Source organism: Candidatus Omnitrophota bacterium, assembly GCA_028712255.1.
GTDB lineage: Bacteria > Omnitrophota > Gorgyraeia > Gygaellales > Profunditerraquicolaceae > UBA6249.
In genome coordinates this window covers 57,672-115,342 of sequence record JAQTQJ010000004.1, presented here as the reverse complement: position 1 = coordinate 115,342, position 57,671 = coordinate 57,672, and the positions used below count along the sequence as shown (strand labels likewise).

The window sequence follows — 57,671 nt, the reverse complement described above, 5'->3', positions numbered from 1 at the left end:
AATATTGATGCTTTTGTAGTGCTTAACCGCAATAAAATAACTGTGCGCCGCGTCGACCTGCCTTCACAAGATCCAAAAGAAATTGAACAGATGCTCGGGCTCTATCTTATGCGGCAGATTCCTTATCACAAAGAGGAGGTTTGTTGGGCATATCAGAATTTAGGGTTTGATGGTATAGGCAATAGCCATTTGATTTTAGCTATTGCTTTAAAAAATATTTTCAAGAGTACCGTTAGTTCTTTTGTCCCCGTTAACATCCTTCCGGAATCAATACTGATGAGTTCCCAGGGCCTCCTGCATTATGTGGCTGAGACATGTAAAGACAAGGCGCTCTTACAAGGGCCGTATTTTATCTTGGATATTGACTCAAGCTATAGCGATCTTGTGTTAGTGCATAATCATAAACTGGGCTCAAGCGTTGTTGTCCCCCAGGGTGCTTCTGGGTTGAAAAGCGATGATGAAAAAGAAAAATTTACTATTGAATTGAAACAGGCTCTGGTTGCTTTGAGTAGTGAACTTCCTGATGTTAAATGCGATAGAATATTCTTAACCGGCGCATCCAGAGAGCACCTTATACTTATTGAGGGCATTTTGGTTAAGGATTTTAATCTGAAGGCCCAGTATCTTTCTTCCAAAGAGTATGATAATTTTGTTGCAAGTGGACTAAAAGACATCTCTTTGTCGGCAGTGTTGGGATTTAGTTCACAGATATCCAAAGACGATATTCAATTCGTTCTCCCTGAGCTCCAGATAAAGAAAGAGATGAAGTCCAAGGTGCAGCAGTTAATGATTCTAGGAGTTGTTTTGGTCTACATATTGATTTGCCTGGGCGGTATCGCTTTAGTAAGGCTTCTTCAGCAGCAATCTTATTCCGCAAGCCTTAAGGCCAAGGTTATTTCTTTAAGTAAAGATGCCAAAGAGTTAGACGATATTGCTAATAAATTAAAAATAGCTAAACAATATGTAGATCCTAAGGCTTCGGTATTGCCATCTTTGTATGCATTGGATCGGCTTTGCCCTAGCAGTATAACTATTACTAACTTTAGCTGGGAACAGCAAAAGAGTTTTTCTTTTAGAGGTTATGCCCAGCAGATACCTGATATTTTAAATTTTACCAATACCCTTAGTAACTCTGAATCTTTTAAGGGTGCACAGAACCGTTATACTCGCAGGCGTAAATTAAAAGATAAGGATGTGGTTGATTTTGAGGTTGTCGTAAAATGAGAAAACTTAACACCAAGGAAAAGCTACTATCAATATGCATTGGTTTATTATTAGGATTATTTGTGATAAAAACTTTTGTCCTTGGCCCGATATACGAGAAAACCGCTGTTTTTACCGAAGAAATAGAACAATCTAAAATGGCTATACGTAAGTATGTGGCCCTGGAAGCTAACCGTACGGAAATTCTTAAAGCGCAGAAACAGATTGAAGGATATTCTAGCCTTCGCGGTTCCGATGAAGAACAATCAGCTATGGTAATGAGTAAAGTTGAGGCTGAAGCAAGAAAGTCTAAACTGCAAATATTAGACATGAATTTCGTTGGCTCAAGCAAGGTCAAAGGCGGAGTAGTTAATCTTTACAGCGTTTCTTTACGTGCCGAGGGGCAACTAAAAAATGTTTTGGATTTTATCTCTGGTATTGAAGGAGCCAACATCTTGTTGCAGGTTGAGAAAATTACTTTGTCTGCAAAAGATGACATGGGTACTATATTGAAGATAGATGCAACAATATCAGGAGTTTCGTTTTCTTAGCAGAATAAATATCTAAACCGTCATGCCCGCGGAAGCGGGCATCCAGAGACGGTTCGTACCGAGATTCCCGCTTGCGCGGGAATGACATAAATTAATTTGGATACTAGTATTTATTCATAATTCCCAGGAGGATTAAATGAAGAGAGCTTTTACTTTGATTGAACTAATGTTGGTAGTAATTATTATTGGAATCCTAGCGGCAATGGTTGTGCCTCGTCTTGCTGGCCGCTCCGAGCAGGCCCGCGATCAAGCAGCAAAAACAGATATTAACTCTAGTATTCCCCTGGCACTGGATCTTTATGAAATGGATATGGGCAATTATCCTGAGTCTCTCGATTATTTAAGAACGCGTCCGGGAGCAGGTGGTGAAAATTGGCATGGGCCATATTTAAAGAAGAAGCCCTTGGACCCTTGGGGTAAACCATACATATATAAATCTCCAGGTGAACATAATCAGGGTAGTTATGATCTTTATTCTGCGGGTAAGGATGGGCAACCTGATACTGCCGATGATGTTGTAAATTGGGGAGGTTAATTTGCGGGGGTTTACGTTAGTTGAAATAATGATTTGCGTGCTTATATTGGGAGTAGGATTGACCTCAGTGGCCAATTCTTATATTGTTGCTTTGAGGGGGGCCAATACTGCTGCAAATAGTATCGGAGCAATGAAATTAGCCAAAGAGAAGCTGGAAGACCTGGAAGTTTCTACTTTAAAGGATAATTTACCTGTTTATCCTGAACAGGGTGTTTTAAAATTTTCCAATAAAAATTATGATTATGCGCAGGCAACAGCCGAGATACCCTATCCAGAAGAATTAGCTAAGTCTCTGGAGCAAGTCTGTTTGACACTTAGTTGGCAGGAGCAAAATATCATAAAAAATGCCACTTTTTCTACATATCTGGCCAAACAAAAACAATAAATTTAATCTAGGCGTATTTACCCCGTTAGAAACAAGACAACAGAGGCGCTCTACGGGAGCCTCCAGCAACCTGTTTCTAACGGGGTTTACGCTGGTTGAGCTGCTTATTGCGGTTGCTATATTCTCCGTCGTAAGTATCGCGATTTTTTCGACTTTTAGTTCCGGAGCCGCTGTTTTGCGCCGGGTAAAAACCATTGATTTTAGCCGGCAAAAAACTTTGCTTAAAATCGAGAGATTTTCTAGGGAATTAAGAATATTACCCGATTGCAGGAAGCACCTATTTTTAGGCGCCAAAACAAAAATTAGTTTTCCTGGTAATGTGGATTATATTCCCTGCCGAATAACTTATTATTTTGATAGTTCTGCTCTTTGTCTTATGCGCGTGGTGGATAAGTTAAGTGAGATTATCACTTCAGAGGGTAAGGTTGAAGCTGAATTTAAATCAAAGCCAGAAGTTTTTTTATCCAATGTTAAGGGCATAAAACTTAGATACTTTAAGAAGCCTGATATAAATAAAAATGAATATATCTGGATGGATGAGTGGAATCAGAATTACCTACCGATGCCCGGCGCCATTGAGCTTACTATTAACACTGATGACCAAGAATATGTTTCGACAATATTTTTACCTAAAACATAGGCCTAATGGCCATTGTTTGGCTTTTACTAGCTTGCGCCATAAACCAAAGAATAGGGCCAGTATTCTGGTTGTTTGCCTTTGGGTAGTAATGATTCTTTCTATCTTGGGCATGGGTTTGGCTGGTTTAGTTTTTCAAGAGATAAAGTTTGCTAAGACGTATCAACGATTAGTTTTTTCTTTACCTGTTGCCAGGGGAGCGCTAAAAGCAGTGTTTTATTTAAGGGAAAAAGATACTACTCCTGCTTTTGATACCCTTGATGAGCTAACCAAAGAAGATGAGATGGTTCTATGCGGGGGTAATTCTTACAAATACTACTTTGCCGATAAAAATGAATCGACTGACAAAATGGAGGTTGTTGACGAGGGCGCCCTGATTAATTTAAACACTGCTTCTAAGGAAGTGCTTATGAGGCTGCCGGGATTAAATGAAGATTTGGCGGATAAGATAGTTACTGGGGGTTTGCGCCCTTTTAGTTCGATCAATGAAGTGTTTTTAGTTGAAGGTATGACTAAAGATAATTTTATACTTTTTAAAGATTTAGTTACTGTGTATGGATCAGGAAAAATAAATATCAATACCGCAAGCAAGGGAGTGCTCTTAGCCTTAGGATTAGATAATGAAGTGGCGGAAGGAATTTTACGTTTTCGAAAAAAACATAAGATTGAGAATACTGATCCGGCATCTTCCAGCGACCTTGGTTATGGTTTCTCCAGTACATCTGAGATACTTGATGATTTGAGGAGTTCTATTTCTTTGGGTTTAAGGCAGGAGCAGGATATTTTGTCGTTGCTTTCGGTGTTCGATGTAAAGAGCGAATACCTACGTTTTAATATTGTTCCTGTTTCTGGTGGTAAAAAAGGGCTACATTATAGTATTGTTATACATTCTGTAAGTAAAAAGATCCTTTCTTGGAATGAGGAATAAAGGGACCGTTTCTATTTTTCTCGAGTTTAATGCCAGAAAAATAGAAACGGTCCCTTTATTCCTTTATTTTTCTTGACAAGAAAGCCTAGTTTTACTAAAATTAAATAGTAAAATTTTACTATATGAAAGAAGTTACGCTTGTTTTGGAGCTAAACTTCTTAATTCTAATGAGGTTAGGTTATGAACTGGGAAAACCAGACAGAAAGTAAGTTTAAGATTTTGATTTCTAAAATACCAGTATTTCATCGACGTATTACTGAATCCGTAGTTAGGCAACAAGCAGAAAAAATTGCCGCCTGCCGTAATTGCAGCCAGGTAGAAGAACAGGATGTAATTGCCGCTTTTTTTTCTGATGTTCCTTCTCCATTCTACAGTATGATGGTTCGCCTTCTTGGGCAGAATGGTTTTGATTACAAAAAGTACGGTTTCCCTAGGGAGGCAAGAGGTTAAATGCGTATTGCCGTTATCGGTTCCGGAGCTATAGGTTGCCTAGTTGCTGCTTATCTTAAAGAAAAAGGCCAAGAAGTAACTTTAATTGGCCATAACAGCGCAGTTAAAGCGATCAAGGACAAAGGTGTTTTTGTATCCGGGGTTAGAGGGAATTTTCTAGTCTACATTGGCATATCCGATACTTTAAATTATATCCCGGATTTAGTAATTTTAGCTACTAAAACTCAAGATATCAATTCTGCTATGCAAAATAATTCTCATCTGATGCAGAATTCACTGTTACTGACTATTCAGAATGGTGTACAGGCTGATAATTTGGTTGCCAGATACTTGAGCGCACAAAATATCATTTCTAGTATCGTTATGTTTGGGGCAACAAGCCTTGCGCCGGGTAAGGTGGTACATAATTTTGAAGGTAGCTGGGTATTAGGTAACTTTTTTAACCATAAACTCAGTGAATCAATGCTTTCTGTAAGTTTGATTTTAGATAAGGCGTTTCCTACTGTAATAAGTGAAGATATAAAAGGGGCCAAATACCTAAAGATTTTTGTTAATGCCAATAACTGCCTTCCGGCTATCATTGGTAAAAGCATGCAGGAGGTTTTTAGCGACCTGATTATTAGCCGGATTAGCATTGCCATCTGGAAGGAAGCCTTTAAGATTATTGATAGGGTTGGGATAGGACTGGTTTCCCTTCCTGGGTTTCCGGTAGAAAATCTTACTAAACTTACTTCTATGCCTGATGGATTGGCGGCCCAAGTTTTTTCGCAACAGATGAGTAGCTTAAGCAAAGAACCATTATATGGCTCGATATTACAGAGCATAATGCGCGGCAGCCTATCTGAAATCGATTATATTAACGGAGAGTTCGTGCGCTTGGCAGAGGAGAATAATATGCCGGCGCCATTAAACAGGGCCTTGGTGGATATGGTGCATGCTGTAGAGAAAAATGGCAGGTTTTTTAGCAAAGATGATCTGATTCAGAAAACCAAGGATTTGATTTAAAATGGAAGACGTGAAAACTCCTTTTCCGCGTTTAAAACTTACAGTTTCGCTTGTTATGGGAGAATGCTATCATGGCTATAAGATTGGCGATGAGATTATTCTAGAAGATTTTACTCATGCGCCAAAACACTTTTGTTTAGGGCTGGCGCATGCCCTTTTTCCAGTAATCTATGCTTTGAGTTTCGGCGCAAAGTTTGGATTTCGTGATAATCAGCGTTCTTTGCTGGTTACTTGTCCCGACGGAGGGAAACTTGAGTTTAAAGCCGAGATTTTAGATAAACAGGGTAATCTTGAAGTTATTCCGCGTGACTCCCAGCACAAAGGGCCAAATCCTAAAAAAATGGTTATTGAGGTAGTCCAGGCAAAAGGAAAATGTACCTTTGGATATAAGGTCGGTGATAAATGGGAGACTCAAGGTTTAAAATGTATCCCAGGTTTTTGCGGAGCGGCATTTCATACCGCTTTTCCGGCTTTGTTTGCTTTGAATTTCGGAGCCAAATTTTTCTTTATGCCTAACCCGGATTCAATTGATACGGTTACCTGTCCGGATGGTGGAAATATTGTTTTTAAAGTGACAAGAGTCGATTAGCTATTAAAGTAATCATACGACTCTTGTCATTGCGAGGAGCCGCAGGCGACGCGGCAATCTCTACATGAAAGATTGCTTCGCTCGCTACTGAACCAATGGCGGGCTCGCAATGACACGAAAAGGAATATTATATGGTTAAACGCAGGGTAGTGATAACCGGAATCGGCGTAATTTCGCCAAACGGAATCGGTAAAAAGAATGCTTGGGAAGGTTTTTCAAGCGGTAGATCCGGAGTACGTAAAGTTTCCGACTTTGATGTGTCGGTTTTTAATACTAAGATTGCCGCCGAAGTAAGAGATTTTGATCCTTTTAAATTAGGATTAAATCATCAGGAGGCAATGCGCATGGACCGCTATGTGCAGTTCGGCGTAACTGCCGGAAAAATGGCAATTGAAGATAGTAAATTGGATTTTTCCAAAGAAGACCTTGCGCGTATAGGAGTTTGTTTGGCTAATGCCATATGCGGGACAAAATATATGGAGGAGGAGTTTGCGCTGGTTACCGAGGACGGTAAAAAACCGATTAATCCTGCTTTGGCGCGGCCCGATTTATATGATGCGGCGATGTTTAATACCCCTTCAATCGAAATCAGCGCCCGTTACGGCTTAAAAGGGATTTGTAATACAATTTCTACAGGATGTACCGCTGGTACAGATTCACTAGGTTTTGGTTTAGAGAGTATTCAGGATGGAGAGCAGGATATAATGATTTGCGGAGCCGCAGAAGCCCCACTTACCCCGATTACTTTTGGAGCTTTTGATGTGGTAAATGTTTTGTCGGTGCATAATGATGAGCCGCAAAAAGCATCGCGGCCGTTTGATAATAAACGTGATGGGTTTGTGTTGGGAGAAGGGGCAGGGATTCTGGTTTTGGAAGAATTAAATCATGCTTTAAAACGTAACGCGCCGATTTATTGCGAAGTTTTAGGCTTTGGTACCAGTTGTAATGCTTTTCATATGACCGATCTTCCTTCTGATGGCCGGGCTATGGAGACTTGTATCAGTTTAGGCTTGCAAGATGCAGGGGTCAAACCTAATGAGATTGATTACATTAACGCGCACGGCTCAAGCACGCGCATGAATGATATTTTTGAGAGCAATGCTTATAAAGCTATTTTTGGCGAGAGCGCCTATAAATTACCTATTAGCTCATTTAAGTCCATGATTGGCCATCCGTTGGCCGCGGCTAACGCCATTGAATTAACCATTGTTTCGATGATCTTTGAGAAGGACATTCTTCCTCCGACGATAAATCAGGAGGAAAAAGACCCGCAGTGCGATTTATATTATATTCCGAATCAGGCAATACAGAAGAAAGTTAATACAATTATAAAAACCTCAAGCGGTTTTTCAGGGATACATTCGTCATTAGTTTTAAAACGATATAGAGAATAATTCACAGGAAATAAAGGGACCGTTTCTATTTTTTATAGAACCTGTCCAATAAAAAAATAGTAAAAAAATAGAAACGGTCCCTTTATTCAAAACTATGGAAAAAATTGCAATTACAGGAATTGGTGTAGTCAGCCCCTCAGGGATTGGAAAACGGCAGTTTTGGGCAAATATCAAAAGCGGCCGCTCCTTTATTAAAGAGATTACGCGTTTTGATGCTTCGTTATATCCTTCGCGTATCGCCGGACAAATCGATGATTTGGAAAAATATAGCCATATCTCTGAACGCCTCTTAAAAAAAATCGATGCCTTTTCGCACATGGCGCTGGTTGCTTCAGAGATGGCTCTGCAGGATGCCGGAATTGATATTAAAAATGAAGATCCCAATCTTGTGGGAATTTTTCTAGGTAATGCTATCGGCGGTTGGCTCTATGCCGAAACTGAGTTAAGGGATTTATATCTAGAAGGCAGGGAAGGGGTCTCTCCTTACATGGCAAGCGCCTGGTTTCCTGCGGCGCCTCAGGGGCAGGTTTCTATTTATTATGGAATAAAAGGTTTTAGCAAGACTGTTGTTAGCGACAGGGCCAGTTCTCTAATGGCACTTGGTTATGCCAGAAAGATTTTAGCTAAAAATAAACTAAATATGATTTTGGCAGGAGGGATGGAAGCTCCGGTTACTCCTTATGCCTTATTGTGCTGTAATACTTATGGAGCTCTCTCCAAAAATAACGATATTCCTGCTGTTGCATACCGACCATTTGATAAAGACAGGAGTGGATTTGTTATTGGTGAAGGCGCAGGAATTGTAGTAATGGAAAGTATCCAGCGTGCCCAGAAGAGAGGGGCAAATATTTTAGGGGTAATCAGCGGATACGGCGCAAGTTGCGATGGAGTAGATAGGATTAATTGCGCTGCCGACGGAAAAGAGCTGGCGCGTGCAATTAAAATAGCTTTAGATGATGCAAAAGTAAATCCTGAAGAAATCGGCTATATTAGTTTAGATGGTTTGGCAGTTGATCTCTGGGATGATTCGGAAATTAAGGCTTTAAAATTAGTTTTTGGGGATAATTTAAAAAATATTGCGCTCAGCTGTCCCAAATCTATGTTTGGAAATTTGCTTGGAGCATCAGGCGTCTTGGATATGATTATTGCGCTTTTAACTATGGAGCACAGTTTAATTGCCCCGACAGTAAATTTAGATAAGCCCGCTTTAAATAATTTAAATTATATAGCTAAAGAATCCCGGGAATATAAGGTAAATAAATCTTTAATTATTTCCCGGGGTAGAGGTGGGATTAATTCAGTTTTAGTAGTTGAGAAAGTTTAGGAATATCAGTATCAGAAGTATCAGGACCGTTTCCTTCTAACTCTATATTCTACAATAAGTTCTGACGGAACTGTCCCCATTAATCAAGGAGAATAAAATGAAAATTTTATTTGTTATGCCAAAAGTCGGTGCATGGGCAACGCATGGGATACATCGGTCTCCAAATCAGTTATATGCGCATTGGGCGGCTTATATTCGGGAGAAAGGCTATGCAGATGTGGCGGTTATTGATGGCAAGGCAGATCAGATACCCATGGAACAATTGATTGAACAGGTTAAGCTCAAAGCGCCTGATATTGTGGTCATGGGTGAGCAACTGCACGGTTATGGCGGATACGGGGTTTTACGGCATTTTAAAGATGCGGCTATTGGAATTAAAAAAGCACTACCTAAAACAAAAATAATTCTCGGTGGATTATGGTATTCGGCGATGCCGGTACCGACATTGGAGGAGATTCCCGCAGTTGACTTTGTGGTTATGGGAGAAGAGGAGTCTTTCGGAGATTTGATTGAGGCAATAGATAAAAATAAGCCGTTTAAAGATGTTGGGGGTGTTACTTCTCGTATTGACGGACAAATTGTCATGGGCCCGCATAAGCCGCTGATGGAAGATTTAGACAAACTTCCTTTACCAGCTTATGATTTATTTCCAATGGATAAATATGTAGGCCATACCTATTGGAAACCATTTGTGGATATGGTTACTTCACGCGGATGCCCTTCAGCATGTACCTTCTGTTATGAATGGGATCAGTTTGATCCGCGTTCTCCTTCGGATTTTTTGAAATGGAGGGCTAAGTCTCCGGAAAGAGTTATGGAGGAGTTAAATCTTCTGCACCGAAAATACGGAGTCAAGGTTGTGGTTATCCAAGATGATAATTTTAATGTTGATCCTGAAAGAGTGCGTAAGTTCTGTGAACTTAAAAAAGCTTCGAATAACCCGATTAAATGGGTTTCTTTAGGCCGGGCTACTGATTGGGTTAATTGCGAATCAATTTTACCAATGATGAAAGAAAACGGTTTGATTATGGGAGTTTTTGGCATCGAGGTTACCACGCAATCAGAGCTTAAAAAAATCGCCAAAGGTATTACCATTGACCAGATCAAGCAGACTATAGCTATGTTCCGCAGAAACGATATTGCCATTGTCGCCGACATTATGATGGGTTTTGACTATGACACCGAAGAGATTATCAAGCAGCGGTTTGAGTTTACGGATCAGGTTGATCCGGATATTCTCTGGGTAGGCTATGTTACTCCTGCCCCAAATTCACCAATGTGGAGGATTGCTTTAAAGAAAAACTGGATTGATCCTAAAAAGGTGGATTTTAGCCAATGGGATTTCCTTCATCCGGTAATTCCTACGGATCATTTATCTACGGAAGACCTTGGCCGTTTGGGTTCCTGGTGTATGCGTGAATTTTTCTCTAAGCCTGGCCGTATAAATAGAATTATGGAAAGCGATTTCGATCCACTGGCCAAGCTTTGCTTTAAAGATGTCATGGACGGAGTAGGTAAATGGGAAGCCGCCGCGACAAAAGGCGAAGTGCAGATTTAGAAATAAAGGGGACTGTTCTCTTTCTTAAGAGAACCGTCACCGTGTTTTAAAACGGAGGGAAAATGGATATAAAAATTAAAATCAAAGAAGTGCTAGCAGACTTATTAAAAGTTAAAATTGACGAATTAAAGGATGATATTTCTTTAATTAATAGTATCGGCGTAGATTCTACTGAGATGGTGGAATCGGTAATTGCCCTGGAAAAGTCATTTGGGGTTAAGCTTAGCCCCAAGGAGATTACCAAGAATTCGACGATCAATGATATCGTAAATAATATCCAGTCAAAACTCAATACAAAATGAGAATTATTGATTTAAGTTTGCCTATCGATGAGAAAGCCTTTGAGGTGCACAAGGTTGATATCGAACGGATAACACATAAAACAGGTGTGGAAAAATTCAACCGCGTGATTATGGGCAAGACGTTCTTGGGTAAAATAAAATACGCTTTAGGCAAACGTATTATTAAAAAAGAGCAGCTGCCGGATGAAGAGTTTTTATCTTTAGAAATCGTCCATGCTCCGGTGCATATCGGCACTCACCTGGATTATTCCTTTCATTACGGTTCAAAATCAGAGAATCGTCCGTCTAAAACTGCCGACCAGATTCCTTTAGAATATTGTTACCAGGATGGGGTTAAGCTAGACTTAAGGCATAAAAAACCCAATGAAGTAATTAAAGCTTTGGATATAGAAAGCGCTCTTAAAAAAATAAATTATCAGCTTAAACCTTTAGATATCGTCCTGTTGCATACTGGTGCGGATAAGCTTTATGGCGGGCCAAAATATTTTTCGGATTATCCCGGAGTGGATACTTCGACGATTGATTATCTATTAGATAAAGGGATCAAAATATTTGGGGTAGATACTATGGGCATTGACCGGCCGTATAGATTTATGCTTAAAGAATTTATGGATACCGGTGACCCCAAAACATTTTATCCGGCGCATTTTTATGGCCGCCTTAGAGAGTTTATTCATATCGAGCGCTTGGCGAATTTAGAAAATTTACCGGATTTAGGATTTAAAATTATCTGTTTTCCTATACGCATAAAAAATACCGGGGCCGCTTGGTCCAGGGTAGTGGCGTTTGTATAAGCTATAAGCCGTAAGCTTGCAGCTTATAACTTAAAACTTACAACTAATTTTTAGGAGGCAAACATGGGACATACTTGTAATTCCATAATCATTAGTGCACCTTATGATTTAGTCTTTGATATCTCTAATGATATCCCGCGTTGGACGCAGTTGTTCGGTACTGAATATAAAGGAGCCGAAATTCTAAAGAAAGAAGTAAACAAAATCACCTTTCGCCTTACCGATGATGAGGATAAGTCATGGGTTTCTTGGAGATTATTGTTCAAGGATAATTTTTTTACTTATTCTGAACGCCATGAACCAAAATTCCCTTTTAATTTTATGAAAATTATCTGGCTCTATACACAAAAGCCCGAAGGGGTAGAATTAACCTGGATCCAGCATTTTCAGATGGATGCTAAGGCTAAGTTTAGCGATGAGCAGGTAGAGGGTTTTATTAATAAACATTCTAAAGATAATTTATTGATCTTTAAGAAAGTTATTGAACAAGCAGCTGCTTAAGTGAGAAAAACTACATTTTTTATCCTTTGTTTGGAGGGGGTGGTTTTATCATTTAATGTGGCAGCCAGCAGCGCATTAGTTCCCTCAATTGCCGCTGATTTTGTTCTTTCTCAATTTATCGTGGGTAAGATGATTTGGTTGTATATGCTTCCATATGGCTTGGCAGCACTTTTTTATGGCCCGCTGGTGCGCGCTTTTGATGCCCGTAAAATAGAGTTATTTTGTATATTATTATTTTCCTTAGCTAATCTTTTGGCCGGCCTGTCGCAGAATATTACGACACTCTTTATTAGCCGATTTTTGATGGGGCTTTTTGGGGCTTCGGTGATTCCACTGGGCCTGATTCTTATTGCCAAACATATAGAACAAAATAAGCGCGGGCGATTTCTTGGGGTATTTTTCGGGGCAACCTTCATTGCTTCTTTGTTAGGTTTATTTTTAAGCGGATTAATTCATTGGCGCCTGATATTTATTATTCCGGCAATTTCAGGTTTAATCCTTTGGGTTTTTATGTATATTTATCTGCCGAGTTTCAAGGAAGATTTAAGCCACTTTAGGTTTGGATATTTAACTGCATTTAGAAACGGCAAAGCAGCCAGTATCTTTGCTTATATTTTTCTCATAAGTTTGATTTATCATGCTGTACAACAGTGGCTGAGTGTTTATTTTTCCACCCAGCTTTTCTTAAACCAATTTACTATCAGTATGTTGATTACCTTAACTAGCTTCAGCGGGATATTCGGAGAGCTTTGGGGAGGGCATCTTGCGGATAAGTTCAGTAGGCAGAAGGTGATAAACTTAGGAATAGCGGGTATGATTATTTGTATTTTTATGTTGTTATTAAAATTACCTGTAATTGTGCTTAGTTTGATTATGATTATCTGGGGTTTAGGCTGGACTTTCAATCACATCGGCCTGTCCACAGCACTTACAGATTTACCCGGCGAGTTTTTAAATGAAGCCGCCAGCCTAAATAGCGCAATACGTTTTATTTCAGGCGGTATCGGGGTTGGTTTGGGTGGATTGATTATGCATAAGAGTTTTAATTTAGGTTTTATAATTTTTGGCAGTGCGCTTGTATTAATATTATTTTCAGAAAAAATTTTTAAGTTTAAACAATAGGGGGTATACCATGGGTACAGATTTAAAAGGAAAAGTTGCTATTGTTACCGGGGCCAGCCGGGGCATTGGAAAGGCGATGGCTTCTACGGCAGCAAGTTTGGGTATTAATTTAGCTATTGCTGCACGCGGAGAAGGCCCTTTAAAGGAAGTTGCCGATGAAATTGCCAAGAAATATAAGGTTGAGGTATTGGCGGTACCATGTGACGTTATAAAATTGGAAGACTTGGAAAATCTGGTAAATAAAGCCAAGGAAAAATTTGGCAAGGTGGATATTTTGATTAATTGCGCCGGAGTTTCATCACAGTATCCTTTTAATCAGCAGCCAATTGAGGATTTTGAAAAGTTAGCGCATACAAATTATTTAGGTTATGTGCGGCTAATTCGCCTGGTAATCAATGATATGATGAAGCAGAAGTACGGTGCGATTATTAATATAGTTTCCGGTTCAACCCTGGTAGACCCGGTCCCGAGAAATTTTATAGTTTACAGCTCGCTTAAAGTCGGCCTACGCGCTTTCTCTAAGGGCCTTTTCTGGGAGTTGCGTGATCATGGCATTAAAGTAACATCTATTTTACCTGGGGTTACCGATACAGATTTAACCGGAAAACTCAAAGAGGTAACCAACGATACTTCGCGTTTAATGAGTACACAGGCAATCGAAGATGCGGTGCGTTTTGCCCTGACTGTGCCGGTAAATGTTTGTCCTCTAGAGATTTCTGTAATTAATCAACAAACACCCTGGACTGCTTCGGTAATACCGTTTAAGCAGCAGCATCCGGAAAAGTAGCTGTAAGTTGTAAGTTATAAGCTGTAAGCGGGAAACAAAACATTAGAAGAAAGGGGAAAATAAATTGAAAAAAATAGGATTTTTGACAACAGCATTGATTTTATTGGTAACAGGAGTTTGTTTAGCCGAAGGCAATAACTTATTACTTGATGATTTTGAAATTACAGTTAGCGGCGGGACTAATGGCACGGTTGATTTTGGTGCTGGTAACGGCTCAACGGTTATGGTAACAGCAGCTAATGATATCAAGAATAGCGGTAATCAGGCGTTAAAGGTAGTTTATGATGCTGTCCCGGGCGGGTATATTTATGTATCCCGCGGCACAGGGCTTGATGCCAAGAATGCTAACTGGGCGCTTAAGCCATCGGATATAAAATGGGAGGAGTATAAGGCAATATCATTCTATGTTTACGGAACGGATTCTAAAGCACAAATTGCTTTTGATATAAAAGATAGCGGCGGTGAGATTTGGCGTTTTATAACTGCGGATGATTTTAAAGGATGGAAGAAGGTGGTTGTAAGTTTTGATAAATTCGCCGTGCGCGATGATTGGCAGCCAAACGATGCGGATAAAAACGGCCAACTTGATTTCCCGATTAAGATTTTCCAATTCGAGCCGCTTCCTGGATCAAAGGGGACGTTTTATTTTGATACTGTAGAATTAGTGAAAAAATGATAACAGTTCAGCTTTCGTAAGTCATTGACGAAGTGTCATTGCGAGCCCGAAGGGCGAAGCAATCTTTTAGAAGATTGCTTCGTCGCTGGCGCTCCTCGCAATGACACAGTTACTTATAAGAGTTGAACTGTTACAAAAAATGAGAAAGGTGGGATTATGAATAATCAGGATATCAAGAACCTAAAGAAGCGTTATTTTATCTGGCTCTATAAGGGTGCCAAAGAAACCTTTGACAAATACGAACGTAAGTTTACCCAAGTAGATATCGATAAGGATATCCTGGATGAAATGGAAAAGGAGCTTTTAGGATCGTATCTGCCTCATGAAAAAGATGCTTTACAGAAGCATATTGATGATTTTCATAAGTATATCGAAAATAAAGAAAAGGCCTGCTCAGAATTAAGGGATCAGCATAGGAAGATTAATCCGGATTTTATTTACTCAGAAATAAAATTGAATGCTGTTGAGAAAATAATTGTTAAGGAGTTAGGCAGAAGAGGCTTAGAAGAGATAAAAGCCCTTTATGAGAAAGAAATGACTGAGCGTATCTTAAAGAATACTGAGCTTCATTAGAGTTATTTTATAAATAGGATAGAAATTTATGTTAATTGACGCGCATAGCCATTGGCTGCCGCTTGAGATAATTTCCAATGCCCATTTTTTTCATAAGGGCTGGGGGGATATTGAGGGGCAGCTAAAAATTATGGACGCCACTGGTATTGATACGGCTGTATTAAGTTATCCTACAACGGATGCGCATTTAAAATTAGGCAGCATTAGCCAGGTGGGGCATATTTATAATGATAATGTGGCTAGGATTCTAAAAGCCTATCCTAAAAGGTTTATAGGGGCGGCGGTTTTGCCGGTAGATAACTCTATTGACATGCTTGAAGAATTAAAACGGGCAACCAGTGAGCTTGGATTTAAAGCTGTTTCTTTGGCTTCAAGTTATAATGGTATTTACCTGGACGATAAAATGTTTCTGTCTATATATAAAGAGGCTCAAGAGAAGAATATCCCCATTTTTGTGCATTCGCAGATTGTTAATCCGATAGGTTTTGAGCGAGTTAAGGATCCGCTGCTTACTCCGGTAATTGAATATGTTTTTGATACGACGGTTTCAATCGGCAAGCTTCTAATGTCGGATATTTTTAGGAAATACCCTAAAGTAAAATTTGTCTTTGCCCATTTTGGCGGAGCAATCTGCTATCTTAAGCAGCGCTTTGACACCACTTACCAGATGCTGCGCGGAATGAATTTTGTCAAAGACCTGCAAGCGTTACCTTCTGAATATTTTAAGAACATTTATGTAGATACCAGCGGCGATACCACCAAAGCCAATTTCCTACTGAGCCTGGAATTAATGGGCCCTAAGCATATTTTATGGGGCAGCGATTGGCCAGCCAAACAGGATGTTGCCGGCGGTATCAAGGCGGTTAAAGACTTAGATATTTCTGAAAGCGATAAAGAAGATATCTTGGGTAGTAATTTAAGCAAGATTTTAGTTCTTTAATAATGGAAAAGAGTTATCCACAATCGTAGGTACCGTTTAAACGTCTCCTACGCTGTGGATAACTTTAGTGGGTGCCACAGTGGCAGGACCCGCGTAATTATTATGACAAAATTATTTAACTTGATTATTGGTGGAGTGGCGGGGACGATTGCTCGGTATTTTTTGGCTGGAGCAGTCTATAGATTGATGGGAACCGCTTTTCCTTATGGCACATTAATTGTAAATGTCAGCGGTTGTTTTATTCTTGGAGTTTTGGCTTCTTTAGCGGATAAGAAATTCATTCTTGGGCCGGACGCGCGTTTGTTGTTAATGATTGGGTTTTGCGGGGCGTTTACTACTTTCTCAACCTTGATATTTGAGAGCGATAACCTGGTTAGAAATGGCCAGGCAATTCGCGCTTTTACCAATATATTTGCCAGCGTAATTTTAGGTTTTATATTATTCAGGGTAGGCAGTCTATTAGGAGAGATAATATGAAAATTCCCGCGGATGGAAAGCTTTTGAGGGTTTTTATCGGTGAAGCGGATAAATGGAATGGTAAGCCGCTTTATGAAGAGATTATATTTTTGGCTAAGAAAAATGGTTTAGCCGGAGCAACCGCGATTAAGGGGTTTATGGGATTTGGCTGTAAAAGCCATATGCATACCGCAAATTTATTGCGGCTTTCTGAAGACCTGCCGATTATTATCGAAATTGTAGATAGTGAAGATAAAATTAATCAGTTTATCCCGTTACTTGATAATATGGTTAAGGAAGGGTTGATTACTCTTGAAAAAGCAAACGTAATTATGTATCGGGCGTAACTAAAAGGAGAGTAATGATATGCAGATGCAGAAGAATGTTCATTTGACCGGCAGGGATTTAACTGAAATGGTGCAGCTTAGGGCCCAAGATGTGGGAAAATACGCGATTGTGCCTGGGCCGCGTGATCGCCTTGATGTTTTAATGAAGAAAATAGAGAACCCGGTACGTAATTTTTCATTTATGGAATATACGATGTATACCGGCACCTATGAAGGGATTAAAGTTACTGGAATTAACGGCGGAAGATTTTCTACTGATACTTCCATTACCACCGAAGTAATGTGTAACGCTGGAATACAAAACATTATCCGCATCGGAACATGTGGAGCCCTAGATGAAAATATTAAAGTCGGAGATATATTCGTGGTAGATGAGGTTATCCGCGGGGACGGGGTAACTCCTTATTATGTGGATAAAGATTTTAAGACAGTTAGCGATAAAAAAATCTCTGACCTGCTTTTTGAGATTGCCAAAGGCATGGGTTTGAATGTGCATCGCGGGAAAGCCTGGACAACGGATGCGCTTTTGCGCGAAACCCGCGAAATTGTGGAAGCAAAACGCAAAGAAGGGGCAAAAGCAGTGGATATGGTTTCTTCAACGCTACTGACAATCTGTCAAACTTATAATATTAAAGCCGGCTCTATTTTAGCTGTCAGTGATAATGTGGTTACCGGAGAAATGGGCTTTATGAATCCACTTTATTATATGGCGGAAAGTAATTTAATCAAAATTGCATTGGAATTGGTTAAAAAACTAGAAGGCAAGTGAATTTATCATGTCGAGGAGTCCGCCACAGAACTTTGGCGGACGACGCGGCAATCTAAAACGAGATTGCTTCGTCCGCCACTGAACCAATGGCGGACTCGCAATGACACATAAAAACTATGAAATTTTCACCATTATTCTGGCCGATACAATTAAAAGGTAATCTAATCTATATTTTGGATGAAACTCGCCTGCCGCAAAGGTTAGTTTATATAAAAGCAAAAAATTACCTGGAGGCGTGCAGGGCAATTAAGCAGATGAAGACCCGCGCCGTAGGGCAGGTGCTGCTTGTAATGTATACTTTTCTTTTAAGCAAACGGCAAAATAAAAATTTGGCTAAAGTTGCCCAAGCGATTAACGCAACCCGGCCGACTTTATCATTTAAATTTTTAACAGATATGGTGTTAGGTTGGGAGAAAAGTGGCGCTCCGCTTGAAAAAAGCATTTTAGGATTTTTAGAGATGCTTAAAGCTAAGCGCATCGAGCAGGCAAGGGAGACGGCCAATCTTCTTAAAGATGGCGATGTAATTCTAACTCATTGCAATATCAGCGGATTGATGCCTTTAATTGCTGAGTTTGCCAAAGAAGAGGGCAAGAGAGTAAGCTTTTATGTTACGGAAACCCGGCCGTATTTACAGGGTTCTCGCCTCACTGCCTGGGAGTTGATGCGCGCAGGATGCGATGTAACGATTATTACCGATAATATGGTGGCTTATTTATTATCATTGAGTAAAGTGACTAAAGTTATCGTGGGAGCCGACCACCTAACTTTAAACGGTGATATTGCCAATAAGATTGGTACTTATCAGATTGCGGTAGTGGCCAAGTATTTTAAGATTCCTTTTTATGTAATCTGCCCGCCGGCTTCAAGATTAAAGAGCGGCAAAGAAATTAAAATTGAAATCAGGCCGCAAGATGAATTAAAAATTTATCAGGGTTTGCATCTGGCGCCAAAAGAGGTTAAAGCGTATTATCCGGCTTTTGATGTTACGCCAGCAGAATTAATTACCAAGCATATTTATCTGGGGGGTTTAGATGTTAGAGCAGCAGTTAAGATCAGAGATCATTAATGTAGGCAAGAGGCTTTATGCTGCGGGGCTTGCAGTAGCCAACTCTGGAAATTTAAGCGCGCGTATTGATCATGAAAATATCCTGATTACCGCAACTGGTACAGCTTTAGGCCAGTTAAAAGAAAGCGATATCGTTAAAGTTAATTTATCAAGCGGTAAGCCACAAGGAGAGGTAAATCCCAGTTCAGAGCTGCCATTACACAGTCTAGTCTACAAAAATTTTTCGGCAAATTTTGTTATCCATTGCCACCCGCCTTTAATCAACGGATATTTCGCAGTAGCTAAAATACTTAAAGCCATGAGCTTTGAAACAAAATTTTATCTTGGAGATATCCCGGTAATTCCTCAGGAAACGCCTACAGTTACAGACCCTGCGCCGGTTATCGCCGCTTTAAAAACAAATAGTCTGGTTGTTTTAAAGAATCACGGGACAGTAGCGATTGCGGATAAATTCGAGGTTGCTTTAAGTATTACTGAAGCATTAGAGGAAGCAGTTAAAAGTGTGGCAGTCGCTCGCCTATTTGATAAAGATATTTTGGATGATTTGGATATTGCCCTAAAAGATGATTTAAAGCGCAATGAGCTGGCCTGTACTATGTTTAGCCGGGAGCATATTCAGGCAATCGTGGATTTAGTTAATAAAGATGAATTTATCGCCCAAAAAGGTAAAGAACTGGACCTGACTGTAAAATTAGCAATTAAGCTTGATGATAGCGACTGTGTTTATAAATTTAATTTCCAGCAAGGTAAAATTGTAAAGCTAGACGTTGATAGCGAAGCTCCTTTTGTAATTTCTGCGCCGGCTGTGGTTTGGGAACAGGTATTTTTGGGTAAGCTCGACTCTTTTGTGGCAGTAACACAAGGGAAGATGAAATTAAGCGGCCAATTAGGCCAGCTATCTAAATGGTATGTACCATTTAGCCGCTTGTTTGCCCTATTTAAAGAGGTAAAGATTAAATGAATTTGAAATACCCGCTTTATATCAACGGACAATTTATTGAGACCGCCGAAAAACAGAATATTCTTAATCCTTCCGCCGGCAAGGTAATAGCCGAGGTCTCTCTTGCCACAAAAAAAGAAGTGGAGCTAGCTGTATCTTGCGCAAGAGAGGCATTTGATCAAGGTGCCTGGCCGCAATTTTCTTTACTTCAGCGCAAGGAGTTTATCTCCAAGATAGCTCAGGGTATTAAAGAGCAAGCCGCTGAACTTGCGCAGCTTGAGATGCAAAATACCGGTAAGCCAATCAAAGAAACTACCTTTATGGATATTCCATCCAGCGCTAAGACTTTTGAGTTTATGGCCAATAATTTTATTGATTATCTCGGGAATGAAAAGCTTACTGTTTTAGAAGACGCAAAAGCTATTTGCGTTCCTGAACCAATTGGCGTAGTAGCGTTGATTGTGCCCTGGAATTATCCGCTTTTAATTACCTGTTGGAAATTGGCTTCTGCTTTGGCTGCGGGTAATACGGTTATATTAAAACCTTCCAGCCTTACTCCGCTTACTGCTCTGGAGCTAGCAAAAATTATTCATAATGCCGGACTTCCCTCCGGAGTGGTTAACATAATTAATGGCAGCGGTACAAAGATTGGAGAGGAACTTTGCGCAGATAAACGCCTGGATATGATTTCATTCACTGGCAGCAATGATACGGGAAAGCAGATTTTGCAATATTCCTCTAAAAATGTGAAGAAGCTGCTCATGGAGTTAGGAGGTAAGTCAGCTAGCTTAATATTTAATGATGTGGATTTAGATGTTGCGGTAAATAGTTCGCTTACTTCTATTTTTCTCAATCAGGGACAGATGTGTACAGCTATGTCGCGCATCTTTGTGCAGGAAGCAATTTATGATAAGTTTTTAGCCAGTTTCGTAGAGAAAGCCAAGCGTATAAAGTTAGGATTAGCGCAGGAGTTTGAAACTCAAATGGGCCCTTTAATCAGCGACGCGCAGCGCAAAAAAGTGATTGCCTATATTGACAAGGCAAAAGCTGAAGGAGGTAAAGTTGCCTGCGGAGGGAAAATTCCTGAAAATCACGAATTGAAGAACGGTTATTTTTTTGAGCCTACGGTTTTAGTGGATGTAGGGGCACATTCGCACATATTTAAAGAAGAGGTTTTCGGGCCGGTAGTCCTGATTCATAAATTTTCCGGGCCGGATGAAGCGGCCACTTTGGCAAATAACGTGGATTTTGGTTTGGCTGCCTGTATTTGGACTAAAGATTTATTTCTAGCTCAGGATCTTGCCAGAAAAATAAATGCCGGGACTGTCTGGATTAATACTTATGGTATGTTCTATAATCAGCTTCCTTACGGCGGTTTCAAACAGAGCGGATTTGGCAAAGAACTTGGCCGAGAAGGGTTCTTAGAATATACCCGTTTAAAAAATATAATTATAGATAAATCTTCCGATGGCAAACCTTTGGTTAATTACTGGTATGGGTTCTAAATGAATGTCGCCAGTGTTTTAGAGCGGTGTGTAAAAGAATATGGGGATAGGCCTGCAGTTATTTTCCGTCAGCAGGAGCTGACTTTTACTCAGCTGCGGGATAAAGTATTTTCCTTTAGCCAGGGATTACTTGCGCTTGGGATAAAACCGCACGATAAAGTAGCAATTTATCTTCCCAGTTGGCCGGAATATATCATTAGTTATCTGGCTATCTGGTCTATTGGCGCCTGCTGTGTGCCTTTAGATTTTATGCTCACTGAGGATGAAATAATTTCCTGCCTGGATCACTCTGAAACAAAACTCCTGATTACTAAACACAAGGCCAATATTTCGTTTGCTGATCTTAAGGCAAAGCTGCCTGCTTTAAAAAATATCATTTGTTGCCAATCAACAGAAAAAGAAAATTTAGATTTTGATACTCTTTTGGTAGAGAATAAAAGTTGTGCTCCTGAAATAAAAATTAATGAAAAAGATTACGCCATCATTTTTTATACTTCGGGCACAACCGGTAAACCCAAAGGTGTTCTGATTAATTATGCCCAGTTGGATGCTCCGCCAAAATCTATGTCCTTTTTTGTAGATTCAGATTTAAGCGCAGGGGATGTCACATTATGTGCTTTGCCATTTTCACATTTAGGAGGTTTGATTTATATTCAGAATACAATTATCTTTGGCCTGACAATGGTGTTGATGGAGCGTTTTAGCCCGTTAGATTTTTTAAAAAACGTGCAAAACTACAAAGTTAATTTTTTCTGGATTGTTCCGTCGATGTATTATGCCCTTTTGCAATTAAAGGAGTTTGAGACATTTAATTTATCGAGCTTGCGTTGGTTGGTAACTTTTGGAGCAAGCAATTCTCCGGATGCATTACGCAGGTTTCATCAGTTTTGCCCTAAGGCTAGCCTTCTAAACGGCTGGGGACTGACAGAAACCAATGCTCCGACGGTGGTTTTACCTATGGGTTCAGAGAATATCGAAAGCGTAGGCCGGCCTGCGCCTTGGATTGCAGTTAGGGTATTTTCAGAAAATGCTCAAGAGGCGCCTTGTGGCCAGGTAGGTGAAGTAGCAGTGAAAAGCTGGGTAGTTTGCGACGGGTATTTTAAGGACGAAAAATTAACGCGGTCGACTATTCGCGATGGCTGGTTTTACACAGGTGATCTGGGCAGGTTTGATGAAAAGGGTTTTCTTTACATTGTCGGAAGAAAAAAAGAGATGATTAAGGTTGGGGGAGAAATTGTTTTTGAGCCGGAAGTTGAAGCAAGCCTGCAGAAACACCCGGATATTGCCGAGGCTGCGGTAATCGGGGTGGCTGATAAATTAAGAGGAGAGGTGCCTAAGGCATTTTTGGTGGCAAAAGTTGGCAAGAGCCTCTCTGAAGAAGACTTACGTTATTTTTTACGCCAGCATTTGGCACATTACAAGATTCCGCATTACTTTGAATTTCGCGCCACACTTCCGAAGAATCGTACAGGTAAAATCGACAAGGCACAACTAAGAGATGGCTTTTGTCATCCTCGCGAAAGCGGAGATCCAAAGGAATAGATTCCCGTTTCCACGGGAATGACTAGAGATCATGCAAGATATCAAGGAATTAGCTTTAACAGAGCTACAAGATAAATTACTTTCCTGGGGTCTGCCTAAATACCACGCCAAACAAATACTCAGCTGGATCTATCAAAAAGGAGCTTTTGATTTTAACAGTATGAGTAATCTTCCGCAAGCCTTAAGGAAGAAGTTGGCAGGTGAATTTTATATCCTTGGCCTTGCACTTGCGGATCTACAAATTTCCAGCGATGGAACAAGTAAATTTCTTTTTGAATTAACCGACAAAAACCTGGTTGAAGCAGTGAATATTCCGGCGGCTCGTCGGGCCACTGGCTGTATCTCTTCCCAGGTAGGCTGCAAATTTAGTTGTCAATTTTGCGCAAGTGGTGCAAAAGGATTCAAACGCAATTTAACGGTGGGTGAAATTTTAGATGAGGTGCTTTATTTAAAAAACAATACACAAGGAGTAGAGCTGACGCATATTGTTTTTATGGGAACCGGCGAACCATTGGATAATTACGAAAATGTGCTCCAAGCTATCCGCATAATTAATTCTCCGGATGCTTTTAATATCGGCGCCAGGCGGATTACTATTTCGACAAGCGGGATTATCCCGGCAATAGAAAAGTTAGCATTAGAGGGTTTGCAGGTTGAGCTTTCCATATCTTTGCATGCTTCAAGCGACAAAATGCGTTCACAAATTATGCCGGTAAATAAGAAATACCCGCTGGAAGATTTAATCAAATGTTGCCATGAATATATTGCAAAGACTAACCGGCAGATTACCTTTGAATATATTTTGATTAAGGGGTTAAATTGCGGATTAAAGGATGCTCAGGATTTAGCCTGTCTCCTAAAAGATTTAAGGTTGGCCAAAGTAAACCTGATTCCGGCAAACCCGGTTCCGGAATTAAAAATTATGCCTCCTTCAAAGCCAGAGATAGAGGCGTTTAAAGAGTATTTGTTTAAAAGCGCAATTAATGTTACATTAAGGCAAGCGCGCGGGCAGGATATCGATGCAGCATGCGGGCAATTGAGGCTAAGACATGAGCAGAAATAGATTAGAGATAATCGTAATTATTCTAGGTATTATTTTAACCGGTTGTCTAAAACATGAGATTAAAAATTCCGGAACTAAAGGGCAAAATATTATTTGTTTCGGAGATAGTATTACCTGTGGTTACGGCGCCGCTGTGGGACAAGATTATCCAGCCGGATTGGCAAAATTATTAAAACTTCCGGTGATTAATGCCGGAATTGATGGAGATACTACTTTTCTTGCGCTGGACCGCCTAGATAGCGATGTCTTGTCTAAAAATCCGCGCCTGGTGATTGTGGAATTTTGCGGGAATGATTTTATTAAAAAGATTCCCAAAGAAGATACTTTGAAGAATTTAAGCAAAATTATCGACCGCATCCAAGAGAAGGGCGCGATGGTCGCCTTGGTGGATATTAGCTCTGGGATGTTCTTTCAAGAATACCGCCAGGCTTTTAAAAAGCTAGCTATTGAGAAAGGAGCAATATTTATTCCGGTAGTTTTGAGTAAAATTATTACTAATCCTGCGATGAAAAGTGATTTTCTGCATCCTAATGCGCGCGGATATAAGATTGTTGCTAACCGGGTTTATAAGGTAATAAGCCGCTATATAAAATAAAATGAAAAAAATAAGTTTAAAGCAAATGAAGGCCAAACAAAAAGGGGTTGTTTGCGATATTTCTGCGGGCCTAGCTTTACAGAATAAATTTATGAGTATGGGAATTTATAAAGGCAGGGAGATTACTAAAATCAGCCATATCGGTTTAAAAGGGCCGGTTGCCATCAAAGTAGGCAGGAGCGTTTTAGTCTTAGGGCATGGTGTAGCTAATAAAATTGAAATGGAAATTCAATGATTAAAAAAATATTCCTCATAGGTAATCCTAATGTCGGTAAAAGCGTAGTTTTCTCACGCCTTACCGGGGTAGAAGTTATTTCTTCTAACTATGCCGGTACAACCGTCGAGATTATGCGTGGGTTGCTAATGCTTGGGGATAAAGAGATTGAGGTGGTGGATTTACCGGGTACTTATTCGCTTGAGGCAAGCTCTAAATCCGAGGAGGTTGCCGTAGCTTTATTAAAAGAGTGCCCTAAAGAAGATTGCGTTGTTGTAAATATCGTTGATTCTACAAACCTTGAGCGCAATCTTTATTTAACTCTGCAGCTTATTGAAGAAGGCTTGCCGGTAATTGTAGCTTTGAATATGTGTGATGAGGCTCAACATCATGGGGTAAGCATTGAGGTGGATAAGTTGGAGAAAATTCTGGCAGTGCCGGTAATACCGACTTGCGCCATTACTGGTTTAGGCATGAAGAGGCTCTTAGAGAGAATCAGTGAAACAAAACCGGTAGAACGCCAAAGATTTTTACATCGACAGCGTTGGCAGGAGATCGGCAACATTATTGAGCAGGTACAGCAGTTGACTCACCGCCATCATACCTTACGGGAAATTTTAGAGGATGCTTCGGTAAGGCCTTTTAGCGGCGCATTAATTGCTATTGCAGTTATATTTGTTTCATTTGAAATTGTGCGATTTATCGGTGAAAATTTAATTAGTAAGATTGCCGATCCGATATTCCTCAATCTCTATCAGCCTCTCTTGGTAAAGCTGAGTTCTTTTCTAGGAGAAGAAAGTTTTATTCATCATTTATTAATTGGAGATCTGATTAACGGCCACATTGATTTTAAACAGTCTTTGGGATTACTAACGACTGCTCCTTATATTGAGTTTGCTATGGTGTTGCCGTATATTATTTCATTTTATTCCGTCTTGGGATTGTTGGAGGATATCGGGATCTTACCGAGGTTAGCTATGCTTCTGGATAATCTTCTACATCATTTGGGCTTACACGGTTTTGCGATTATTCCGGTGCTTCTGGGGTTAGGTTGTAATGTTCCTGGAATCTTAGCTACACGCAATCTTGAATCCAGGCGCGAGCGTTTTATCGCCGCAACTTTAATTTCTATTGGGGTACCTTGTGTGGCATTACAAGCAATGATCTTTGGTTTATTAGGTAAATTTTCCGGGTGGTATGTTGCCGGAGTGTACCTTGTGCTTTTGGCTATCTGGTTGATATTGGGGATTATCCTTAATCGTACGGCCAAAGGCTACAGCCCCGAACTTTTGATTGAGATTCCTCCGTATCGGCTTCCGTCGCTAGCAACATTGTGGAAAAAATTATTCTTGCGCATTAAGGGTTTTTTAATTGAAGCTGCCCCGCTTGTCTTGTTAGGAGTTTTAGTGGTAAATATTCTTTTGTATTTTAAACTGTTTGATTTCTTTACCGGTATTTTTGCTCCTGTAGTCAAAGGTTTATTCGGGCTGCCTAAAGAAACCATTGTTTCACTAGTTATGGGATTATTCAGGAAGGACGTGGCAGTAGGTATGCTTATGCCGCTAGCATTAACTGTTAAGCAGTTATTTATTACCGCCGTACTTTTAGCAATATCTTTTCCCTGTGTAGCAACCTTCATTGTATTTTTTAAAGAGTTAGGATTAAAGGATTTGATAAAAGCCACTCTAATCATGTTTTTTGTCGCCCTAGTTACTGGCTCGTTGCTTAATTTTGTTATCCATTAATTAAGCAGACTGTTTTTTATTGACTTGAGGTTATTATTGTAGTATTTTTAGCTTAATAATTTAATTGATAAGAAGCAGGAGAGGAGGATGGATGGCGAGAAAATTGTTTTTATTTGCGGCTGTAGTTAGTTTCTGTTTATATTTACCATTAAATAAAGTAGCAGCGCAGACAGAGGGGGATGTGTCTGGGGATCAGCCTTCTGCTGAGAGTGCCCAAGATCTGAAACAGGAAGTTGCTAACGATGTGCAAGCGATAAAAGAACAGCAACAGCAATTGAAGTCTAATGCTCAAGAGGCAAGAGGAGAAGAAAAAGCTTTACAAGATCAGATTCATTCAGCCATGCAAGCAGGTGATTATAAAACTGCGCAACAGCTTAGGGGAAAATTGAAGGCAATGCACCAAGAGAATAGGCAACAGATGCAGCAGGATGCTCAGGTGTTAAAGCAGGCAAAGCAGGATTTGAGGCAAGATGTAAAACAGGGCCGTCCGGGTTTTAATCCTCCAGGATATAATCCGCCTGGAGTAGGAGCTGGCAATCCACCGGGATATAATCCTCCAGGTACTGGTCCCGGTAATCCTCCAGGAGTTGGCCGTGCTGGAAATCCTCCAGGATATAATCCGCCTGGAGTAGGGATTGGTAATCCGCCTGGATATAATCCACCAGGAGCAGGGCCAATGTCGCCTAGGGCAAGGGATGAAGCAAGAGGTATACGTCAAGATAATCAGGAAATAAGAGGCGACCGTAAGGATATACGCCAGGATAATAAAGAAATAAATCAGGATCGCCGTGATTTAAGAGAAGCAGTAAAATCTGGTGATAATTCCGCTATACGCCAGGAAAGAAAAGAATTACGGCAAGATATCGGTAAGAAAAGGCAGGATGTGCGTCAGCTTAATCAAGATAAGAGAGACAGGCGTCAGGATGTTCAGGGTGCCCGCCGTAGTGGCGGCGCGCCAGGGCCAAGAGGTGCAGGAGGCGGCAGGCCACGCTAATTTATTAGTCATTAACATGAATAGGGGCAGGATTAATCCTGCCCCTATTTTATATTAGCTTTAGCGTTCTTCCTTTGAGGAATAACTAAAAGGCAAAAGAAATTCTTCAGCAATCTTTCTTTTACGATTTAGACAGGGCAGGTTAGGCTTGTAGTAGATCCAGGATAGAAGTTTTAAAGAGTCATTTTTAGCAAAACGAAGTTGCCAAATAGGGAATTCTCTATTTATTTTAAGATAGTGGGTTAATGACCCAACAATGTCTAGTCTATTTTTTATTTCGTCTCTTATCCATTTAATCTGATTAAAATTAGTTGAGATAAACTTAGTATATAATCTATGATAAGTATATGTTTTTCCTTTATATTTCATGTATCTATCGGTATAAGTAAAAACAGAACCATCACCATCAAGATGGCCACGTAAGAAATCAATGAAATATTGATTTGGGATATCCAATTTACCCATCAACATCGTTTTCTTAGGCATCAACCCAATTTTTTGTAGCCATTGGTAAAATTTTACATTTCCAAAATTTATTCTATAAACGTTTTTCTTGCCAAATCCACGTGGAAGCGTGGTCATTGTTTTATTTTTGATACCAAGACACTCTTTGAATGTATTTGCTAACTGGTGGTCAGTTGTTGTGAAGAGGATGTGCCTTCTATCTTTGGATAGGTTTCCATCAGTCGCTATGAGGCCGATAGCGTACGCTAGATTTGAATTCCATTTGTAATTAATGTCATGTTTCATTAAAAAAATACCGGGAGAGGGACTTGAACCCACATGAGGTTGCCCTCAACAGCTTTTGAGGCTGCCGCGTCTGCCATTTCGCCATCCCGGCATATATTTTTAGGTTGACGCTAAGCATTTTATATTCTAAAATAGCAAAGGTCAACAGATAAATTTTTGGGGCTGTAGCTCAGCTGGGAGAGCACTTGCATGGCATGCAAGGGGTCAGGAGTTCGATCCTCCTCAGCTCCACTTAATTTTTTTAATAAAGGGCGGATAATCTCCGCCCTTTATTTTATAAGGAGTAGTTTCCCTAAAATTTATTGAGTATGTTTTGTAACGTATTGATTTTACGAATGTTATCCAAAGTGTCATTGCGAGCGAGCGCCAGCCAGACGAAGCAATCTAAAAAACAGGATTGCTTCGTCTGGATTCGTCCTCCTCGCAATGACACTTTGGGAAATTTTAGGGAATCCCATTTTATAAGTTATTGACGCTGATTTAGAGCAGGAGTATAATTTAAAGATTATGATACTAGGTGTGCATGTTTCCGGGGCGGATAAAATTTACCAGACGTTGGATATCGCGCATAGCTTAGGCTGCGATACTATGCAAATATTCAGCCGTTCCCCGCAATCCTGGCGTAATGGTAGCCAAATTGCTCCTGAAGATATTAAGGAATTCATTGCCCGGCGTAAGAAATATAAAATCGATCCGGTTTTTATCCATATATCCTACCTGATTAATCTGGCTTCTCCGGATGTGCGTCTGTATCATGGTTCTATTCAGGCTTATATTGAGGATATTCAGGAAGCGGATAAACTAGGCGCTGATTATATTGTTACGCATATGGGTAGCCATAAGGAAACCACTGAGGATGCCGGGATTAAGAGGTTGGTTGAGGCGCTAAATAAAATAATTGAGAAGACCAAGGATTCCAAGGTCGGTATATTATTGGAAAATACCTCAGGCAGCGGCTCCTGGCTGGGCTATAGATTTTATCATCAGCACAAAATTATAAAGGGAATAAAAGAAAAGTCGCGCGTGGGCTTATGCCTTGATACCGCGCATGCATATTTGGCCGGTTATAATCTTAAGACTAAAGCCGGCTTTGAAAAAATGATCGATGAAATCGATGAGATGGTGGGGGCAAAGTTAATTAAGTTAATTCATCTCAATGATGCAGCCGGAGAGCTGGGTTGTCATCATGACCGTCATGACCATATTGGTTTGGGCCACATTGGCCTAGCCGGGATGAAAAGAATTATTAACCATTCCAAGTTAAAGAATATCCCGATGATTTTAGAGACACCTAAAAGCACCAAAAACAGCGATAGGGAGAACCTGGCTTTAGTTAGAAAGCTCCGGGCGTAGATAAAATGCATTACGATTTTAAAAAGATTGAAGAAAAATGGCAAAAGATTTGGCAGAAGACTCATGCCTTCCGCGCGCAAACTGATCCTAAGCGCAAAAAATATTATTTACTGGAAATGTTTCCTTACCCAAGCGGAAAAATCCACATGGGCCATGTGCGTAATTACACTATTGGCGATGTAGCCAGCCGTTTTAAAACCCTAGAAGGTTATAATGTGATGCATCCTATGGGTTTTGATGCCTTTGGACAACCTGCGGAAAATGCGGCGATAAAGAATAAGACCCGTCCTAACAGTTGGACACATAAATGTATTAAAGAGATGGAAACAGAGTTAAAGAAAATGGGCTTTTCTTATGACTGGGAACGGGAAATTGCTACATGTGAAAGTGATTATTATAAATGGAACCAGTGGGTCTTCTTAAAAATGTTTGAACGCGGCCTGGCCTATAAGAAGGCTTCACAAGTTAACTGGTGCCCAAGCTGCCAAACAACTCTGGCTAATGAAGAAGTAATCGAAGGGGGATGTTGGCGTTGTCATACAAAAGTCCAGCAGAAGGATTTAGAGCAATGGTATTTAAAAATTACTGAATATAAAGAGAGATTGCTGGAAGATTTGGACCAGCTTAAAAATTGGCCACCTAGAGTTTTGGCGATGCAGAATAACTGGATTGGAAAGAGTAGCGGGGTGGATATTTATTTTCGCCTGGAAAACAGCGATAAGCTGATTTCAGTGTTTACTACCCGGGTGGATACAATTTTCGGGGCAACTTATATAGTGTTGGCTCCGGAACATCCTTTAGTCTTAGAATTAATTAAAGGCAAGCCTCAGGAAAATGATGCTTTAGAGTTTATTAAGAAGGTTGCCACTGAAAGTAAGGTAATACGCGCTGCTTCTGATGTTAAGAAGGAAGGGGTATTTACCGGGAGTTTTGCCGTTAATCCGGTAAATAATGAATTGGTTCCCATTTGGATTGCCGATTATGTCTTAATGGAATATGGCACAGGTGCAATTATGGCTGTGCCTACGCACGACCAGCGTGATTTTCTTTTTGCAAAGGAGCATAAACTTCCGATGCGCCTGGTAATTAGTCCCGAAGATAAATCAATAGATTCTGTGGATAAGTTAACCCAAGCATATGAAGGCGATGGTGTACAGATAAATTCTGCAGAATTTAATGGATTGAATAACCAGGACGCAAAAATAAAAATTGCGCAATGGATGGAGTCTAAAGGTATCGGTAAGATTCAGACACACTTTCGTTTACGCGATTGGTTGATTTCCCGGCAGCGTTATTGGGGAACTCCGATACCGATGATTTATTGTCCTGCTTGTGGCATTGTCTCTGTTCCTTATAGAGATTTGCCTGTAGAATTACCTACTAGCGCGCCTTTTACCGGAGAAGGGGGAAGTCCTTTAAGTAAGGTGAAAAAGTTTGTAGAGGTAAAATGCCCTAAATGCAAAGGTAAAGCCAGGAGGGAAACCGACACTATGGCTACCTTCTTTGATTCCTCTTGGTATTTCTTAAGATTCTGCTCGCCTAAGTTCAAGGATGGCCCGTTTGACGAGCAGGAAGCCAAATATTGGATGAGCGTTGATCAATATATTGGTGGTATTGAACATGCAATCCTGCATTTATTGTATTCGCGCTTCTTTACTAAATTTTTTCAAGATTTAAAGATGATAGATTTTGCTGAACCTTTTGATAAGTTGCTCACTCAAGGCATGGTTTTAAAGGACGGCGAGGTTATGTCAAAATCCAAAGGTAATATCGTAGATCCGGATTCTATGATTAAGAATTATGGAGCCGATGCCTTACGCTTGTTTATTTTATTTGCCGCTCCGCCTGAAACAGAGCTGGAGTGGGAGGAGCGTGGATTGGAAGGGGCGTATAAATTTTTAAACCGTGTCTGGCGTATTCAGGAAAATCTGAAAGAGAAGGCTGATCAGCCGGTATTGAGAGTTTTGCATAAGACGATCAAAAAAGTGGGGATGGATTTTAACGAATTTAAGTTTAACACTGCTATCGCCAGCCTCATGGAGTTGACTAATGTTATTTACCAGTTAGGTGCAGATAAACAGGTGTTCTCTAGCCTTGTGATTATGCTTAGCCCGATTGCTCCGCATTTTTCTGAGGAGCTTTGGGGAATTTTAGGAAATAAAGAGAGTATCTGTAAAACTTCTTGGCCGCAGTTTGATCCTAAGTTATTGGTTAAAGAAAATGTAGAATTAGTAATTCAAGTTAATGGTAAAGTACGCAGTAAAATCGAAGTTAGCCGCAATCTATCCGAAGACAGTCTTACGGAATTGGTCTTAAAAGATGAGAAATTGATTCCTTGGTTGGAAGGTAGGCCCCCGAAGAAAATCATTATCATTCCCCAGAAACTCATAAATATCGTTGTTTAATAGTGACAGCGGCCATTATTCTTTCTAATCGAGTAAGAATAATGGCCGCTGTCACTATTAAGTTAATACGTCTTTAATATCAAAAAGTAATCTTTGGTAATCGATGGGTTTTTCGACATAGACGGTGATACCGCTTTTGGCAGCGATATGCTTGTCGATTTCTTCATGTTTAAGGGATGTGGCGATAATTGGGATATCAGAATATTCCGGTAGGGCTTTTATATCTTGAGCAACTTTAAAACCACTCTCATCAGGTAAGACTAAGTCAAGCAGTATGCAATCCGGTTTTTCAACTCGTAGTTTTTCTAATCCTTCCTTGCCGCTATAGGCAATTACTACTTCGTAACCTGCCTTAAGCAGCTCTTCCTTATCTTTCTTGGCGATATTGAAGTCATCGTCAATAATCAGGATCTTCTTGGGCATAACTAAAGTATACACTAAAAGAACCGTAAATTGCAAAGAAATAATGGTGAACAATGGGACCGTTTCTATTTTTATCAATTTCCTTAGAGTTAAAAATAGAAACGGTCCCATTGTTCCTATAGTTTTTTAGTTAGATTTTTAGCATTTGGACGTCTATTGAGGTAAGGAGGATTTAAACATGCTTAATTTTACCCCTGAAGAGAGAAAAGTTTTCTTATTTGTTTTAGGTTTGGCGTTTTTCGGGTTAATTTTAAATTATTTAGTTAAAGTAAATGGCCATATTGAAAAAATGATTAATCCGCAAATCGAACTAGCCAGAATAAACCTCAATAAAGTAAGCCTTGAGGAGTTAATTGAATCCAGATGTATCTCAGCAAAACTTGCTGAACGTATCATGGAATACCGCTCTTTGCATAAAGAGTTTTCTAATTTAGAGGAGTTAAAAGAGGTTAAAGGAATCGGTAACCAGCGTTATGAGAAGTTAAATAAAATTTTCTTTATCGAATGAATTTACCGTTGGTAATATTAACTATATTTTATTCTCTAGGAATTATTTTAGCTAATTTTATAGGTTTTAATTTTTGGGCAGTTATGGGGGCAGCAATAGGAATCTTTGCCGTCTCAATCCTACTACAGAAAAAGATTTTTATATTTACGGCCCTGATATTATTTTTAGCGTTGTTTGCGGGAGCTTTAAATTTAAATAATTCCCGCACGCTGCCTCAATGCCATATCAGTAATTTTATTTATTATAAAGATTATTTTCTCTACCGCTTAAGTGGATTTATCGATAGCGAGCCGGAATTAAAAGATAATCATATCCAATTTATCTTCTACGTCCAAGATATGCAGAGGGATAAGTTAAAATGGCCTTGTTGCGGTAAGGTATTGGTTAGATTAGATTTTGCCTGTAAATTAAATTATGGGGATAACCTGATACTTATCGGAAATTTAAAGCGGCCCTATAATTTTAACTCTGTTGCCGGAGGTTATAAAGACTTTCTGGGGCGCCAAGGTATCTACTTGGTAATGCACGTAGAGGACAGGCGGCAGCTTATTTATCAGCAGAGTAACAGAGGGTTTAAGTTGATCAAAGTTTCATTTTGGTTGCGCGCTAAAATGGAAGCTGTTATTAGCCAGCAGCTTACGGATTTGCCGGCAAGTATACTTTCTGCCATGGTTTTAGGCCAAAAACGCGGTATTCCTTGGTTGGTGAATAGTTCTTTTGTAAAAAGCGGCACAGTGCATATTTTGGTAGTTAGCGGCTTTAATGTGGGTATTGTTGCTTTTATTATTAACTTATTGTTTAAAATTTTGCGTTTTGGACGCAAGATTCGTATTATTTTATCAATAATCTGTTTGTTTATTTATTGCTTGATTACAGGGGCAAGTAATCCGGTTGTGCGCGCGACAGTAATGGGGATAATCTTTTTATCAGCGTATCTTTTTAAGAGAATGCCGGATATATATAATTCTTTGGCAATTGCTGGGCTATTTATTTTGGTAATTAATCCAAGCCAGCTTTTTGATATAGGTTTTCAGCTGTCTTTTGTCAGTGTATTGGCAATTGTTTATCTTTACCCTAAGCTGGCAGCCTTGATTCACCTGGAAACTTACAGGAACAAAATATGGAAATTTATCTGCCAGGGTTGTTTGGTTTCATTTTCTGCCTGGTTAGGCACGCTGGGAATTATTGCTTTTAATTTTGGAATTATCGCTCCGGTAACTGTTTTAGCCAATATTCTGATTGTCCCCCTGGCTACCATAATTACCTTATGCGGATTCATTTTACTTCTATCCGGCCTGCTAAATCCTGGCCTAGTCGGCCTTCTTAGTACTCCTACTTCTATGTTGATTAACCTGCTTTTGAACATAAATGCCTTTCTGGTTAAGCTGCCCTTTGCTTATATCTATGTTTAAAATAAAGGGACCGTTTCAATTTTTTGTTTAAACAAAAAATAGAACCGGTCCCTGGCCCCTAAAATAGAACCGTCCCCGATATTTGTTTGACAAAGCCAGCCGGCTATGCTAAATTGGAAAAGTTAAAAGTAGCTTTTCAATGTCTTTATTCCAACATAGGCAACTGTCCTGGAAAAGTGACCCCAACATTATGAAACGCATAATCTTAAGCTTGTTAATAATTTCTTTTTTATCTATCCAGCCTGTATATTCATATTGGCTTTGGACCCCTAAAAGTGGTAAATGGGTTAATCCGAAGAACCTGCCCAAGGATGATCCAAAGGAGCAGTTTGCCTATGCCAAGTCTTATTTTGACGATAATAAATATGAAGAAGCTAAACGCGAATTTCGTAAATTACTTAAAGCTTACCCTAAATCTGCAGAAGCTGCGGAGAGCCAGTATTATTTAGGATTGGCAGAAGAGGCGCAGGGCAAATCATATGAGGCATATCTGGCTTATCAGATGGTAATTGATAAGTATCCGTTTTCCGAGCGTATTCAGGAGATTATCGAGAAAGAATATAAAATCGGCGAAAGGTTTATGTCCGGAGAAAAACGTAAAGCTTTGGGTATAGATCTGCCTGTGGATAATCCGGCGATTGAGATATTTTCAAAGGTGGTAGAAAATTCTACCTATGGTTCGTTTGCGCCCAAAGCACAATATAAATTAGGCTTGGTTCTAAAAGGGCTGTTGCGTTATTACGAGGCAGAGGAGGAGTTTAACAAAGTGGTTTCCCGTTATCCGGATAGCGAATGGGCATCTGCGGCAAAATTCCAGATTGCTTCCTGCAGGGCAAGTTTGTCTAAGGGATCCGCTTATGACCAGGGAGCAGCGCAGGATGCTAAAGAAAAGTTTGAGGATTTTGTAAAGGAGCACCCAGATGCTGTGCTTTCATTGGATGCGCAAAAGAATATTGATACCATTAGGGAGAAAGAGGCACAATCAAGCTACAGCATTGGCCGTTTTTATGAAAAACAAAAGAACTTTGATTCGGCAAAAATCTATTATAATGATATAATAGATAATTATGCACAGAGTTTTTGGGCTGATCAGGCCAAAGTCAGATTACAGATGATGGAGCATAAAAATGAAAAATAGGATTGGTTTATTTTTGTTCAAAGCTTCTATGTGTTGCCTGCTAGCTACTATTTTGACCGGCTGCGGTTATACTACCCGTTCGATGCTTTACGGAAAATACAAAACAATTTATATTACTCCCTTTTTGAATAAGGTAGATGTAACGCAGGAAGCCTATACGGCTAATAAATACCGTATTTACCGCCCGATGCTTGAGACAGATATTACTAAGAAAGTAATTAACAAGTATCTCTTTGATGGCAATCTTAAGCCGATAAAAGAGGATGAGGCGGATTTAGTGCTTAAGGGGGAATTGATTGAATACCGTAAAGACCCTTTAAGTTACACTTCGGATAATGAAAATGTTACTGAATACCGCATTAATGTTTATGTAAATTTAAGCCTCTGGGATGAAAAAGAGAATAAGTTGCTCTGGCAGGAGAATAATTTTAACGGCAATTATTCTTATTTTACCAGTTTTGCTCCCGGGAGCGTGGTTATCGTGCCCGAAGACACAGCGGTAACTAATGCCATAGATGATCTTGCCCGTCGTATTGTCGAACGTACAGTTGAGCAATGGTGATTTACCCCCACACCAATTGTAATATAATGCAAGTTAAGCACCCAATTGGTGTGGGGGTGTATCTACTTATTGGCCAGGATATCTTAGCTAAAGAAACTCAACTTAAGAAAATAAAACAGGAATTTCTTTCCAAAGATCTGCAAGATTTTAATCTGGATACATTATACGCCAAAGAAGTAACCTTAAGAGATATTCAAGAACGCCTATTGGTTATTCCGCTACAAAGCGCCAAACGGATCATTGTAATCAAAGAGGCGCATTCGCTTGATAAAGAATCAAGTGATTTTCTCCTTGCTTATTCCAAAAAGCCGCATAAACAGTTGGTTCTAGTGTTTGATTTCCAGCAGTATGATTATAAAGATGAGTTTATTAAAGGGATATCGGCGCATGCTTGCGTAATGCGTTTTAAGGAGACAGTTAACCCGGATGCATTTGTTTTGAACCGGCAGATTGAATTAAAGAGAACCGATTCTGCGCTACGCATATTGGATCAGCTGCTTAAAAATGGAGAGGCTCCTGAGCGTATCCTGGGAGGGTTGCGTTTCGCCTGGGAAAAACAGAACATTGCTGCTTTGGATGCCAAAAGAAAACTTAAACTCATGCTTAACTGTGATATCGAAATAAAAACAGGCAGGCTAAAGCCTGCCTTTGCATTAGAAAAATTAGTAGTTAGCTTATGTGGGCTTGTCTCGTTAGAAGCAGCGCCCCGCGCGCGGGGCTTCTAATGAGATTTGCTTAAGCGCCTGCTCAGCCGTGATTTTCTGCGGTTAGCTGTAGCCGAAGGAATAATATTTTTTTTGGCTGCTTTGTCTAGTTGGGAAAAAACCTTGGCAATAAATGTTTTGGCTTGAGCGTCTTTTTTAGTGAGTAACTCTTGGAATTTCTTGATTGTTTTCTTTAATTCTACCTTTACCTTAAGATTCCGGGTATGTTTTCTTTTGCTTACTCGGTTACTTTTTAGCGATGTTTTGCGTCTTGGCATATATTCTCCTTCCCGCGGGGGAACACCAGCGCAATTCCAATTAGCGCTGGGTGTGTAAATACTGGATATTAGTTAACTTTGTAAGGTAATATTATTACCATAATTAGCTGCGTATGTCAACAATCAAATATTCTTTAAACAGCCAAAACCATGCAGTTGCCCGCTCCGCAGGGATTATTGGTATTGCTACCTTAGTCTCGCGCGTCCTGGGTTTTATAAGAGATATAGTTATTGCCCGCTTATTTGGAGTTTATATTTATGCTCAGGCTTTTGTAATTGCTTTTCGCATACCCAATCTTTTTCGTGACCTAGTCGGTGAAGGCGCCTCTAATGCTGCAATTGTCCCGGTTTTAAGCGAGTACAGCCTTAAGCATTCCAAAGAAGAGTTTTGGGAGCTGGCCAATATTTTACTTAACCTGCTCTTGGTCATACTAAGTGTAGTTACTATTCTGGGAATTATTTTTTCTCCTTTAATTGTACGCATGATCGCCCCCGGTTTTATTGCTTCTCCAGATAAACTGCAGGCAACGATTAACCTTAACCGGATTATCTTTCCTTATATACTACTTATCGGCCTGGCAGTTTATGCCATGGCTGTGTTAAATTCGCTGAAAAACTTTACTGTTTCGGCGTTTGCCCCCTGCCTTTTAAATGTTTCTATAATTATCTGTGCTCTGCTTCTGGGAGAAGGCATAAAGGGCCTGGCCAGCGGGGTTTTGCTTGGTGGTATTCTACAGCTGGCAGTGCAGATTCCTGTTTTATATAAAAAAGGGTTTCGTCCAAAATTCACCCGATGCTTTAAGCATCCTGGAGTAATGCAGGTTCAAAGATTAATGTTGCCCCGCCTGGCAAGCAGTGGAATTTACCAGTTGAATAATTTTGTGGATACTATTTTTGGATCGCTCTCGGCGATTGTTGGTGAGGGGGCAGTTGCGGTTCTTTATTTTTCCTACCGGCTCATTCAATTCCCTATAGGTATTTTTAGCAATGCCATTGCGCAGGCGATTCTACCTACTTTTTCGACACAAGTATTGGAGGATAATCGGGAGAATCTTAAAAACACGCTTTACTGGGGACTGCGTGCGGTTTTCTTCGTAATGCTACCGATGGGAGCGCTTTTTATGGTTTTAGCGCAGCCATTAATTTTTACTTTTTTTGGTGGAGGCAAATTTGATGTTAATGCAGGGCTCCTGACCAGCAATGCCCTGTTTTTTTATAGCATTGGGTTATGTGCTTATGGCGGAACAAAAATATTACAATGTTGTTTTTTTGCCCTCAGAGATACGGTTACTCCCACCAAGATTGCAGGGCTTAGCCTGCTGTTAAATATTATCCTCAATTCACTTTTGATGTTTCCGCTTAAAATCGGGGGGTTGGCTTTGGCCACCGCTATTTCGGGGATAATTTCTTTCTTATTTTTATTTTTCATTCTAAGCAAACGTTTGGGTGGTTTTGGAGAAGGCAAAATATTAAATTCATTTTTACGTATTCTTATCGCTAGTCTTTGTATGGCAGGTGTCTGTTTTTTGGTGAATCAGGCATTGAATCTTGCCTGGGCATTATTTTGCGGGGTGCTATCTTACATTGTTTTTTGTTTTATTTTTGGAGTAGCCGAACTTAAAGAGTTTATACTAAAGTTTTTATGGGAAATACACAGAGTTTAAGAGATAAGATTTTATCAGCTCCTGACTCACCCGGTGTATACCTGATGCGTGATAGTTTGAGGCGCATAATTTATGTAGGCAAGGCCAGCTCTTTAAAGAGGAGGCTTTATAATTACCTATCAGCTGATTTAGATAATAAGACTCTGGCTTTAATGGGAAGGGTAGCGGATATTGAGTTCAGGTTGTGTGCAAATGAAACCGCGGCTTTATTGCTTGAGGCCGGGCTTATTCATGAGCTCAAACCAAGGTATAATGTCTCTCTTAAGGATGACAAGAGTTTTCCTTATGTTTTGATTTCCCATGAAGAGTTTCCGTTAATTTGTATTACGCGTAAGAAGAATGAGGCAGGCGCACGGTATCTGGGGCCATACACTAATGCTAAACTTTTAAAAAACGCACTTAAAATTATCCGGCGTAGCTTTGGGTACCGGTCTTGCAGGCGCCTTCCCAAGCGCAGTTGTATTTACTATAAGATCAATCTTTGTCCTGCTCCTTGCATCGGTAAAATTGGCCCTCAGGAATACAGGAGGATAATTGCCAATATTATTTTAGTTTTAGAAGGCAAGGGTGATTTGTTGATCCGAAAATTGACTAAATCCATGCAAGATAAAGCCAAGGCTCATGATTTTGAAGCGGCAGTCAGGATTCGTGACCAGATTACTGTTTTATCGCAGGTGCCCTCGGGTTCAGGAGTCTTTAACCGTAGAGCAGAGTTGGAAGATTTAAAAAATAGGCTGGGCTTAGTAAATTTGCCTGTTAGAATTGAAGGGTTTGATATCTCTAATATCTCAGGTCAACATTCTGTCGGTTCAATGGTCAGTTTTCAAAATGGCATGGCGGATAAAAACAATTACCGTCGTTTCCGTATAAAGAGTTTTTCCGGAATCAATGATTATAAAATGCTTGCTGAGATAGTAAGGAGGCGTTATGTTCGGTTAATCAGGGAGAAGAAGCCGTTACCGGATTTATTGCTTATTGACGGAGGTAAGGGCCATCTTTTAACCGCAGCGCGCCAACTTAAAGAATTGAATCTTGATATTGCGCTGGTTAGCATTGCTAAAGAGAAAGAAAATCTTTATAGCAGCCAGAAACGCGGAATTTTACGTTTTCCAACTGACGCTGCGGCGATGAATTTAATCCGACGGATACGTGATGAAGCGCACAGGTTTGCTCTTAGTTATCATCACATCTTGCATAAAAAAGAGGTATTTAAATAATGTTTACCCCGTTAGAGAAAAATCATACCCTAAGAGAACATAGTTCTCTAACGGGGTTGAATTTTCAAAGGATTAGAGGAGTTTTGTTTTATTTAAGCGTATTTTTATTTTTTGCCGGGCTTCCTTTTATCCTTTCTTATGCATTGGGGTATAAATTTAATAGGCATACTTTAAAGTTTACTAAGACCGGCCTAATCTCTGTAAAGACCCAGCCTGCCGGAGCAAAAATATACCTCAACGGTAAACTTATTCCAGACAGGAGTCCTGCAAGTATGCAGGAGTTAGTCCCTGGTGTTTATAAGATTGTTTTGGAATTAGCGCAACATTATCCTTGGAAAGGGGAAGTTGATGTTGAGGCGGGTAAAGTCAGCCGCCTGGATAAGGTTATCCTTTTTCCGTTGCGCCCCAACCTTCAGCAGTTAAATCAGGAAAATTTTTCATTTTTTCACGTTGATAGCGAAAAGAAATTGATTTATTATTTGGATGCTGAAAATAAGGTTGTGTATAGGTCTAATTTAGACTCAAGTAACTTTGAGGATATCGCCAGCCTTCCTGAAAAATTCACACAGATTGTTGGTTGGCAGGTTCCCGAAGATAAAAAGAAGCTGTTTGTTTTTAATCGTCATCAGATTGGCGTAGTTTTCTTTGATAATCAGGGTGATTATGGATTTCAGGACTCCTTTGTCTTTTTAGATTATCCACAGGAAAAAATAATCCAGGTTTTTTGGCATGCGGATAGCTACCATTTAATTGTTTTGACCGATAAGCATGTTCAGGTAATTGAGGCCAGGCCGCAAGCAAAACCGGTTAACTTGGTAGAATTAAATAAGGAAGGGGCAGAGGCATTTTATGATAATAAAGAGAATGAACTTTATTTTAGCGATAGCCAGAGAAGCCCCGATGGTAGTTTTTATAATAATTTGTACCGGGTGGACTTAAGCCCTAGCCTTATTTCATTAGAGAAATTGATGATCCAGCCTTTTAAGGGCGTTAAATCGATAGGGAAGGAAGATAAGGGTGGATAAGAAAACATTCTCAAGGCGCATCTTTGAAATTATACCCGGAGGTTTATCCTGGAGCATAATTATTGTATTAGTTTTTTTGTCGATTAAACATCCGGTAGCCAGCGCTATAATAATTATTACTTTTGATTTTTATTGGATAATTCGTACAGTTTACCTGACTACTCTTTTAGTGATGGCGCACAATCGGCTTTCTCATCAGAGGAATGAAGATTGGTTGAAACGTTGTTTAACTCTTCCTGAAGATAAAAGTTTTTCCAAGTTGTATCAATTAGTTATTTTTCCCGTTTATAACGAAGGCCTGGAGGTTTTGCGGCCGTCATTATCTTCTTTGGATGCAAGCCATTACCCAAAAGATAAGATTATTGTAGCTATGGCTTTTGAAGAACGCAATATCCGCGCGCATGATATTGCCTTAATTTTAGAAAAAGAGTTTAGTTCAAAATTCGGTGCTTATATATCTACTTTTCATCCTGATGGTTTAGCCGGGGAAACCCGCACAAAAGGTGCAAATGCCACATGGAGCGCTAAAGCTGCTAAAAAATTTATTGATAGCCGTGAAATTACTTATGAAAATGTGATAGTTTCCTGTTTTGATGCCGATACCTGTGTTGAGCCAGAATATTTCGGATGCCTAAGTTATCATTTTTTGACCTCTGATAAACCACATCAGGCAAGCTATCAACCGATGCCAGTTTATAACAATAATATTTGGCAAGCGCCTTCTTTTGCCAGGTTAGTTGAGATTAGCAGTTCATTCTGCCAGCTGATTGAAAGTATGCGCCTTGAAAAGTTTGTTACATTCTCCAGCCACAGTATGAGTTTCAAGACGTTGGTTGAGGTGGATTATTGGCCGGTGAATATGATTTCAGATGACTCCGTGATCTATTGGAAAGGTTACTTACATTATAATGGGGATTACCGGGTAGTGCCTTTATATGTTACGGTTTCTATGGACGTAGCTTATTCTACTAATATATGGAAGACAATTGTTGTGCAGTATAAGCAAAAAAGAAGGTGGGCATGGGGAATAGAAAATTTTCCTTTTGTAGTGGATGGTTTCATAAAAAATAAAAATATTTCTTTATTTCATAAATTAAGAAGGTCATTCCATCTATTGGAAAGCCATGTTACTTGGGCTGTCTGGGCCTTTATTCTGGTGGTTATTGGGTATTTGCCCATGCTTTTTGGGGGAGTGTTTTTTAGCCAGATGGCAATTGCTTATAATTTACCCAAGATTACCGGATTACTGTTTCAGTTTACTTTATTGACTAGTTTGATCTGGATATTTCTGAGTTGGACAATTCTACCGCCGCGGCCTAAGGGGGTGAGCGTATTCAAGAATGTAATTTTGGTCTTGGAATGGTTTTTTGTACCGTTTATAATATTGATTGTCGGCTCACTTCCGGCAATTGATGCTCAAAGCCGGCTTATGTTTGCCAGATACATGGAATTTAATTCTACATTAAAAGGGGATAAGGTGTTATAATATTTAGTCATCGTGCGCTTATAAACACCTGGCCCTTAAAGGAATTGGGTTAGTGTCGCCTGGTGGCGAGGAGGGAGAATGGATATTAAAGGGTTAATGAGAGAGATGGTGGGTAGGAACGCTTCAGATCTTTTTTACCGAGCCGGAGGCGTACCCCGCCTTAGAATCGACGGTAAAATAATCTCTATGGATACCAGGATTTTAACCGTAGAGGATGTTATGCTTGCCACCGAACAACTGTCTAATACCAAACAGCTTGAAATTTTTAGAAAATCCCTGGATGTAGATTTTGCCGTATACCTGGAGGAATTTGACCGGCGTTTCCGGGTTAGCGTATTTACGCAAAGAAATTGGCCATCCATTGTTATCAGGAATGTGCGCAATAATATAGCTAACTTTGAAGAGTTAAATCTTCCCACTGAGGTGTTAACAAAACTATCGCTGGAAACCCGCGGTTTAGTATTGTTGACCGGAAGTATGGGCAGCGGAAAATCTACGACGATTGCCAGTATGATTGAATATATTAATAATAACTGCAGAAAACATGTTTTGACTGCTGAAGAGCCGATTGAATTCACTTTTGAAGATAAGCAGTCAATTATAAATCAGCGGGAGCTGGGGATAGATGTTCCGAGTTATCAGACTGCTTTGCGTGCTTTTACCTTACAGAGCCCGGATGTGATGTTTATCGTTAATATTCGAGATTCTGAAACCGTATCTAGCGCTATGGCTGCTGCTGAAACTGTAGTTTTAGTTTTGAGTACTTTGCATACAATTAATGCTTCTCAATCCATAGAAAGATTGATTAACTTTTTTCCTCCTCACCAGCATCAGGAGGTAAGGAATCAATTGGCCTGGCTGCTAAAAGGAGTAATCTCATTGCGTTTGGTGCCTGTTAAACATGGGACTGGCCGCGTACCTGCTTATGAGATTATGCTTCTAACTCCCACTATCAGCCGCCTGATTCGTGAAGGAAAGACTTGGGAGATTCCTCATTACATTGAAGATGGTGCAGTATTCGGTATGCAGTCGTTCACTCAATCTTTGGTTAAATTAACTCATGACGGCAAAATAAGCGTAGAGGATGCTGCGCTTGCTGCAGATAGCCGCGAAGAATTTATGTTGGCTTACAAAGGGATAAAGAAAACTTAACGAAACAAGTTTTGCAGAAAGGGATAGTCATTTTGCTATAAAAACTTCCCAAATGGGGACAGTTATTTTTCTTCAAAACGTCATTTTAAAAATAACTGTCCCCATTTAATGTTTAATAGTAAGAAGGAGACGGTTATGATAGAAGAAATTAAAAGTAAACTTGATGGGATTGGGGTGAGGCTGGAAAACTTAAGAGGTTATCTTTGACGTTGCCGATAAAAGGCAAAAAATAGATGTTTTAAACACCCAGATGTCCGCTGAGGGTTTCTGGGGCAATACAGAATATTCTACGAAGATTGTCAAAGAATTAAAGAGCCTTAAAGTAATAGTTGAGCCTTGGGAACTAGCCTATAAAAAATATCAGGAACTTACCGAACTTATTCCCCTGCTTAAAGAGGATGATAAGGATTTGGTTTCAGATTTAACCCGCAATGCCGACAGCCTCTTGAGCATAATAGAAAAGTTAGAATTCCAGGTTCTTTTGGGTGGCCCGCTTGATAAGAATAGCACGATTTTAAGTATCAATGCCGGAGCAGGAGGTACAGAATCCTGTGATTGGGCAGGGATGCTTTTTAGGATGTACAGCCGGTTTGCACAAAGCCACGGGTATAGCGTAAAAACAATTGATATGCTTCCGGGGGAAGAGGCAGGGATTAAAAATGTAACTATTTTAATCGAAGGCCCGTATGCTTTTGGTTATCTAAAAGCAGAACGCGGAGTGCATCGCTTGGTGAGAATCTCACCTTTTGACGCAAACTCACGCAGGCATACTTCGTTTGCTTCGGTAGATGTAATTCCGGAAATAGAAGAAGATCTGGATATCAAAATCGAAGAAAAAGATTTGCGTATAGATGTTTATCGTTCTAAAGGTGCAGGTGGCCAAAGCGTAAACACCACGGATTCAGCGGTGAGGATTACGCATCTACCGACAGGAATTGTGGCGCAGTGCCAGAATGAGCGTTCGCAGTTTCAAAATAAACAGACTGCCTTAAAGATACTTAAGTCCCGTCTCTATACAGCAGCACAGGTAAAAAAACAGGAAGAATTAAAGCAGCAGGATTCAGATAAAAAGAGAATTGAGTGGGGCAGTCAGATCCGTTCTTATGTTTTGCATCCCTATAATTTAGTTAAAGATCACCGTACTGATTTTGAAACTGGGGATACCCAGAAAATTTTAGACGGCGGTTTGGATGAATTTATTGAGGCTTTTCTCAAATATAGTGCTAATAAATAAGAGATGCTACAAGCGTGTCATTCTGAGGGAGCGAAGCGACCGAAGAATCTAGATCCTTCGCCCTTCGGGCTCAAGATGACGAATTAGGAGTAAAATGTTAGGATTAATTAAAAAAATTATTCTTCAAAATAAACAGAATGCTATTAGGAACAGATTTCCTAAATTAAATATGACTTTGCATTCTGATATGCCTAGCCCTTCAATGAACAAGATGGTTGAGGTGGCTAGAATTGTTAACATAGTGAATTCTCTAGAACCTAAGATAAGCGCGCTTAGCGACGCAGAGCTTACTGCTAAGTCAAATGAATTTAAAGAGCATCTAAAAAATAGATCTGTTGAGATTGCTCAGGAGCTTGAAGATTTACAACAGGCAATGCTTAGCGTGGCTATACCCGAAGAGAAAGAAAAGTTAAAAGAAAAATTAAAGGTTAGCCGCAATAGAATTTTTGCCGATATATTGCCGCAAGCTTTTGCCGTAGTCAGAGAGGCAGCTAAGCGTACGATAGGATTACGCCATTTTGATGTGCAGATTGCCGGAGGTATTATTTTGCATGAAGGTAGGATTGCCGAGATGTCCACCGGAGAAGGTAAAACTTTAGTGGCTACATTAGCAGCTTATCTTAATGCTTTATTGGGTAAAGGAGTGCATGTGGTTACGGTCAATGATTATCTTGCCCGGCGCGACCGCGAGTGGATGGGGCCGATCTATGAATTTTTAGGGCTGTCCGTAGGCACTATCCAGCATGATATGAGCGATGAGGAAAGAAAAATTGCTTATGCCTGCGATATAACTTATGGCACCAACAATGAATTTGGTTTTGATTATCTGCGCGATAATATGAAATATTCTATTGAAGAACTGGTGCAGCGGCCGTTCTATTATGCCATAGTGGATGAGGTTGATTCAATATTAATCGATGAGGCGCGTACACCGTTGATTATCTCAGGCCCTGCCGAGGAGTCCACGGAAAAATATTATACTGCTAAAAAAATAGTTGAACAATTAAATGGCCGTAGGGTTACGGAAAGAGACGAGATCGACGCAAAATATAAAGGAATAGACTTAGGAAAAGGATTTGATTATGTCGCCGATGAAAAAGCTCAGACCGTAGCTTTAACTGAAGAAGGGGAGATTAAAGCCTCTAAGCTCTGGGGCGTGGATACCCTTCATGCTTTGGAAACTATTGAGTATCGTCATCATACTATTGCGGCCCTGCGGGCAAAGGAGTTCTTTGAGCGGGATGTGGATTATGTGATTAAGGATGGCCAGGTGATAATCGTCGATGAATTTACCGGCAGGCTTATGCCCGGCAGGCGCTGGTCAGACGGCCTGCATCAGGCAATCGAGTCTAAAGAAGGATTAAAGATTGAGCGGGAAAATCAAACCTTAGCCACCGTGACTTTTCAAAATTATTTCCGCATGTATGAGAAACTAGCCGGGATGACGGGTACTGCTTTTACCGAAGCCAATGAATTTAAAAGTATTTATCAATTGGATGTAGTTGTTCTGCCTACAAACAAACTTTTAGTGCGTAAGAATTATCCTGATCGCATTTATAAAACTGAAAAAGAGAAATTTGATGCTGTGGTTGAAGAGATCGTAGAATTGTATAATTTGGGCAAGCCCGTATTGGTCGGTACAATCACTATTGATAAATCCGAGAGGCTCTCTGAGATGCTTAAACGCCGCGGGGTTACTCATCAGGTATTAAATGCTAAATATCATGAAATGGAAGCGATTATTATTGCTCAGGCCGGTAGATATAAAGGCGTGACTATTGCTACCAACATGGCTGGCCGTGGTACAGATATACTTTTAGGTGGAAATCCTGAGTTTACCGCTAAAAACGTGGCCAAGCAGAAATTAAATCCGGAGGATCCAAATTATCAGATTGAGTACAAAGCAATCCTTGATCGTTATAAATCCGAAGCTGCCCTTGAACATGATAAAGTAGTGGCCTTAGGCGGCTTGCATGTTTTAGGCACGGAGCGCCATGAAGCCAGGCGTATCGATAATCAGCTGCGCGGCCGCAGCGGCAGGCAGGGGGATCCGGGTTCATCACGTTTTTATGTATCATTGAAGGATGATCTTATGCGTTTGTTTGGCTCTGACAGGATTATTGGGCTGATGGATAAATTGGGACTGGAAGAAGGGCAGGTTATTGAGCATCCCTGGGTTAGTGGTTCGATTGAGATTGCCCAGCGCCGGGTAGAACAGCACAATTTTGAAATCCGAAAACAGCTCCTGGAATATGATAATGTAATGAATAAACAAAGGGAAATTATCTACGGCCAGCGTAAGCAGATTTTGGAAGGTTTTTCTTTAAAAGAAAATATTATTGAAATTATTCCCAAATTGATTGATGATTATCTGAAAATTTATGATCACGGGGATTCCTCTGGTTTAGATGTAACGGGTTTAATCAATTCCTTGGCCTTAAATTTTGGCCTAGAGACGGACGCTAAGGCATTTACTGACCAAGATAAAGAAGGGTTAAAGGATGATTTAACACAAAAAATGCTTTTAGCTTATGAAGGTAAAGAAAAACTGATTGGCGCAGAGTTATTGCGTAATTTAGAACGTATGGTTTTCCTGCAGATTATCGATACTAAATGGAAAGATCATCTTTATGCCATGGATAGCTTGCGTGAAGGTATTGGTTTGCGCGCCTATGGGCAAAGGGATCCTTTGATTGAATATAAGCGCGAAGCTTTTGGAATGTTTAGTCAGATGATTGCTGCTATCGAAGAGGACGCTGTGCAGACTGTTTTCAAATTAGAGCCAGTCAAGCCTGATAGATTCCAAGGGGTTTTTAGTTCTCTGCCCAAGGAACTAACTCATCCTGAGGCGAATAAATTCCAGGCTCCTGCTGGGGACGATGCTGATGTGGAGCTACCTGTTGCGCCCGCGCAAGCTGTTAAACCTGTGCAATCCCACCAATCCAAGGTAGGCCGTAATGACCCCTGTCCGTGCGGCTCGGGTAAAAAATATAAAAAATGCTGCGGAAAATAAACATTGCAATAAAAGGGGACGTTTCCCTATAGCCTTAGAGGGAAACGTCCCCTTTTTATCATTCTGAAAACCCTTTCTTTTTTCCTTATTTTACCCTTGTTTTTACTTACCTATATAGCATACTTATAGTAAGTTAATAAACCGGTAGGCAAAATGATGAAAAAATCCAAAACCTTTAAGATTCTTTCTATTCTGCTGTGCGTATCTCTTTTATTGCAACAAACCGGCTTTGCCCAAGTAGCCAATGCAGAGTTAAATATCGCCGGCACTCTTAATTCCCTGCACAATGCTCTATCTCCCGATAAATTCCGTCCCCTACACCTAAGATCTATCTCTTATGATAGCCTAAACAACAACTTTAAACTTCTTTTAGACAAAGGAGACCAGTTTAAGGATAAGAGGACCCCTGGACTTGAATCAACTACCAAAGACCTGCTCAACTACTTCTTTACAGGTATCGCTCTACCCAATGGCACCTTTTGGGTTAACCTTCGCCCTGATTTACCCGATGATATCATTGATCCACTCCTAGCTCAAACTCAAATAGGCAAGATCCTCCTGGAAGCAGACCTCCAGCTTAAAAAAGACACTGCTGATGCCACTAATCCTTCTACTCCTCAAGGCAAAGAGTACTGGGATAAACTCTATACACGCGCCCAAGAGCTCTATGGCACCCAGAACGTAACCATTCCCACGCTAACCCGCCCCTGGATCGTCCCGGATGAGATCATTATCCGTGAATCAGTAGATTCAGCCTATATCTACAAGGCAACCCTTAAAGTAATGCTTGAGCAAGACTATCTAAAAGATAATGTTGTCTACTCTTTCAAAGACGTAAGAGAAAGGCAGCTCAACGCCTACTCCGCTCAAATCATAAGAGAGGATATTATTCCCAGGTTAACCAAAGAAATCAACAATGCCAAGCGTTATGCTCCCCTAAGACAGGTCTACTACTCACTAATTCTTGCCCAATGGTTCAAAGCCAGGCATAGGGGACTGTCCCCAACAACTCAAGGTGGTAGGGCAGGTTTAAACCTACCCTACCCAACTATTGATTCTAAAGATCTCACTAACCTTAAAATCCAAATCCCCTACTCCGTAGCTACCTATTTCAATGCCTACAAGGAGAACTTTGCTAAAGGCCAATACAACATTCAAGAACCCATCAGTACCCCTTTTGGCCAGAGTATCAGGAGTTACTTTTCAGGAGGCTTTGCCATCGGCCAGGTAATTCCTGCTTTTGGACAAGCCACTTCTGTTAACCCGGCAGGAACAATAACTACTATAGCTCCCACTGTCGGTGATCCCAGTGTAAGCAATTCTGATCTAGCCGAAGTGAATGTTCGAGGTTCAGAGATAGACGTAGTAGCAGGTGTAGGGGAGAGTGCCCCAAGCGTGGCTGCTGCTGAGGCCAAAGGAATAGAACCATCCCCTAATCTTGAGAATATTCCCCAACCAGGACCAACAAAACAAGCTCAATCATTACTCCAGAAGTTTCAGGCAGGTATTTCAAATGCCGTTAAGTCAATTAAGAAGAATGCTTCATCATCACAAAATCCCCTATCATCGATACCAGTATTCGATGCCGTTAAGAAACAATATGATAAAGTTGCGCAAACATACGCAATTTTGCCGAAGGATTACCATTTTACAGTAAGTGATCCTACTGTCCTACGAGATGAACAAGAATTCCAAAAGTTTTTGGGTTTAGTAAACGAGCGCTACGGAATTTTGGATCCTGGCGCAGATGCCAACAGCAAACAGTATGCGTTTTTATCGGATACGATTACCAAGATTACCACTAGGCTCAACGATCGGGCAGGGCACAAACAGCTACGTACGGATATAAAAGTATACATATCTCTTGAGCCGGTAGTCAATGCGTATTGCCTTCCTGACGGCTCTGTGGTGATTACGCAAAAATTACTTGATGGCCTGGATTTTTCTGATGAAATTGCCGCGGTGCTCGCGCATGAATTGTCACATTATCAGGATAATTATTTAACCTGGAATAACGTCGGTACCCCTTTAGATAAACGTCTTGGGGAATATAAGGCGGATGCAGTTTCTCCTTCGTTAATCAACGGTATTGGATTTAATCAACTCGCGGTTATTTATTTATCTAACAAGCTGGAAAGCTTTGTGAAGGGGAGCTCTGACTGGACGCATGGAAGTCAATTTGATCGAACGACGCTTCTGCGCATGAATTTACAGGGACAGGATTTGACGCATGTTAACGCCTTTCATCCGTTAGAGGGGTACTGGAAATCTCCGGAAGGGTATTTTATTGTCCTTGATTATTTAACGTACTTAAAACAATCTTCATTTCAGGATTTTAAAGATACTTGGGGGGAGTTGACCCAAAAAACACTATCTTCGCAAGAGCAATATAAATTCATCATCGAAGAATTTATCGGAACACAACAGAGGCAACCGTTTAATGCGGCATCTTACTATCTTAGTTGGCAGAAACTTGTATATATCAGCCAGTATCTCTTGAAAGAGAATACTGCATGCGCGGATGGCCTTCCAGCCGAGAGTACAGATGAGGTAGTTCGATATTTGGCCTTGTCACTGCTTTCCTCTCGCAATGATAATCCTGATGGCTACGATATGGCCCCCTATCTGGGAGATTACTTTATGCGATTACTAAATATCCAAACAGAATCTCCTAATGTTCAGGAGTGGCAAGAGGTCTACAATTTCTTTACTTTTGATGGCTCACTGTTGAGCCTTGATGGTTTTGGCAAGAGGATTACTGCGATTACACTAGCATTTAATGCAAGCGGGAAGATTTCCAATCCTGCGTTTGGTGGCTCACGGATATGGCTTTCTGATTATTTAAGGCAGCTTCGGCAGTATTATTTCTCCGTGTTTTATTCAAATTTAATAAATTCTTTTGATTCTGAAAAAGACTTTGAAACATATAGAATATTTCTCGAGCAGTATATTTCAAGCAAGAAGTATGTTGAAAAGAATATCCTTGATCCTTCTTTTGTTTATTATCCAAAGAGGGCCAATGAGGATATACGAAAACAGAGACTGGTTGGGAGCGAAAATCCGCATCAATGGTATTTTGTAGGGTCATTGTGGCATGACATTTTTAATGAAGAAGCAGCGCTCCGTAAGGATTTTGATTCTTACGAGCAATTCTCAAGCCGGTTATCAGAAGCACAGAAGAAGAAATTGGGACAATTAGTTACCTTTACCGCCGAATGGATTCGTAATACTCAGGATTTGCAAGAAGCCAAAGACTATTCTAATCGCCAACCAAATGACACCGAACTTGGAGAAGAAATTCATAACAGGTTTGGCCGTATGACGTATGTGGATCTAACTTTATGGCTTAGTTCGTCGCTATTTGATATATTTTCAAGCGTAAACCCGTTAAGTTATGGGCTCAGAATGGAAGCGACTAACCGGGTATTGCAGCAAGCAAAATTACCGGAGTATGGAAAGCAGATAGGGCTTTATGAATATATGGCTCAAGGGGATAGAGTTGGATTCTTGCGAATGTATATACAAAAATTCACAGCAAATCATTTTCAAGATAAGGACGGGCGATTATGGTTGCCAATTAGCGTAGAAGGCATTAGCCGGATGAGTACAGATAGAGCACAAGCTCAGGCTTATGCCGTGTTCTACCGGGAGGCGATGGAACAGTTCTTAGTAAGTAGCGAGTTTATTGCATATCAGAAGGCATCATTGAGCGAAGCATTTTTTATTGAGAGCGCTATTCGAAGAGATATTCTTTGCGTAGAAAGTAAGAGCAGGGAAGAATCAAAGGTTAATGAAGAAGATTATGAGGTTATTTTGCGTCAAATGGACCAAAAATATTACCTGTTATGGGAGCAAAACCCGCAACGTGAAGAGCTTGCTGCGATTGCGCAATCTGTCAGCGGGCAAGCAAAAAAGAAAAGATTAGAATATACTACTGTCCGAAAAGCAAGACAGTTTATTTATGCCGATGCGGTTAATGATAATTCACTCGCCAATGCAGCGCTTACCGATTTTGATGCAGAAGCTGCGCAAGCAACACTGATAAATAAGCTTAGTTTATTATCGATTCAACAATTGCAGGCGCTTACCGATAGTATCCATGCATCATTTGCATTGTCTAATGCAGAGATATCGGCAAGAAAGATAAAAAATCAAGGATCTATTTCTGCTATTGGAGGCCGTAGCCGGTTTCTTGGACAGGAAGTATTAATTAATTATTATGGCAAGGATTCAGATGAACTTAATTTTCTTCACCCTGTAATTGAAGCAAAATTAGTAAGCTTGCAACTTTACGCAGCGTCATTGTCAGTGAGTTCTTGGAAAGATTTGGAAGAAGCGTATTATTTTATTGAGCGTTATTCTCCTCCGGGAAGGCAGAAACGTGAGCTTCTGACGAATCTGCGCCACCGCATAATCAAGGAAGGGAAATTTTCCGATGCCTACACGTTTGTATCAAATGAGTTAGGATATGGAAATTTTGATGCGTTGTATTATTTCCGCCAGGAGCGCGTGGATACGGATGCCGAATATCAACAATATCAACAATTAGTGAGTGTTTACGAGAAGGGCAATAGCCTTGATGGAAAAGTGATGCTGGGTGGTTTTATGGCATTGGATAAAACACTTGAGGAGATGAAGATTGGTGAAAAACAGGCGATGGATTTTATGAAGGCAATGGTAACAGGAGATGATGATTATCTTGCATCGGTAATCATGGAGACGATTACTAAGATTCGGGCAGAAGCGCAACAGAGAGACGACGTTGATGTTAGCGCTATTACGGATGTTCAACGCGTTGATGATTGGATGAACCGTTTTTATTCCATGACACAACTTGAGCGTTTTGTTTTCTTCCAGAGGCTTTTGTCAAAATATAACGCTGTGTTTTTCCGGGCAGAAAATTTGGAGAAACTCAGCGCATGGATTTTAGGGAATGTTTCAGGTATGAAACCAGAAGAATTACAACTTATGCAAAATATTCTAGTGGCATTTTTAGCGAATGTGGACAATAGCGAGCTAACACTTTTCTTATCAAAAGTTCTTGCGGAACATGCGTTGGTCGGTGATCCTGCGTATACACACCGCGCCGCAGTTATGTCGTGGTTTACACAGCCAGCTGATCCATTTGTGCGGGATTCCAGGTTACAGAGGTGGTTACCTGCTTATGAGCGTTTTCAGAATGAAATTTATCGGCCGACACAAAATCTTTTGAGCTTGGAAGAGCTACAGAAATCATATGGCCGAAGCAGTTATGATCGTAAACGGTGGAAAGAACATGGTTATGATAGACAATTAAAAGAGCACAAGCAATATCAAAAATATAAGAAGTACGTAACGCAGGAGTATGGTAAAACAGCAGAACAATTCTTTGCGTTTCTGAAGGATAACCCGTCATATATTCCCGATACTGAGATTGAGGCAGTGTATGCGGTATTTAATCCCGGCGAATCGATGATCAACCCGCAGCTGCTTAAGTTTCAAGCAAAAGAGCGGGAATATTATCGCCAGGAGAATGCGGTATTTCAATTTAAAACTACAGTTGGAAAAACTAAAGCATTATCTATAAGGTTAGGTAAATTCATTGCTACCGCAGGGCAAGCAATTGGCGCGCTCGGTGTCCGGTTCCTACAAGTATTTGGCCAGTATTACGCTATCCCGCAAGAATATAAGGAAGAGTTCAGTAATGTGTATGATAACGCCTCTACTCTGGTAAAGAGTAATTTGTTTCAGTCGCTGGCAGTTGAAATTGAGCGTATGCAAACAGTCCGGGATGGGGCGTGGATTAAATCCGCTGCTTATGCTGAATGGTCAAAGCGCCTGATGGAAGCAGGCCAAACAATACCGCTAACTGAATATCTTAAACAGTTCCGGGCAGAAGCAATTAATTTTCTGGGATTCCGTTTTAATTTAAATGACAGCCCGCTTCAAGATTACGATCAACGCGTATTCTTATCTTTATTTGCCCAAAATTTACGGGATAAAAAGCTTACTGAATATAATGAACGTACCGCATCAATGTTTGAAGAGGTGTTCACAGAAACCTTGGCAAGTTTTAAAGCATTTTATACTGCACAGGTTGAAGCAATGGAGTATTTAAAAATACATCTTAGGATAGAAAAAGTGTTAGGCGGGGGCTCCATTAATACCGCGTATTTAGTGTCAGTGACACAACCGGATGGGAGTGTTGCTAGACAGGTGGTAAAAATTATATCTCCGAATCTTGAGGTTCTATTAGGCGAACGCGCAGAACAAATGCAAAAAACAGTGAAAGATTTAATTGCTAAAGACCCTAAAAATGAACGGCAATACATTATGGCAGAACGATTGTTGGGTACTTTAAGGTTGTGGGTCAAAGATGACATTAATGATGGCTTTTTCTTAAGTGACGATGCGATATTTTCTTCAGCTGTATTTTATCCTGCGGCAGGCTCAATAACCACATCGCGTGTTTTGCAGCCATATGGATACAGAATAAAAGTTGAGGAATATGCTCCAGGGGATACGCTTAAGAAGATATTAAATGGGGGCGACCAGGTTGTTCCCGCCCAGACGGATAAGAAAGGAAGAGTGAGTGATTCAAAACTAAAAGCGGCGTTAGCTGATTTTGCCAGGGATTATTTGACGCATTTGTTGACTCCGGTTGCAGATTCCTATTCCGGAGAAACCATATATATGGCGCATTCGGATTTTCATATCGGTAATTTAATGCTTAATAAAAGACCCGACGGATCATATGAAAAAATAGTAATCGATAGAAATTATTATCTTAAATTATTACCTGTGGATATTGATCTAATTACCCGATTAAGTATGGCTTGGAAATTTAATTTTATGGGTAAAGTTGATGCGCTGATTAATTATCTTTTGCAAGTAAATCCGGATAAAACCGATCAGGATAAGGTTCGCCAAGAGATACGGTCAGTAATCCTAAAGAAAATATTTTCTTGGTCAACAGTTATTGATCTAATCCAAGGAAAAGATGTCAGCTCAAGTGTTGCCAATCTCTTAATGGCAGAATTTGAAAAGCGAGGGTATGATACGCCGCTGAGGATCCGGTTATTTTTCAAAAATGTGTCCGCAATCAATAACCTGCTTCAATATGTTGACGGATCCGATCTATTTGATGCGATCAAAAAGTATATATCTACTACGAATAAAGGCCAGGTGTTAAAGGTAGCTCAAGTAACGCCAGCGCCGCAGCTGGCAACTTCAACTTCGCGCGCGGCTACTGGTAGCAAGAGCGTAGTCATTGGTTCTGGGCCGGCCCAGTTTTTCTATGATAGATTTGGCCAGATAGATTTGGGTAAGATGGTAGTGGAATGGGCGCAAAGCATACGCTGGCCTTGGAATAAAGCTAGAGCAACTATACAATTGCAGCCAAGCATAGACTTAGTCGACCTTAATCGTTTTATCTGGGCACAGTATCGGTTGGCAGAAAGAAATATCCCAAGGGAATTATTACCTGATATTTTAAAACTTTTAAAACTCAATACTGCTCTTACAGGAGAAGCTGCATATAAAGCTATATATGAGGGGTTTGGCAGTAATGGATATGCAAAAGAAGTTGTAGACCTGATTATTGGAGACACATATCCTGTTGAGGGTGTAAGATTAGATGTAGAGATCGTTGACCAAAACAAAAATGCAAGGATACAGAGTATATGCGAAGCAGTATCTAATGGGCTGGATGCGCATGGATTCCGCATAGGCCAATTTAGTAAGGGCGTAAAGCAGATTATTGATTGGTTAGGGCCTTCGGCTGAAGATAAAATAGAAATATTTACACGTAAAGAAAACAGTAAAGCCTATCATCTTACTCTAACTAGAGATGCTCAAGGCGCTCGATATATTCAGATTAAAGAGATATCCGCGCAGGAATATCAGGATCTAGCCCAAGAATATGCCGGCCAAATTATAGAGCATGGCACTATTGTAAAAGTGTCTACTGTTGAGGCTATTCCGCGCTTGGATAGCCAGCGTGATGAAACGCATCGTAATTCTCAAGGAGCAATAGCTGACGCTATACATCAGCGTTTCCCGTTTGTAGGGGAAGTGGATATTTATACGCAGATGAGCGGCCAGAGGGAACCCGTAAAGATTAACGGGTTTGAGAATAAAAGAGTAGTTGTGCCGGTGAGGAGCAAGGCTCATGCCCCAGAAGAAAGCCAGGGCAGGTTTGTAAAAGTAATTACTTCAGAGCATGCCATAACTATTGTTGATAATGGCAGTGGCATGGATGCCGAGGTTCTCGCTAAAATGTTTGTACCCAAAGAAGGGACAAAGCGCCCCGCGTCTTTAGAGTTAAATATAGATAGAGAACTGGGTAAAGTAAAAGTTGTTCATGATGAAGCGCTTCCCCATCGGGTTTCTTTTGCCAGGAATGGAGAGGTAATTATAGCGGTAGATATTCCCGGAGAGATTATGGATAGCGCTACTGTAACAGGCGGTTTAATGCTTGAATTAGGCGGTTTGCTGGATGTTTCCGAATCCCGGGATAATATTATCATGGGCCTTAATTTAGGCGGCAAGATTCCCAGTTTCCAGCAAGGGGTAGAGTACGCGATAAAGCAGATTGTAAAACATCCCAAATTGACTACCCGCGAGAAAATAAAATATATTAATACCATAATGGTTGGCCTTGATGGCTTAATTAATTCCAATGCTAATAGCAGCCATTTGGTAAAAGGTATCCGCGCTAATGTTCAGGAAGTAATCAGCGGCCTAATACAAGAGTTAAGGCATCAGGGGGTTATTGTCCTGCCTCAGCAGAAAGAGTTTGGTAAACTTGAACTCGGAGGCAAGGATGTACTTTTTGTGCATGGAAAATTATTTGATTGGCAGCTTTCTAGTTTCTTAAACGCAATCGGAGGAGAGATAATTCCGTATGTTACTTTAGGAGGGGCTAGCCACCTGCCTTTGATTATTGCTCCTTTTACTCAAGAAGCCACAAAAAGGTTTTTTAAGTTTGACCGTTTATGGCATACCTGGGCTAAAGAAGAACGCCTGCCAGTAATCAAAACCGAAAGTTTTGTGATTATACCGCAGGAGTTGGGCAGGAGATTATTAGAATTGAGCAGGAAAAGAAGCGGCGGTTTGACGGCCCAAGAAGAAAAAGAATATTCCTCACTGTTGCAAAGAGTAAACATTATTACCGCTGAAGAGGTGGTGACAAGTTATGAGCATGCCAAGCCCAAAGATAACTTGGCAGTTACAGCAATTCCAGAAGTTAAAGAGGTAAGCGGAGCAATTGATTCCGGTGCAATTAATAAATTTTTAAGAGAGCCTCCTGTAATGAGCATGCAAAAAGGCGTAAAGGAAGCTGGCGCGCAGGCTAAAGAACCAGCTGATTTAGATTTAGTTAAAGTAGTCAGTGGCATTGCGCAGGCCTTGCCTGATGATTATTCAAGATGCCGCGCTTATGCCGTATTAGCCAGAGGATTAGCTAAAACAGGAAGAATTGATGAAGCAAAAGAAGCGCTGAATAAGGCGCATCATTTTTATAGAGTAGAAAAGGACGCTTCTGATCGGAATGCAGACGGATGTGATGCCCTTATAGCTACAGCTTTAGCAGAAGCTGAAATAGGGCAGGAAGATCTAGCTTTTGTTACACTGCGCAAGGCGTATCTTGAGGCACAAAATGTTTTTGAGAATGATAATCGTAGTAGATCTTGGTTAATGGTTAGAGCGGTTAAAGCTTTTGTTATGGTAATGGATAAATCCGCCGGTGTTATTATGGGTACTACTGAAAGGTTAGGGCTATTTGAAGAAGTTATTGATTTTACAGGCCACATTCCAGATCCTTCTGCTAAAGCAAGAGCTATTGCTTCTATAACTGAAGCGTTGGCTGGAGCTGCTC

At 40.3% G+C, this 57,671-nt stretch carries 50 protein-coding genes and 2 tRNA genes (2 of these 52 cut by a window edge); 48 read left to right on the top strand and 4 right to left on the bottom strand.

The window, feature by feature from the left end:
- The 32 genes from PHC29_03365 to PHC29_03210 form a co-directional block, all read left to right on the top strand.
- Positions 1 to 1,224 carry the 3' portion of a hypothetical protein gene (locus PHC29_03365; GenBank protein MDD5108531.1) on the top strand. Its footprint begins 150 nt before the window's first position, so only the last 1,224 of its 1,374 coding nucleotides appear in the window; the start codon falls outside the window, past its left edge; it ends in the stop codon at positions 1,222 to 1,224.
- Positions 1,221 to 1,754, top strand: coding sequence for a hypothetical protein (locus tag PHC29_03360; protein ID MDD5108530.1), 534 nt, complete (start codon positions 1,221 to 1,223; stop codon positions 1,752 to 1,754). The genes PHC29_03365 and PHC29_03360 overlap by 4 nt, the downstream gene beginning before the upstream one ends.
- A gap of 136 nt (positions 1,755 to 1,890) precedes the next feature.
- Positions 1,891 to 2,289 (top strand): type II secretion system major pseudopilin GspG, encoded by a 399-nt coding sequence (gene gspG / locus PHC29_03355; GenBank protein MDD5108529.1) that lies wholly within the window; start codon positions 1,891 to 1,893, stop codon positions 2,287 to 2,289.
- A 1-nt stretch (position 2,290) separates the two neighbouring features.
- A complete protein-coding gene (locus tag PHC29_03350; protein MDD5108528.1) occupies positions 2,291 to 2,674 on the top strand; it encodes a prepilin-type N-terminal cleavage/methylation domain-containing protein in 384 nt (127 codons plus the stop codon).
- Positions 2,634 to 3,314: a prepilin-type N-terminal cleavage/methylation domain-containing protein gene (locus PHC29_03345; GenBank protein ID MDD5108527.1), complete on the top strand. Its 681-nt coding sequence runs from the start codon at positions 2,634 to 2,636 to the stop codon at positions 3,312 to 3,314. Before PHC29_03350 ends, PHC29_03345 begins: the two co-directional genes overlap by 41 nt.
- Positions 3,271 to 4,239, top strand: coding sequence for a helix-hairpin-helix domain-containing protein (locus PHC29_03340; protein MDD5108526.1), 969 nt, complete (start codon positions 3,271 to 3,273; stop codon positions 4,237 to 4,239). Before PHC29_03345 ends, PHC29_03340 begins: the two co-directional genes overlap by 44 nt.
- 180 nt (positions 4,240 to 4,419) lie before the next feature.
- Positions 4,420 to 4,689, top strand: a complete 270-nt coding sequence (locus PHC29_03335) for a hypothetical protein (protein ID MDD5108525.1) — start codon at positions 4,420 to 4,422, stop codon at positions 4,687 to 4,689.
- On the top strand, positions 4,690 to 5,694 hold the full coding sequence (locus PHC29_03330; protein ID MDD5108524.1) for a 2-dehydropantoate 2-reductase: 1,005 nt from the start codon (positions 4,690 to 4,692) through the stop codon (positions 5,692 to 5,694).
- Position 5,695: 1 nt separating this feature from the next.
- On the top strand, positions 5,696 to 6,283 hold the full coding sequence (locus PHC29_03325; protein MDD5108523.1) for a TIGR04076 family protein: 588 nt from the start codon (positions 5,696 to 5,698) through the stop codon (positions 6,281 to 6,283).
- 131 nt (positions 6,284 to 6,414) lie between these two features.
- Positions 6,415 to 7,677, top strand: a complete 1,263-nt coding sequence (locus tag PHC29_03320; GenBank protein MDD5108522.1) for a beta-ketoacyl-[acyl-carrier-protein] synthase family protein — start codon at positions 6,415 to 6,417, stop codon at positions 7,675 to 7,677.
- A gap of 94 nt (positions 7,678 to 7,771) precedes the next feature.
- The gene (locus PHC29_03315) at positions 7,772 to 9,001 is read left to right on the top strand and encodes a beta-ketoacyl-[acyl-carrier-protein] synthase family protein (GenBank protein ID MDD5108521.1); all 1,230 of its coding nucleotides are present in this window, start codon (positions 7,772 to 7,774) and stop codon (positions 8,999 to 9,001) included.
- A gap of 97 nt (positions 9,002 to 9,098) precedes the next feature.
- Positions 9,099 to 10,559, top strand: coding sequence for a radical SAM protein (locus tag PHC29_03310; GenBank protein ID MDD5108520.1), 1,461 nt, complete (start codon positions 9,099 to 9,101; stop codon positions 10,557 to 10,559).
- Between the two features lie 62 nt (positions 10,560 to 10,621).
- Positions 10,622 to 10,861: a phosphopantetheine-binding protein gene (locus PHC29_03305; GenBank protein MDD5108519.1), complete on the top strand. Its 240-nt coding sequence runs from the start codon at positions 10,622 to 10,624 to the stop codon at positions 10,859 to 10,861.
- Positions 10,858 to 11,655 carry a cyclase family protein gene (locus PHC29_03300; protein MDD5108518.1) on the top strand — a complete coding sequence of 266 codons (798 nt, stop codon included), beginning with the start codon at positions 10,858 to 10,860 and terminating at the stop codon, positions 11,653 to 11,655. Before PHC29_03305 ends, PHC29_03300 begins: the two co-directional genes overlap by 4 nt.
- A 63-nt stretch (positions 11,656 to 11,718) precedes the next feature.
- Positions 11,719 to 12,156: a polyketide cyclase gene (locus tag PHC29_03295; protein ID MDD5108517.1), complete on the top strand. Its 438-nt coding sequence runs from the start codon at positions 11,719 to 11,721 to the stop codon at positions 12,154 to 12,156.
- Positions 12,157 to 13,278 (top strand): MFS transporter, encoded by a 1,122-nt coding sequence (locus tag PHC29_03290; protein ID MDD5108516.1) that lies wholly within the window; start codon positions 12,157 to 12,159, stop codon positions 13,276 to 13,278.
- A gap of 10 nt (positions 13,279 to 13,288) precedes the next feature.
- A complete protein-coding gene (locus PHC29_03285; protein MDD5108515.1) occupies positions 13,289 to 14,065 on the top strand; it encodes an SDR family oxidoreductase in 777 nt (258 codons plus the stop codon).
- A gap of 64 nt (positions 14,066 to 14,129) precedes the next feature.
- Positions 14,130 to 14,741 carry a carbohydrate binding domain-containing protein gene (locus PHC29_03280; GenBank protein MDD5108514.1) on the top strand — a complete coding sequence of 204 codons (612 nt, stop codon included), beginning with the start codon at positions 14,130 to 14,132 and terminating at the stop codon, positions 14,739 to 14,741.
- Positions 14,742 to 14,897: 156 nt separating this feature from the next.
- On the top strand, positions 14,898 to 15,314 hold the full coding sequence (locus PHC29_03275) for a hypothetical protein (GenBank protein ID MDD5108513.1): 417 nt from the start codon (positions 14,898 to 14,900) through the stop codon (positions 15,312 to 15,314).
- Between the two features lie 28 nt (positions 15,315 to 15,342).
- Complete coding sequence (locus PHC29_03270; protein ID MDD5108512.1) at positions 15,343 to 16,254, top strand: amidohydrolase family protein; 912 nt, start codon at positions 15,343 to 15,345, stop codon at positions 16,252 to 16,254.
- A 102-nt stretch (positions 16,255 to 16,356) separates the two neighbouring features.
- Positions 16,357 to 16,731 (top strand): fluoride efflux transporter CrcB, encoded by a 375-nt coding sequence (crcB, locus tag PHC29_03265; GenBank protein MDD5108511.1) that lies wholly within the window; start codon positions 16,357 to 16,359, stop codon positions 16,729 to 16,731.
- Positions 16,728 to 17,057, top strand: coding sequence for a DUF190 domain-containing protein (locus PHC29_03260; GenBank protein MDD5108510.1), 330 nt, complete (start codon positions 16,728 to 16,730; stop codon positions 17,055 to 17,057). Before crcB ends, PHC29_03260 begins: the two co-directional genes overlap by 4 nt.
- Positions 17,058 to 17,076: 19 nt before the next feature.
- Entirely contained in the window at positions 17,077 to 17,826 is a 750-nt protein-coding gene (locus PHC29_03255; protein MDD5108509.1) for a hypothetical protein, read from the top strand.
- A gap of 116 nt (positions 17,827 to 17,942) precedes the next feature.
- On the top strand, positions 17,943 to 18,893 hold the full coding sequence (locus tag PHC29_03250) for an S-methyl-5-thioribose-1-phosphate isomerase (protein MDD5108508.1): 951 nt from the start codon (positions 17,943 to 17,945) through the stop codon (positions 18,891 to 18,893).
- On the top strand, positions 18,859 to 19,854 hold the full coding sequence (locus tag PHC29_03245) for a class II aldolase/adducin family protein (GenBank protein ID MDD5108507.1): 996 nt from the start codon (positions 18,859 to 18,861) through the stop codon (positions 19,852 to 19,854). Before PHC29_03250 ends, PHC29_03245 begins: the two co-directional genes overlap by 35 nt.
- Positions 19,851 to 21,338, top strand: coding sequence for an aldehyde dehydrogenase family protein (locus tag PHC29_03240; protein MDD5108506.1), 1,488 nt, complete (start codon positions 19,851 to 19,853; stop codon positions 21,336 to 21,338). Before PHC29_03245 ends, PHC29_03240 begins: the two co-directional genes overlap by 4 nt.
- The gene (locus PHC29_03235) at positions 21,339 to 22,880 is read left to right on the top strand and encodes a class I adenylate-forming enzyme family protein (protein ID MDD5108505.1); all 1,542 of its coding nucleotides are present in this window, start codon (positions 21,339 to 21,341) and stop codon (positions 22,878 to 22,880) included.
- Between the two features lie 31 nt (positions 22,881 to 22,911).
- Positions 22,912 to 23,943, top strand: coding sequence for a 23S rRNA (adenine(2503)-C(2))-methyltransferase RlmN (gene rlmN, locus PHC29_03230; GenBank protein ID MDD5108504.1), 1,032 nt, complete (start codon positions 22,912 to 22,914; stop codon positions 23,941 to 23,943).
- The gene (locus PHC29_03225; protein MDD5108503.1) at positions 23,930 to 24,538 is read left to right on the top strand and encodes a GDSL-type esterase/lipase family protein; all 609 of its coding nucleotides are present in this window, start codon (positions 23,930 to 23,932) and stop codon (positions 24,536 to 24,538) included. Before rlmN ends, PHC29_03225 begins: the two co-directional genes overlap by 14 nt.
- 1 nt (position 24,539) lies before the next feature.
- Positions 24,540 to 24,773, top strand: a complete 234-nt coding sequence (locus PHC29_03220; protein ID MDD5108502.1) for a FeoA family protein — start codon at positions 24,540 to 24,542, stop codon at positions 24,771 to 24,773.
- On the top strand, positions 24,770 to 26,497 hold the full coding sequence (locus PHC29_03215; GenBank protein ID MDD5108501.1) for a ferrous iron transporter B: 1,728 nt from the start codon (positions 24,770 to 24,772) through the stop codon (positions 26,495 to 26,497). Before PHC29_03220 ends, PHC29_03215 begins: the two co-directional genes overlap by 4 nt.
- Positions 26,498 to 26,588: 91 nt before the next feature.
- Positions 26,589 to 27,491, top strand: coding sequence for a hypothetical protein (locus PHC29_03210; GenBank protein ID MDD5108500.1), 903 nt, complete (start codon positions 26,589 to 26,591; stop codon positions 27,489 to 27,491).
- 60 nt (positions 27,492 to 27,551) lie between these two features.
- Here PHC29_03210 and PHC29_03205 read toward each other — a convergent pair whose 3' ends face one another.
- Together PHC29_03205 and PHC29_03200 are read right to left on the bottom strand one after the other, a co-directional pair.
- Positions 27,552 to 28,241 (bottom strand): LAGLIDADG family homing endonuclease, encoded by a 690-nt coding sequence (locus PHC29_03205; GenBank protein MDD5108499.1) that lies wholly within the window; start codon positions 28,239 to 28,241, stop codon positions 27,552 to 27,554.
- Positions 28,242 to 28,249: 8 nt separating this feature from the next.
- Positions 28,250 to 28,332, bottom strand: a tRNA-Leu gene (locus PHC29_03200).
- 67 nt (positions 28,333 to 28,399) lie between these two features.
- Here PHC29_03200 and PHC29_03195 point away from each other — a divergent pair.
- From PHC29_03195 to leuS, 3 genes are all read left to right on the top strand, one after another.
- Positions 28,400 to 28,472, top strand: a tRNA-Ala gene (locus PHC29_03195).
- A 276-nt stretch (positions 28,473 to 28,748) separates the two neighbouring features.
- Entirely contained in the window at positions 28,749 to 29,594 is an 846-nt protein-coding gene (locus tag PHC29_03190; protein MDD5108498.1) for a deoxyribonuclease IV, read from the top strand.
- Positions 29,595 to 29,599: 5 nt separating this feature from the next.
- Positions 29,600 to 31,999 (top strand): leucine--tRNA ligase, encoded by a 2,400-nt coding sequence (leuS, locus tag PHC29_03185; protein ID MDD5108497.1) that lies wholly within the window; start codon positions 29,600 to 29,602, stop codon positions 31,997 to 31,999.
- Between the two features lie 57 nt (positions 32,000 to 32,056).
- On the opposite strand, the gene PHC29_03180 is transcribed toward leuS, so the two are convergent.
- Positions 32,057 to 32,500, bottom strand: a complete 444-nt coding sequence (locus tag PHC29_03180; GenBank protein MDD5108496.1) for a response regulator — start codon at positions 32,498 to 32,500, stop codon at positions 32,057 to 32,059.
- Between the two features lie 100 nt (positions 32,501 to 32,600).
- Here PHC29_03180 and PHC29_03175 point away from each other — a divergent pair, with 100 nt between their 5' ends.
- From PHC29_03175 to PHC29_03155, 5 genes are all read left to right on the top strand, one after another.
- Positions 32,601 to 32,930, top strand: a complete 330-nt coding sequence (locus tag PHC29_03175) for a helix-hairpin-helix domain-containing protein (GenBank protein ID MDD5108495.1) — start codon at positions 32,601 to 32,603, stop codon at positions 32,928 to 32,930.
- On the top strand, positions 32,927 to 34,342 hold the full coding sequence (locus PHC29_03170; GenBank protein ID MDD5108494.1) for a ComEC/Rec2 family competence protein: 1,416 nt from the start codon (positions 32,927 to 32,929) through the stop codon (positions 34,340 to 34,342). The genes PHC29_03175 and PHC29_03170 overlap by 4 nt, the downstream gene beginning before the upstream one ends.
- 190 nt (positions 34,343 to 34,532) lie before the next feature.
- Positions 34,533 to 35,480 carry an outer membrane protein assembly factor BamD gene (gene bamD, locus PHC29_03165; GenBank protein ID MDD5108493.1) on the top strand — a complete coding sequence of 316 codons (948 nt, stop codon included), beginning with the start codon at positions 34,533 to 34,535 and terminating at the stop codon, positions 35,478 to 35,480.
- Positions 35,470 to 36,042, top strand: a complete 573-nt coding sequence (locus PHC29_03160; protein MDD5108492.1) for an LptE family protein — start codon at positions 35,470 to 35,472, stop codon at positions 36,040 to 36,042. Before bamD ends, PHC29_03160 begins: the two co-directional genes overlap by 11 nt.
- 26 nt (positions 36,043 to 36,068) lie before the next feature.
- Entirely contained in the window at positions 36,069 to 36,767 is a 699-nt protein-coding gene (locus tag PHC29_03155; GenBank protein MDD5108491.1) for a hypothetical protein, read from the top strand.
- Here PHC29_03155 and rpsT read toward each other — a convergent pair.
- Positions 36,764 to 37,024, bottom strand: coding sequence for a 30S ribosomal protein S20 (gene rpsT, locus PHC29_03150; GenBank protein MDD5108490.1), 261 nt, complete (start codon positions 37,022 to 37,024; stop codon positions 36,764 to 36,766). The genes PHC29_03155 and rpsT overlap by 4 nt on opposite strands.
- A gap of 113 nt (positions 37,025 to 37,137) precedes the next feature.
- On the opposite strand from rpsT, the gene murJ reads away from it, so the two are divergent.
- From murJ to PHC29_03110, 8 genes are all read left to right on the top strand, one after another.
- Positions 37,138 to 38,688, top strand: a complete 1,551-nt coding sequence (murJ, locus tag PHC29_03145; protein ID MDD5108489.1) for a murein biosynthesis integral membrane protein MurJ — start codon at positions 37,138 to 37,140, stop codon at positions 38,686 to 38,688.
- Positions 38,667 to 39,905 (top strand): excinuclease ABC subunit UvrC, encoded by a 1,239-nt coding sequence (locus PHC29_03140; protein MDD5108488.1) that lies wholly within the window; start codon positions 38,667 to 38,669, stop codon positions 39,903 to 39,905. Before murJ ends, PHC29_03140 begins: the two co-directional genes overlap by 22 nt.
- Complete coding sequence (locus PHC29_03135) at positions 39,905 to 40,930, top strand: PEGA domain-containing protein (protein ID MDD5108487.1); 1,026 nt, start codon at positions 39,905 to 39,907, stop codon at positions 40,928 to 40,930. The genes PHC29_03140 and PHC29_03135 overlap by 1 nt, the downstream gene beginning before the upstream one ends.
- Entirely contained in the window at positions 40,923 to 42,416 is a 1,494-nt protein-coding gene (locus PHC29_03130; protein ID MDD5108486.1) for a glycosyltransferase family 2 protein, read from the top strand. Before PHC29_03135 ends, PHC29_03130 begins: the two co-directional genes overlap by 8 nt.
- A gap of 78 nt (positions 42,417 to 42,494) precedes the next feature.
- Positions 42,495 to 43,568 carry a PilT/PilU family type 4a pilus ATPase gene (locus PHC29_03125; GenBank protein ID MDD5108485.1) on the top strand — a complete coding sequence of 358 codons (1,074 nt, stop codon included), beginning with the start codon at positions 42,495 to 42,497 and terminating at the stop codon, positions 43,566 to 43,568.
- A 135-nt stretch (positions 43,569 to 43,703) separates the two neighbouring features.
- A protein-coding gene (gene prfB / locus PHC29_03120) for a peptide chain release factor 2 (GenBank protein MDD5108484.1) occupies positions 43,704 to 44,802 on the top strand; the annotation gives its coding sequence in 2 pieces (ribosomal slippage) (positions 43,704 to 43,763 and positions 43,765 to 44,802; 1,098 coding nt in all).
- A 202-nt stretch (positions 44,803 to 45,004) separates the two neighbouring features.
- A complete protein-coding gene (gene secA / locus PHC29_03115; GenBank protein MDD5108483.1) occupies positions 45,005 to 47,815 on the top strand; it encodes a preprotein translocase subunit SecA in 2,811 nt (936 codons plus the stop codon).
- Positions 47,816 to 47,968: 153 nt separating this feature from the next.
- Positions 47,969 to 57,671: the 5' portion of a M48 family metalloprotease gene (locus PHC29_03110; protein MDD5108482.1), read on the top strand. It continues 7,082 nt past the right edge of the window; the window shows 9,703 of its 16,785 coding nt (coding positions 1-9,703); its start codon is at positions 47,969 to 47,971; its stop codon lies beyond the right edge, outside the window.

Coding starts and splice junctions, on each gene's coding strand:
- PHC29_03360 (MDD5108530.1), top strand. CDS start 1,221: ATGAGAAAACTTAACACCAAGGAAAAGCTACTATCAATATGCATTGGT.
- gspG (MDD5108529.1), top strand. CDS start 1,891: ATGAAGAGAGCTTTTACTTTGATTGAACTAATGTTGGTAGTAATTATT.
- PHC29_03345 (MDD5108527.1), top strand. CDS start 2,634: ATGCCACTTTTTCTACATATCTGGCCAAACAAAAACAATAAATTTAAT.
- PHC29_03340 (MDD5108526.1), top strand. CDS start 3,271: ATGACCAAGAATATGTTTCGACAATATTTTTACCTAAAACATAGGCCT.
- PHC29_03335 (MDD5108525.1), top strand. CDS start 4,420: ATGAACTGGGAAAACCAGACAGAAAGTAAGTTTAAGATTTTGATTTCT.
- PHC29_03330 (MDD5108524.1), top strand. CDS start 4,690: ATGCGTATTGCCGTTATCGGTTCCGGAGCTATAGGTTGCCTAGTTGCT.
- PHC29_03325 (MDD5108523.1), top strand. CDS start 5,696: ATGGAAGACGTGAAAACTCCTTTTCCGCGTTTAAAACTTACAGTTTCG.
- PHC29_03320 (MDD5108522.1), top strand. CDS start 6,415: ATGGTTAAACGCAGGGTAGTGATAACCGGAATCGGCGTAATTTCGCCA.
- PHC29_03315 (MDD5108521.1), top strand. CDS start 7,772: ATGGAAAAAATTGCAATTACAGGAATTGGTGTAGTCAGCCCCTCAGGG.
- PHC29_03310 (MDD5108520.1), top strand. CDS start 9,099: ATGAAAATTTTATTTGTTATGCCAAAAGTCGGTGCATGGGCAACGCAT.
- PHC29_03305 (MDD5108519.1), top strand. CDS start 10,622: ATGGATATAAAAATTAAAATCAAAGAAGTGCTAGCAGACTTATTAAAA.
- PHC29_03300 (MDD5108518.1), top strand. CDS start 10,858: ATGAGAATTATTGATTTAAGTTTGCCTATCGATGAGAAAGCCTTTGAG.
- PHC29_03295 (MDD5108517.1), top strand. CDS start 11,719: ATGGGACATACTTGTAATTCCATAATCATTAGTGCACCTTATGATTTA.
- PHC29_03285 (MDD5108515.1), top strand. CDS start 13,289: ATGGGTACAGATTTAAAAGGAAAAGTTGCTATTGTTACCGGGGCCAGC.
- PHC29_03275 (MDD5108513.1), top strand. CDS start 14,898: ATGAATAATCAGGATATCAAGAACCTAAAGAAGCGTTATTTTATCTGG.
- PHC29_03270 (MDD5108512.1), top strand. CDS start 15,343: ATGTTAATTGACGCGCATAGCCATTGGCTGCCGCTTGAGATAATTTCC.
- crcB (MDD5108511.1), top strand. CDS start 16,357: ATGACAAAATTATTTAACTTGATTATTGGTGGAGTGGCGGGGACGATT.
- PHC29_03260 (MDD5108510.1), top strand. CDS start 16,728: ATGAAAATTCCCGCGGATGGAAAGCTTTTGAGGGTTTTTATCGGTGAA.
- PHC29_03255 (MDD5108509.1), top strand. CDS start 17,077: ATGCAGATGCAGAAGAATGTTCATTTGACCGGCAGGGATTTAACTGAA.
- PHC29_03250 (MDD5108508.1), top strand. CDS start 17,943: ATGAAATTTTCACCATTATTCTGGCCGATACAATTAAAAGGTAATCTA.
- PHC29_03245 (MDD5108507.1), top strand. CDS start 18,859: ATGTTAGAGCAGCAGTTAAGATCAGAGATCATTAATGTAGGCAAGAGG.
- PHC29_03240 (MDD5108506.1), top strand. CDS start 19,851: ATGAATTTGAAATACCCGCTTTATATCAACGGACAATTTATTGAGACC.
- PHC29_03235 (MDD5108505.1), top strand. CDS start 21,339: ATGAATGTCGCCAGTGTTTTAGAGCGGTGTGTAAAAGAATATGGGGAT.
- rlmN (MDD5108504.1), top strand. CDS start 22,912: ATGCAAGATATCAAGGAATTAGCTTTAACAGAGCTACAAGATAAATTA.
- PHC29_03225 (MDD5108503.1), top strand. CDS start 23,930: ATGAGCAGAAATAGATTAGAGATAATCGTAATTATTCTAGGTATTATT.
- PHC29_03220 (MDD5108502.1), top strand. CDS start 24,540: ATGAAAAAAATAAGTTTAAAGCAAATGAAGGCCAAACAAAAAGGGGTT.
- PHC29_03215 (MDD5108501.1), top strand. CDS start 24,770: ATGATTAAAAAAATATTCCTCATAGGTAATCCTAATGTCGGTAAAAGC.
- PHC29_03210 (MDD5108500.1), top strand. CDS start 26,589: ATGGCGAGAAAATTGTTTTTATTTGCGGCTGTAGTTAGTTTCTGTTTA.
- PHC29_03205 (MDD5108499.1), bottom strand. CDS start 28,241: ATGAAACATGACATTAATTACAAATGGAATTCAAATCTAGCGTACGCT.
- PHC29_03190 (MDD5108498.1), top strand. CDS start 28,749: ATGATACTAGGTGTGCATGTTTCCGGGGCGGATAAAATTTACCAGACG.
- leuS (MDD5108497.1), top strand. CDS start 29,600: ATGCATTACGATTTTAAAAAGATTGAAGAAAAATGGCAAAAGATTTGG.
- PHC29_03175 (MDD5108495.1), top strand. CDS start 32,601: ATGCTTAATTTTACCCCTGAAGAGAGAAAAGTTTTCTTATTTGTTTTA.
- PHC29_03170 (MDD5108494.1), top strand. CDS start 32,927: ATGAATTTACCGTTGGTAATATTAACTATATTTTATTCTCTAGGAATT.
- bamD (MDD5108493.1), top strand. CDS start 34,533: ATGAAACGCATAATCTTAAGCTTGTTAATAATTTCTTTTTTATCTATC.
- PHC29_03160 (MDD5108492.1), top strand. CDS start 35,470: ATGAAAAATAGGATTGGTTTATTTTTGTTCAAAGCTTCTATGTGTTGC.
- PHC29_03155 (MDD5108491.1), top strand. CDS start 36,069: ATGCAAGTTAAGCACCCAATTGGTGTGGGGGTGTATCTACTTATTGGC.
- rpsT (MDD5108490.1), bottom strand. CDS start 37,024: ATGCCAAGACGCAAAACATCGCTAAAAAGTAACCGAGTAAGCAAAAGA.
- murJ (MDD5108489.1), top strand. CDS start 37,138: ATGTCAACAATCAAATATTCTTTAAACAGCCAAAACCATGCAGTTGCC.
- PHC29_03140 (MDD5108488.1), top strand. CDS start 38,667: ATGGGAAATACACAGAGTTTAAGAGATAAGATTTTATCAGCTCCTGAC.
- PHC29_03135 (MDD5108487.1), top strand. CDS start 39,905: ATGTTTACCCCGTTAGAGAAAAATCATACCCTAAGAGAACATAGTTCT.
- PHC29_03125 (MDD5108485.1), top strand. CDS start 42,495: ATGGATATTAAAGGGTTAATGAGAGAGATGGTGGGTAGGAACGCTTCA.
- secA (MDD5108483.1), top strand. CDS start 45,005: ATGAACAAGATGGTTGAGGTGGCTAGAATTGTTAACATAGTGAATTCT.